Raw genomic sequence first — 57,671 nt, forward strand, 5'->3', positions numbered from 1 at the left:
CTGGCAGCCATCGACTCCGACGCATACCACCACGCCGGCTCGGGTGTCACGCGGCGCGCGCCGCGCGGGATGGCCACCCAGGAACGGACGATGCCGGCGATGCCGGCGACGCTGACGATGCCGGCGCGTCCGCATCCATTGCATGAATTTTAGGCTTGGGTAAGGCTCCTGATTATGTTAGCGTAAGAACAACCCCGCGTGGCTACAAAGTCCGCCGGAGGTTCGCGCCGTCGCGCTGGTTTCGCGCCTGACGTCATCGTGATCCTTGGGTGTGCCGGTCCAGGCGCGGCGCTGAAGGAGAGCTTATGCACAGGCTTTTTGCGTTCGGGCTCGCTGGCACGGTGCTTCTGGGAGCCTCGCCGCCGGCGCATGCGAAGCGGCCGGTCCTCGCCGAGGGGTCGCCGATGCACGGCACCAATGGGATGAATGTGGGGCCGGATGGTCGGCTGTACGTCGCGAGCTTCCTTGGCAATGAGATCGCCATCGTGAACCGCAAGAGCGGCGTCATCGTGGATCGGCTCGACGCGTCGGACGGGATCGATGGCCCGGACGACCTCACGTTCGGCCCGGATGGCTCGCTCTACTGGACCTCGCTCATCCCTGGCAATGTCGTGCGGCACGCGCCGTCCGGCGCGATCACCGAGCAGTTCGTCGCGCCGGGCGTCAACCCCATCACGTTCTCCGATACGGGGCGGCTCTTCGTGGCGCTCGACTTCTTCGGTGACGGGCTCTACGAGGTCGATCCGGAGCTGTCGGCTCCGCCGCGCCACATCGCGAGCAACCTCGGCTTCCTGAACGGCATGGACTGGGGGCCCGACGGCAGGTTGTACGGGCCGATCTGGACGCAAGGCAGGGTGATCAGCATCGATGTCGACTCCTGCACCGGCGCGGTCGACCCGGAGGTGGAGTGCGATCTCCAGACGGTCGCGGACGGCTTCTTCATCCCCGCGGCGGCCAAGTTCGACGGGCTCGGCCGGCTCCACGTGGTCGACCAGAACGGCGAGGTGGTGCGGATCGACATCGAGACGGGCGAGAAGGAGGTCATCGCGGAGCTCACGCCGGGGCTCGACAACCTCGCCTTCGACCCGCAAGGCAATCTCTACGTGTCGAGCGCCAGCGACGGCTTCATCGTCCGGATCAGGCCGAACGGCCAGGAGCGCACGATCATGCCGGGCGGCATGATCATGCCCGGCGGCGTGGCCGTGACGACCGAAGGAGGAGCCGAGTCGGTCTATGTGGCCGATCTGTCGTCGCTGCGGAAGTTCGATGGAGACACGGGCGCTCCGCTGGGCGTCGAGCGGTCGTTCCTCGGCCAATCGGAGTTTCACGCGCCTGCCACGGTGTCGGCGGACGGCTCGAATTTGATCTTGACCGCGTGGTTCAGCAGCGTGGTTCAAACCTACGACCCGGCGACGGCGACGGTCCTCGAGACGTACAGCAACTTCGTCTCGCCGCTCAACGCGGTCCGGTTCCAGGGAGATGTCGTGGTGGCCGAGCTCGGCGCGGGGCCCGGCGCGGCGCGCGTCGCCCGCCAGACGGCCGGCGGCCCCGTGACGCTCGCGCCGATGACCGTGCCCTCGGGCCTCGCGGTCTCGGGAGGTGACCTCTGGGCCGCCGACTGGGCCACGGGCCAGATCCTCCATGTGGCGGCGGGGGGCGTGACGCTCTCTCCGCCGCTCGTGGTGGCCGACGGCCTGGATCAGCCGGAAGGCATGGCGGTCGATCTGGACGGCACCCTGCTCGTCGTGGAGGTCGGGAAGCGCCGCCTGCTGCGCGTGGACCCGTCGATGGGGGACACGTGGGTCGTGAAGAAGCACCTCAAGGTGGGGCTCGAGGCGGTCACGGGGACGGTGCCGACCTATGCGTTGAGCAGCGTCGCCGTGGGCCCGTCAGGGACGATCTATGTCTCTGGCGACAAGGACAACGTGCTCTATCGATTCTGACCCAATCGCGACGAGGCGGCGGTGTTCTCGCTCGTCCTCACCCCTGAATCCAGACGTGAGGCGCGCGACCTGCGGCTCTGGCCAGGAGCAGCGGGCGATCGATAGAGGAAGAGCCTCGTTTCGAGTAAGCTCGCGGGCTGCATGCCTGCCCCGACGCTGACACGAAGAGACCTCAACCGGGCCACGCTCGCGCGGCAGATGCTGCTCGCGCGGGAGCAGACCTCGGCCGTCCACGGGATCGAGCGGCTGATCGCGCTCCAGGCCCAGCTGGCGCGGCCGCCGTTCATCGGGCTCTGGTCCCGGCTCGCGGCGTTCCGGCGCGAGCAGCTCGTCCAGCTCGTCGTGCGCCGCGAGGTCGTCCGGGCGCCGTTCCTGCGCGGCACGCTGCACCTCGTGAGCGCAAGGGACTACCTGGATCTGCACCCGGTCATCGCGCCGGTGCTCCACGCCGGGATGCGGTCGGTCCTCCGCGAGCGCGCGGACACCCTCGACGTCGCTCGGCTGGTCGACGAGGCGCGGGCGTACTTCGACGCGGAGCCGCGGACCATGGACGAGCTGCGCGATCACCTGGCCGAGCTCTACGCCGACGGCGACGTGCGGGCCATGGCCCTCGCGGTTCGCATGCACCTGCCCGTCGTCCAGGTGCCCGGCGAGACCCCGTGGGGATACCCGGGAACAGCGGACTTCGCCCCGGCGGCGTCCTGGCTCGGCAAACTGCTCCGCGACGGCGGCGCGCCGCAGGCGCTCGTGCTCCGTTACCTCGCGTCGTTCGGCCCGGCGACAGCGGCCGACGTGCAGACGTGGTCCGGCCTGACCCGCGTCAAGGAGGTGCTCCACGCCTTGCGAGAGCAGCTCTGCGTGTTCCGCGACGAGCGAGGCCGGGAGCTCTTCGACCTGCCCGACGCGCCGCGGCCGCCCGCGGACACCGCCGCGCCGGCGCGGTTTCTACCGGATTACGACAACCTCCTGCTCGCGCACGACGACCGCACGCGGGTCATCGCGGACGAGCATCGCCCGCGGATCGTCCTGTCCGCCAACCTGCGCATCCTGCCGACGTTCCTCGTGGACGGCTTCGTGGCCGGCACATGGACGATCGAGCGGAAGAAGGCCACGGCCGCGCTCGTGCTCGAGCCGTTCGAGGCGCCTGGCAAGGCGGCGCGCGAGCAGCTCGCCGAGGAAGGGGAGGCGCTCCTCCGATTCATGGAGGAGGACGCCGGGACGTTCGAGGTGCGCTTCGGGAAGGCGGGAGCCGCGAAGGCGCCGGCGGCGCGGGCGAAGGCGAAGGGCGGCGGAGCCGCAAAGGCGCCGGCGGCGCGGGCGAAGGCGAAGAGCGGCGGAGCCGCAAAGGCGCCGGCGAAGGCGAAGAGCGGCGGAGCCGCGAGGGCGCGGACGAAGGCCACGAGATGAGGCCGCCAGCTGACAAGTCCCCTCGTGTTGCTGGCGTTATAGCGGGAAATTGAACAGGGAGGCGGGGAGACAGGGAGAATCATGGGATTTTACTCCTCTGCTCCCCGCCTCCCTGTGAATCCTCCCGAAATTCGAGGGGATGCTTCAGGCCGCCGACGGCTGCCCTTGTCAGCAGGCGCGACCCGCGGACCGATCGCCATCGTCCTCGCAACTCATCCCTCGCCCACATGCATCCTCCACCCAGGCCGCTCTGTTGCGCCAGCGGGACAGCACATTCACGAGAAAGCTGGATCCCGCCCGGGTTCACCCGCGTGTGGAAGGAGAAAAGAACACCTTCACCGAGACACTTTGTAAGTAGTCTTACCTAACAAACGGCGCTGGACGCCCTGACTCGCTGTCGCCGGCACGTATCGGGTATGGTGCGTGTCCGAGGGATCGCACCGATGCGCAAGAATTTGATTTCGATTGGTTTGCTCAGCTGCCTGCTCTGGTCCTGCACCTCGCCCACGTCGACTCCGGACGATGATGCGGCCACGGGCGCCACCACCACCAGCAGCACCGCGAGCACGGCTCAAACGAGCGGAACATCGGCGAGCGCCGGGGGTGGCGCGGGCGGCAGCAACGCGGGGGGCAGCGGCAGCACGTCGGCCGGTGGGGGTGAGACGAACGAGGGTGGAGGCGGCGGCACGGACAGCGCTACGTCCGGAGGCACGGGCGGCGCGGGGACAGGCGGCGCGGGCACGGGCGGCATGCCTGATGAAGGCCCCAAGAACCTCGCGGAGAAGTACGCGAGCCTCTTCCCGATCGGGGCAGCGGTGGATTCGCAGTCGTACATGACGCACGCCGCGCTGCTGAAGACGCACTTCAACAGCGTCACCGCCGAGAACGAGATGAAGTTCGAGTCGCTCCAGAGGAACGAGAACAGCTTCACCTACGACGCGGCGGATCGCATCGTGAACTTCGCGGTCACCAACAAGATGAAGGTCCGCGGGCACGCCCTGGTCTGGCACAGCCAGAACCCGGCATGGCTGTTCTCGAACGGCTCGGGCGGCACCGTGTCGAAACAGACCTTGCTGACACGCATGAAAAACCACATCAGCAACGTCGTGCGCCACTTCCGGGGCAAGGTCTACGCGTGGGACGTCGTGAACGAGGCCATGATGGAGGACGGCTCGTACCGCACGGGCAACCTGGCCGATGGCCAGAAGAGCCGCTGGCACGAGATCCTCGGCGAGAGCTACATCGCGGAGGCCTTCAAGGCCGCGCACGAGGCCGATCCGGACGCCAAGCTGTTCTACAACGACTTCTACAACTACATCCCCGCGAAGCAGCAGGGCATCTACAACATGCTCAAGGGCCTGCTCGACCAGGGCGTGCCGGTCCACGGCGTCGGGCTGCAGGCCCACCTCAACATCGAGCCTTCCGCGGTGACCACGAACCAGGCGTATCACCAGAACGTCGCCAACATGGAGGAGGCGATCGAGCTCTATTCGTCGCTCGGCCTGGATGTGCAGGTCACGGAGCTCGACATCTCGCTGTACATCCCCGGGGTGACGTACAACCAGAGCACGTTCTACACGACCGCGACCTTCACCGACGCGCTCAAGGCAAAGCAGGCCGCGCGCTACCGGGAGTTCTTCGAGCTGTTCCGGAAGTACAAGTCCGTGATCACGGGCGTCACCTTCTGGGGCATCGCGGACGACAACACCTGGCTGTCCGAGTTCAGCTCGGGGCGCAAGGACTTCCCCCTGCTCTTCGATCTCAACCACAACCCCAAGCCCGCCTACGACGCCGTGGTGGGCTTCTGATGGGTCATGAAGGCCAGACGAGCCGGCCTCTCGCGGCTCGCCCTGGCGCGCCCGCACAGCCGACGATGACCTGAGCTTCCCCCCTCCTACAGCGGTTTCCCCCCACCTCTGCACAATGCCGAGCAGAGCGGCGGTCACCCGCACAGGAGACGGGCCCAGATCGGCGTTTTCGGCGCGCAAGCGCACTCCGGTGCGCTGAGCACCGAAAACGCCGAGGTGGGCCCGTATCCGAAGCGGGTGACCGTCGCTCTACGGGCGTGGCCACTTCCGGCCATCCCCTGGCCACTCATGGCCATTGTGCACGTGATTCACGTGCTTTATCCCTCTGCCATGAGCTCCGAACGCGCGCCATCCTCCACGGCGTGGGCCGTGGGCAAGGCCCTCTGCATCCTGTCGGCCGTGGCTTACGGCCTGTTGACCGGGCTGATCGACATCCTCGATCCGCATCACCTCCGGAACCCTGACTGGCCCGGACACGCGAGGTTCCACCTGCTCTGGCAGATCAGCGCCGGCGCCCTCGGTGCGCTCGCTTCCATCTACCTCTTCTGGACGGCCACGCCGCGCACCGTGGAGCGTGTCCGGACAGGCGCCTTCCTGGGCGCCCTCCATATGGGCGGATTCATCCTGGCGGCCGTCTTCACGAGCGCCGCCGGCGCCGAGTTCGACGCCGGTGGCCGGGTCCTGCTCGGCTTCCTCCCGCCGAACATGCTGCACCTGGGCACGTCCGCAGCCCTGCTCTTCGCCGGCGTCTCCCTGTGTCACAAGAGAGGGGCTGCCACATGAGCCATCGCACTATCTCTACTCCTGTCCTCATCATCGGCGCTGGCCCCTCGGGCATGGTGAGCGCGCTGTGCCTCGCCAGGCGCGGCGTCGACTGTGTGCTCATCGAGCGCCGGCCGGGCCTGGAGAATCACCCCAAGGCCCACGAGCTCTCGGCGCGCTCGATCGAGATCCTCCACGAGCTGGGGCTCGGTCATGGCGAGCTGTCCGCGGAGGCATCGCCGGAGGAGGACGCCGCCAAGATCCTGTTCTGCGGCACGATCGGCGAGGAGTTCGGCTGCATCGATCTGCGCGCCAACGGCGTCGGGCGCAAGTACCGAGAGCACCTCGAGGCGCCCATGCCTTACCTCAATATCTCGCAGGTCGAGCTGGAGAAGCTCCTCCGCGAGCGCGTCTCGGCGTCGCCGCGCATCCAGGCGCTCCATCACCATCAGTGGGAGTCCTTCGCGCAGGACGCGGACGGCGTCACGAGCCGGATCACGGACCGGACGACGGGCGAGACCTTCTCGGTCCGGAGCCAGTACGTCATCTGCTCCGACGGCGCCGGGAGCCGGAGCCGCAAGGCCCTCGGGATCGAGATGAAGGGCCCGGACAAGCTGCTCGACGTCGTCAACGCCTATTTTCAGGCGGATCTGCGCCGCGTGGTCCGCACCCGGGGCAAGCTCTACTTCATCTTCTCCCCGAAGGCGCCGGGCAGCGTGTTCATCGCCCACCACGTCGAGAAGCGCTGGGTCTTTCACCTCCCCGTGGCGACGCCGCACGAGAAGATCGAGGAGTACACGCCCGAGGTGATGCAGAAGAAGATCAAGGCGGCGCTCGGGCGGGACGACGTCGATATCGAGATCACCTCGATGAGCCACTGGCGCATGACAGCGCAGGTGGCGGAGCGCTTCCGCAGCGGGCGCGTCTTCCTGGTCGGCGACGCCGCCCATCGCTTCCCGCCCACGGGCGGGCTCGGCATGAACTCCGGCATCGGCGACGCGCACAACCTGGCCTGGAAGCTCGCCATGGTGATCGAGCGGCGGGCCGCGCCCGGCCTGCTCGACAGCTACGAGGCCGAGCGCCGCCCGGTCATCGAGACGAACTGCGACGAGAGCCGGCTCAACTTCGAGAGGATGAGCGAGGTCGCGGAGGCCTTCGGGATCGAGGTCGAGGAGGCTCAATGGGTCAACGAGAAGCTGGCGAGCTCCACGATGCGCGCGCTGCCTGCCCCGCTCCGCGCCTGGACCGAACGGCAGGTCCAGCACTACGGCGAGAGCATCCTCTCGCGGTACCATCGCGATCCCTCGGTGCGAGAGCGCGTCCTCGCGGCCATCGCGCAGCAGAGGTCGCATTTCGACAGGATAGGGCTCGATCTCGGCTACACGTACGAAGAGGGCGCGCTCCTCGGCGACGGCACGAGGCCGCCGGAGGTCGACGATCGGGTGTCCTCGTACCTCCCGTCGACGCGGCCGGGCGCGCGATTCCCGCATTTCTGGCTGGATGGCAACAGGAGACAGCGCGGCAGCCGCTCCATGATCGACTACGGCGCGTCGATCCTCCTGCTCGGCGCGGCCGTCGAGGCGCTGCCCGCGGACATCGAGGCGCTGGAGGCTGTCGAGGCGCGCCACGGCGTCCGGCTGTTCAGGCTCGGCGCGGCCGACATCCCTGCCTGTCACCAGGCCGCGGTGCACGCGCTCTCGCAGATCGAGCAGGACGGCGCGCTCCTGATCCGGCCGGACGGGCATGTCGCGTGGCGCCAGCAGCGCGGCGTGACGCTCTCCGTGGAGCTGATCGCGTCGATCGTGGAGCAAGTCTACGGGGCGTAGCCGCCCGGCCTGGCGGCGGCTCAAGCCGTGTCCGGCGGCGCGCCGACAAAGGCGCTCTCGTCGTAGTGGCTGCGGGGGTTCCACGCCGCGTAGCCCGCGCAGCCGACGTCGTCGTTCGCGCGGATCTGCTCCCGGATGTGCCACGGCGTGTACTCGTACCGCTGCATGGGACGCGAGCTGTCCAAGTCGAACGCCTGGATCCAGCTGCGCAGCAGCCCGATGCGCCCGGGAAGCGCTGCCACCCTGCGCCAGCCGGCCGAGAGCGAGGCATACAGGGTCTCGTAGGGGTGATGCGCAGGGTTCGCGAACCCGAAGCTGCCAGGGCCCCAGTGCGACGGGTACGGCATCGGCATCACGTAGTCGAAGAGCTCCACGGCGTCCTCCAGCCGCTGGCCTATCCCGTCCTGCGGCCCGAGCAGCGTGAACCCGAAGACATCCGCGGAGATCGGGCGAGACGCGGCATCGCCGACCTCCGCGCGGAGGAACTCGAAGAAAGCGCGGATCGTCGGCGCCCTCTCCTCGATCGGCGTCCGCGACCGCGGCTCGCGCGCGGCGCCATAACGCACATAATCGTAGTTCACCTCGTCGAAGCCGGCGTCGTACGCCCGGAGCGAGATCTCCGCGATCTCGTGCCATCGCGGCTGCGAGGCCGGGTCGTACCAGCCCCGCGGGCCGCCCTTGAACGCGACGAGCCGGGCGATGAGGTAGATGCCGGCCTCGCGCAGGGCGCCCAGCTGGGCCCTTGTCACCTCGTCCCGCTCGAAGAGGAGCGCGCCACCCTCCGACCGGATATCGATCACCAGGGAGTTCAGCTCTGTCCGCTGGACCAGGGAGGAGAGCCGATTCAGCCGCTCCACGTTCCTCCCCGCCGCGAAGTTCACGTAAATCGCCTTGGTGATCGTGGGCATGCTGTTCCCCCTGCCGAGGGGAGAGCACGTCCCTGGCCAAGGGAGCCCTGGGCGCGCCGGAACACCTTTCGCGGCCCGTTTCAGCTGGGAAATTGAACAGGGAGGCGGGGAGACAGGGAGTATCTGAGGATTTACCTCCCCGTCTCCCCGTCTCCCTGTGAACTTTCCGAAGAGTTTGCGGGGGAAGCCTCAGGCGCCGCCCCCCGCGCCCCGGGTCACCCCCGCATCGCCTGGATCGGGCTGATCCGCGCAGCGCGGAGCGCCGGGAAAAACCCGCCGAGCAGGCCCATCACCGCCGCGATCGCCACCGACGTCAGCAGGATCCCGGGCGTCGGCTCGAACGTGAACACGACCTCCGACCAGCTCGCGAAATTGACGGTCGAGAAGCGCACGAACCGCATCCCGAGCGCGGCGAGCACGCCGAGCGCCCCGCCCGCCAGCGCGAGGAGGACCGACTCGATGAGGAACGACACGAGGATGCTGAACCGCGAGAAGCCGAGCGCCCGCAGCGTGCCTATCTCGCGCTGCCGGTTGGCGATCGACGAGTGCATCGTGATCATCGCGCCGATCATGGCGCCGATCGAGAAGAACACCGCGATGAGCACGCCCATCACCTTGATGAACATGCTCGTCCCCTCGGACTGCTTCTCGTAATAGACGCTCTCGCGCATCACCTCGAGCCCGAGGTTCCGGTTCTGCTCGATCGACGCCTCGAACGCGTCGAACTTGCTGGCCGAGGCGAGCCGCGCCCGCACCGCAGAGACGCCCCCCTCGCGGCCGAACGCCGAGCGCGTCGTGTGCAGGTCGGCCCAGACCTCGGACTCCAACGAGGAGCCGCCGTCGTCGAACACCCCCACGACCTTCACCGGCCGGTTCTTTCGCAGCTCGAACGACTCGCCGATCGACAGGCCCTTGAAGCGGCCGTTGATCGCCTTGCCCACGATCACCTCGTCCGTGCCCGGCTGCGCCGGCCGGCCCTCGATGATCTTCACCTGCGAGCGGAACGCGAGCACGTCGTCGGGCACCCCGCGCACCTGCACGTTGGAGATGCCGTCCGTGCCGAGCTTCTCGAGGAGGATGACCGCGATCACCTCCCCCACCCCGTCCGGCTTGCCGTCCTGCCGCTTCGCGACCTCGGCGCTCGCGAGGATCACGCCGATCTGCTGCTCCTCGATGCTGCTCACCATCTCGGCGTCGGAGCCCTTCCGCATCACGATCGCGACGTCGTCCCGCGCGGTGCGCCCGAGGGTGCGCTCCACGCTGTTCGCGAGCATCAGCACCGACGCGAACACGAACACCACGAGGCCGAGACCGGACGCCGTCGCGAGGGTCGTCGTCTTGCGCACCACCAGATTTCGAACGTTGTAAGCGACGGGGATCATGAGCGCTCTCTCCCGCTTTCAGGGTGTCGAAGACAGGCTGCGTGGGTCGCTCACGCCACGCGCCGGAGCGCGTCGGTGACCGAGAGTTTCGAGGCGTTGTACGCCGGGATGAGCGACGCGACGAGCGACAGCCCCATCGAGAGCAGCACCGCCATGACCATCGTCGAAGGCTCGATCCGGAAATAAGGGAACCAGGCGCCCATGTCCTCCTCCAGCCACCGGCCCAGCCCGAGCTCGACGATCGGATACGAGACCACGAGCCCGAGGAACCCGGCCAAGAGCCCGATGGTCGCCGCCTCCCCGATGATGAAGATCCTCACGTGCTTCGGCTCGAACCCGAGCGCGCGCAGCACGCCGTACTCCCGCGTCCGCTCCCGGACGCCCATGGCGATCGTGTTGCCGAGGATCATCATCATGATGAGGAGGATGATGATGGACACGACGTTGAGGGCCGTCAGCACGGCCGACATCATCGCCATGAACGACAGGTTCATCGCCCGCTCGCTCATCGTCGCCGTCTGGACGTCCTTCTCGTCGAAGATCTTGTCGATCGCCGCGCTGATGTCCGCGCTCCGCGACGGGTCGTCGATCCGGGCGGCCATCCAGCCGATCTGGTCGCGCTGCCGCTCGGGGAGCGACTCGTTCAGGTAGTCGTAGTGAAAGATGAACTGCGACCTGTCGATCGACTTGCGCGTCGCCGTGTAGATCCCCGAGACGTTGAACTGCCAGTTTCCGGGGTAGATCGTCCCCTCCAGCGTCACCGTGTCGCCCGGCTTCACCTTGAGCCGGCCCGCGAGGACGTCGCCGAGGATGGCGCCCTTCCTGTCGCCCTGCCACCGCTCCATGTCCTCGGGCGAGACGACCATCTCGTCGTAGACCTTGAAGAAGGTCTTCGACTCGACGGCCATCGAGGCGAAGAAATTGTTGGCGTCGCGCGGGTCCTTGGCGCCGAACCAGCTCATGAAGGACCCCTCCGTCACGCCGGGGACCTCGCGGACCGTGTCCATGTAGCGCTTCGGCAAGGGGAGGATGAACGAGATCTTGTGCCGCGTCGCGATGCGGTCCTTCGCGGCGTGGTCGGCGGCGACGTTCCACGCCGAGAGCACCGTCCGGAGGAGCACGAACGCGAGCACCGCCACCACCGCGCCGATCACGGTCAGCAGCGTCCTGAACTTGTTGCGAAGGACGTTCCTGGCGGCGACGGAGACGAGGTTCATGACAGGTTCCCCTTGTCGAGCCGGCGCGTCACGGTCGCGCGCTCGGCGGCCTGCGGATCGTGCGTGACCATCAGGATGGTCTTCTTGAACTCCTTGTTGAGCTTCTCCAGGAGGGCCAGGATCTCGTCGGCGCTCTTGCGATCGAGATCGCCGGTCGGCTCGTCCGCCACGATGATCGTCGGGTCGTTCACGATCGCCCGCGCGATCGCGACCCGCTGCTCCTGGCCGCCGGAGAGCTGCCGGGGATAGTGGCCCATCCGCTCCTCGAGCCCGACGACGCGCAGGGCCGTCTGCGCGCGCTTCCGCCGCTCGGACGACGACAGGTTCGTGAGCAGGAGCGGCAGCTCGACGTTCTCGACCGCGGTGAGCACCGGCATCAGGTTGTAGGCCTGGAAGATGAAGCCCATCGTCCTGGAGCGGAAGCGCGCCAGCTCGCCGTCGCTCATCCGCGTGAGGTCCTGCCCCGCCACGCGCGCCGAGCCGCGCGTCGGGCGATCGAGCCCGGCGATCAGGTTCAGCAGCGTCGACTTGCCCGAGCCCGAGGGCCCCATCAGCGCCTCGTACGACCCCTCCGGGACGTCGAGCGTGATGTTGTCGAGCACCACGATCGGCTCCTTGTCGCGGAAATAGCTCTTGCCGACCCCCTGCAGCTCGACAATGGGCTTCGGCTTCCCGTCGCGATACCCGTCGGTCATTCGCTCCCCTTTTCCTTCTCTTTGATCTTCTGACCGTCCGCGAGCTCGGCGGACGGCCTCGCCACGAGGCGCGCCCCCGGGGACGGGCCGTCGAGCAGCTCCAGCCCGCCGGGCGCGGGGCCGCCCACCTTGATGGGCACCATCTTCACCTGGCCCTCGTTGACCACGAACACCACCTTGGCGCCGCCCCGCTCGACCACCGCGGCCTCCGGGACGACCCGCTTCGGCGGCTCCTTCATCGCCTCCTCGGACAGCGCCTCGGCGAGGAAGCTCACCCGCGCGCTCATCTCCGGCAGCGCCTCCTTCGGCTCTCCGACGAACTTCACCTTCACCGGGATGGTCGCCTTGGCGCGGTTCACCCGCTTGCCGATCTCGAGCGTCGTGCAGCGGTGCCGCTTCGAGGGGTACGCGTCGAGGACCACCTCGCACGGCTTGCCGGGCTCGACGAGGTAGAGGCGCGTCTCCGGGACATCGGTCTCGACGACGAGCGACGTGAAGTCGGCGATCTCGACGAGGTGCGGCAGCTCGAGGCCGACGACCTCGCCCACCTCCGGCGGCTTCGACATGATCGTGCCGCTGATCGGCGCGACGATCTTCCGGTCGGCCAGCGTGACCCGGAGGCTCTCGACGTCGGCCGCAGCGGCCTTGACCTCGGCGTCGGCCGCCGCCGCCGACTGGGTGAGCGAGTGCATGCGCGCGGTGAGGTCATCCATCGAGGCGCGGCCGGTCACCTGGCGCTCGACGAGCAGCCGCTCCCGCGAGAGCTGCTGCTCCACCTCGCCGATGCTCGCCCGGGAGGCCGAGGCGCGCGCCCGCGCCGCCGCCACCTTGGCCTGGGCCGCGGCCACGAGGCTCTTCTGGTCGGCGTCGTCGAGCTCCACGAGCAGGTCGCCCTGCTTCACCACGTCGCCTTCCTTGACGTGCACCCGCGCGATGCGGCCGGGGAACTTGGCCCCGACCTTGGACACGACCTGCGGGACCACGTACCCGGTCGACGTCACGGAGATCGACGCCTGCGCCGGTGAGACCAGCGCGACCTCCGTGGTGGTGACCTCGGTCTTGAAGAGCGCGCTCTGCGCCCTGGGAAGGGCGAACGCGGCGGCGCCGGCGACCGCCGCGAGCACGACCGCGGCGACGAGGGCGGTACGGAGCGGGCTCCGCCGATCGGGATCGACGTCCCGCTGGATCCGCAGCGAGGCGAGATCCGAGCTGAGCTGGTCGGACACGGCGTCTCCTTAACACGCTTCCGGCGTCGCGTTGAAGTTCTATCGCCCATTTCTGACGCGCGGCGCTACCCGCGCCCGACACGCAGGACGCGGCCTCGCGCCCGCCCTGGAGCGGCGCTTGCTCCATATCGAAATCGCCTCCCGCCGCGGCAATCCGCCCGTCCAGACCGCAATGCGCCGCGCGGCTGTGCCCGCCGCGCCTCACCCGTGGCTGTGCGCTCCCTGACGTGCGGCAGCGCTCGGATTGATGCCTGCGGCGCTGTGCGGCGCTGTCTGTGTCGAGGCGGGGCGCGGGGCGCGGGGTCACAGCGCGGCGATGGTGCGAGATGCGCGCCTTGCGCTCGCGGGGCTCCCGAGACCAACACCCTGTCTCGACGCCCCGACGGCGCACGTCTACGCTGGCACGATGGGTTTTGTCGCGAGCCTTTTCATCGTCTACGGGGTCGCCGGGGTGGTGCTGGGTGTCGCGGTCGCCATCGCGATCGGGCGCTGCCACCACCACCGTCGGCGCTCGCAGATCGCCGCGTATGCGCGGAGCCCTTCGGCGTCACCCGGCGCGATACGCGAGGGGTTTGCGCTCCTGCGCGGCGAGGTGAGCGCGGAGGACGCCGCGCCGGGAGACGCGGTGATCGCGGTCGAGATCCCGTGCGGCGGCCAGGCCGGCGCCGCGCCGAGCGCGTGGCAGACGCGGGCGCGCGCGTTCTCGCTCCGGCTCGCCTCGGGCGCCACCGTGCGGGTCGAGCCGGCGAGCGGCAGGCTGAGCCTCGACACCACCTTCGTCCCGACGAGGCGTGGCGGCGCGCCCGCCTACGTGTCCGAGGTCCGCCCCGGCGACACGATCTACATCGCGGGCTCCGTGCGCCGCGAGATCGACGCGAGCGCCGCCGGCAAGGGGTACCGCGACGCCGCGCGGGCCTGGGTGCTCCGGGCGCCCGCGCACGGCAGCCTCTGCGTCGCTTCGGAGACCGTCGTCGCCCACCACGCCCAGCGCGCGCGGTTCCACCGCTCCTGGGCGCTCGCGCTCGGCGGGGCGCTCGCGGCGCTTCACCTCGGCCTGTTCCGCGCGTTCCACGCGAGCATGCTCGGCGCCGTCGATTCGAGCGGGAGCATCGACATCGGCCCGGCCGCGCTCGCGCTCTTCTTCGTCGGGGCCGCGGCGCTCACCTACCGCACCCTGGCCGAGCAGACCTCTCCCTGGATCGAGCTCCGCGTGGATCGCTCCAGGGCGGCCTAGCTGAGGCTGCGCATCTCGTAGGTGCCCGCGGCTTGCACACGGCGGCAACGAAGTTGCCGGTTCCGCACGAGGCGACCCGCTCGCCGCAGGCTCGAACGAGACCCCGGACGGCCGTCACGCAGCTCGCTCGGCTTTCCACCAGCGCACGCCGCACCGCGCGCTGAAATGAGGACACAGGAGACGCGCCGGTGGAGAAGCTCATTTCCTACATCGAGCAGCACGACCCCGGGTTTGCTCGACGCATCCGTGGCGCAACGCCAGACGAGATCGATTCCCTTGAGGAGACCGCCGGCCATCCGCTGCCTCCCGATTACAGGCGTTTTCTTTCCGTCATGGGCCACGACGACGGTCAACTCTTCAGCCAGGAGGGCATCAGCACGGACGTCCCGAGTCTCCTCTCATTCTATCGAGAGAGCGTGGCGACTGGAGAGAACTCAGTACCGGAAGACTGCATCGTCATCGCGGTAGGCTGCGCCGTCATTGAACAAGTCTATCTCGAGCATGACGGGCTCGGCCGCGTCTTCGAAGGGGGCGAGGGCGAGAAGTTCTCGCTCTGGGCAAAATCCTTCAGGAACCGCCTTTATCAAAACGCCTACATGGCGCATCGCCAGCGCTGGCTACCGCACGCGGTCATGTACAACAGCACCGATCAAACGAACCTGTCAGAGGATGTTCGCGCGGTGGTGCGCTCGGCAGGGCTCCTCGAGCTCGATTTCTCTGAATCCGTGACGATCTGCGCGGAATCTTCTTCAGCGACGCTCGCCTTCCGTCAGATCACCGGCGAGACAGCCTGGGTGCGTGTGGCCGGCATGGACGAGGCTGCCGTGAACGATGTTTCCAGGCGACTGATGAATATCAGAGTAGAGAGACAATTCGACGCTCATGGATCTTACCCATTTTCAAGGTTCCGCTGAGCGGGACATTCATAGTTTCCGCGATGGCGTACGGCTCGAGGACGTGGAGGCAGCACTGCGGCACGTCGCGCGCGATCTAGCGTATCATTTCATCGCGCTTCGCGGCGATCGAATGACGAATGAAGCGGAAGCATTGACAGAGATCGCTCGAGCGTTCGAGCTGCCTCACCATGACGATCCGGGTTACAAGCGGAACTGGGATGGCACCGCAGATCATATCATGAACATGCGTTGGCGGCATCGGCCGCAGTCGCCGAGCCAATTCCAACGTGGTCATCTCGTGTTATACTGCGAGCCGGATCGTGATAGCCAAAGATGAGCCAGCAAGAATACGCATCCAGAGAGTTCCGCCGTAGGATCGGCGCTTCCCAGGTGGTCGTCCGCTGTGGCGCCGATCTCGAATCGCAAGCTGAGATGCTTCTCGATGTCGTGGCCAGGTACCACGAGGGAGGCAATGAACTGAACGATGGAGCGACCGTAGAACTCGAGGACATTTCCTTCACGCTTCGCCACGTGGGTGGCGAGATTGTCGTGCACGAGCCAGATTTCAAGGGCAGCCCACCACGTGATGCTGTTCCTGGGGCGGACCAAGCCCTGCGAATTCTCTACGAGCAAGAGGCGGTCGTGAGGCGTGTCGGTGCCAAGCGGTCAAGCGCGCCGCTCCGTGCCCTGATAAGGATGGAGCAGAGTAGTCTGAGGTCACTCCGCGTCTGTCTACGTCGAATGGTCCCGAGCGATCCCCAGGATTCCGGCTGGACCATTGGTGCGTTGCGCGATCCCGCCGGACCGGAGGAGGACATCGTCACCACGACAGTTTCAGAGATTTTCCGCGTGCGCCCCTGGTTGGGAAAGGTCCTGACGCTTCCAGCTGGGTACCGCGCGGCGGTGAACTTCCACAACATCGAGTCTATCGAGACCGACACCGGCGAGCACGCCTGGATAATCGATCCATTGATGCTCGCGCACCTCTCGCGATCGGCGCTGAAAGAGAGGAGGCTCGCCGATCTCGACCGGACGGTGAACGCACTTCTCGAGTCCACCACAACGGAGATCGAGAGCCTCCGCCCGCTTCGCCAGCTCGCGCGGCGATGGGGAGGTGGTCCCTGGATGGCGTACGCCAACGCGCTCACCACGCTGACCCGCCTGAAGCATGACGAGGACAAGGCCGTGGAGGTCCGCTCTCTCGTAGAAGACCTTTGTACTGCGCTCTCACCGGGTGGAGGGCTCGCTGGGGAAGAGGCACCGTTCGTGATCACCGAGAATTTCACCACGCTCTATCGCCACTATTGGCGGGTTGAAGCAGCGGAAGTGCTCGAGGGCTTGCTCGCTCCAGGCTCGGGCCAGCAAGCAGCGCTTCTCTTCCAGCGCGCCGCGCTTGCGAGGGACGCGGGTGATTATGCGGGCACCGTCGAGGCGCTGCGACGCTCGATCGCGATCGAGCCACGCTCGCCCACCTTGTGGTTCCTTCTCGGGACAGTTCTGCTCGAAGCCTCGACGCTCGAGGAGACTCCCACCGTCCTTCTCGATCCAGCGGGTGAAATAGTCGAGGCTTTCGACCGCGCGCTCACGCTCCTCGATGTCAGGGACACGCTGACGGTGGATCACTGCGTCCGCGCCCTCGATCACCGATATCTGAGGGCAGACTGGACGCTGGTGGATCTTCTCTGCAAGCACACCGTAGCGCTCCGCGATGTGGGTCGACTCGACGAAGCACTGGCGTCGGCTAACCGCCTCGTTGCCGCCGCCCCGAATGAACCGCGATCATGGGAAATCCTGGGCACTGTGCTGATCTACCTCAGTCGTCACGACGACGCGATCAACGCTTATAGCGCGGCCATCCGATGCAGCGCGCAGGCGCCTCCAGAGCACTCGATATTGGCACACCATTTCGCGAGCCCATGGTATAACCGCGCCGCGGTGCACGCTCTGCTGGGCCAGCGCGCTGAGGCTATTGCCGATCTTAGGCAAGCCCTCGCTGTTGCGCCGAGTTGGGCCGAAGCCGTGCCGTTCGACGAGCGCTTCAAGGGGCTCACTGCGGACGGTGAGTTCCAGCGCCTCGTTGAGGAAGGGCGTGCGGCGGCTCAGACGTGCCAACAGCAGAATCTCGACGATGGGACAGCTGAAACGGGCACAGGTGTCTGCGTTCCGCCTTCGTCCTCCGAGACATCAAAAAGCTGAATCGCGAAGCGAAATCGAACTCGTTATTGTATACAGCAACTGATGAAACAGACCTCGGAGCGTGAAACGATAGGCCACAAGCCATGAGCGAACAGAGAATGGCGAAGCAATACATCAATTCATTGATCCAGGGAGATTTTCAGAACGCGGAGCGCATCTTCGAGCGGCTCCCACACAAGGGGCGCCAGCGCACGGTTGATCCGGGACAGGTTCTAGTTGAGCACAGGGCCAGCTATGGCGATCGTGCACTTACCTGGCTTCGAGCAGAGGGAATGAAAGGTGCTTGGCGCGCTGCGGTGAACGGGAGGTGGGTGCTCTACGGCTTCGACGAGAATATCGTCTTGAGTCCACTCATATCCGCTGATGACCAGCAGGCGCTGGCGCGCCATGGGTTTGTGGACTAACGAAGCCAGGAACGTCTTCCCGTGCGGCAGTTGTTATCCCGACCCGCTTCAGGTCATAGATTTCGTCACCGCGAACCACGCGGTCTGCAGAGCGGCTGCGTAACGTTTGCGGCGGGCCATAAGACGCCCCACTCAGGCCATGGCCGAGGCGGCCGAGCGCCGGATGCCCAAGACCAGCGGCGGAAGGCGGCCGTACAGCGTGACAATCGACAAGCGTTTGCCCGAACTTGAAAACATGCTAAAATTCGCGAACATGGCCGCGCCTCAGCAAATGGTGACGCCCCGGCGCATCTTCGTGATGGGCGACCCGCAGGCGCCGATGGCCAAGGTGATGGCCGTGCTCGCGTCGCACGCGTTGCTCGGCGCGGACGGCCGGCTGGCCGACGACGTCGTGCTCGTGTCGATCGGCGATCACTTCGACTATGACCTCGATGATCCGGTGGGCGCGGGCGCGGAGGGGCTCCGCACGCTGCGCTGGCTGGCCAGCCACGATCCCGCGCAGGTGCGGCTCCTGTTCGGCAACCATGACGCGGCGCGGGTCATGGAGCTCGCCGGCCTCGACGACGTGCGGTTCGCCGCGGCGCGCGCGCTTGGGCGCTCGATCAAGGAGACCAGGCGGCGTGAAGGCGCCGAGGCCGCCGCCCGGCGCCAACGCGACGAGTTCGCAGCGCAGTTCCCCGATGTGGCGACCCCGGGGCTCGCGGCGCGCGATTACGCGTCGTTCAGCGAGTCCCAGCGCGAGCTCGTCATTGAGCTGCTGCTCTGCGGGCGCTTTCATCTCGCGCTCTCGGGCGTGCTGCCCGACGGCCGCGCTGTGTTGCTGACCCACGCGGGCGTGACCACGCGCGAGCTCGCGATGCTGGGCATGCCGGACGAGCGCGACCCGCATCGGCTGGCGGCTGCCCTCGAGCGGCAGTTGCGCGCCGCGGTCGACGCGCGGCGCACGGAATGGCAAAGCGGCGCGCGCACGCCACTTTCGCTCGAGCCTCTCCACATGGCAGGCGCCGCGGGCAACGAAGGTGGCGGCCTGCTCTACCATCGACCTGCGCACGTCGATCGCGCAGGGGGCGATCCGGCATGGGAGCTCGATCCGGCGCGGCCGCGGCGCTTCGAGCCGCGTTCGCTCCCGCGCGGCCTGCGGCAGGTCGCCGGTCACACCGGTCACAGGAAGTGCAAGGCGGAGCTCGGTCACGACTGGCTCACGGCGGCAGCGCACCAGAAGGAGATCGGAGGGATCCGCACGCTGCGCGTCGACGGCGACGTCGTCGTGTACGACCTCGGGATCCTGGACGATCGCCCCGGAGCGGCCGATCTCTACCTGATCGACGGGGAGATGCGGTTTACCGCGGCCGCCGATTACGCATTGCTCCCGCTCGCGGAGCTGGTCGTCCCCGCGTGAGGCCCGATGCGCGCGTTTGGCGCAGCGCGCATCCAGGCCAGGGGCGGCGGCGGAGCCGAGCGAGCGACCAGGGGCCGAGGGCGGCGGAGCCGAACGAGGCGCGAGGCGCCGTGTCGCGCCGTCGATCTCCTAACGCCGAGCTCGCCCGGAGATCGAGCAACGGGTAACGGGTAAAGAGACGCCATGCCCCCGGACGAACAGCCCACCGGAACGGTCGTGTCGATATGGCGCTATCCGGTCAAATCGATGCAAGGCGAGGAGATCGACGAGGCGGAGATCACGGACCGCGGCGCGCTCGGCGACCGGGCCTATGCCGTCCTCGACCGCGAGACGGGGCACGTCGCGAGCGCCAAGCACCCCGGCAAGTGGGGCGCGCTGCTCGCGTGCCGCGCGGCCTTCGCGGCGCCGCCGCGCCCCTCGGCGCCCTTGCCGCCCGTGTGGATCACGCTGCCCGACGGCGCCGTGCTCAGCAGCGCGCAGCCGGACGTGGATCGGGCGCTCTCGCGCGCCCTCGGCCGCGACGTGGCGCTCGTGAGCCGGCCGCCCGACGCGGCGACGCGCGAGGCGGATCGGTCGCCCGCGGACGGCTCCGCTGCGCAGGCCACGATCGTCGAGGAGCCGATGGCGCTCGCCGCGCCGGCCGGCACGTTCTTCGATGTGGCCGCCATGCACGTGCTGACCACGGCGACGCTCGACCACCTGCGCGATCTCCACCCCTCGGGGCGCATCGAGGTCCCGAGGTTCCGCCCGAACCTCGTCGTCGCGACGGCCGCCGGCGAGCGCCGCTTCGTCGAGAACGGCTGGATAGGCCGCTCGCTGGAGATCGCCCAGGAGGTCCGCCTCGAGGTCATCGATCCCTGCCCCCGCTGCGTCGTCCCCACGCTGACCCAGGGCGACCTCCCGCGCGATCCTGGCCTCCTGCGCGCGCTCGCCCGGCACAACGCGGTCGCGAGCGCGACCGTCGCCCCCGGCGTCGTGTTCCCGGCGGTCGCCGGGGTCTACGCGGCCGTGCGCCGCGAGGGCGCGATCCGCCGCGGGGCCGCCGTCCAGCTGGGCGGAGCGGCCCCGTCCCCGCCCCGCTGAGCGGCCCTGCCGCGAGTCCCCTCGCTCTCCCTCCGCGCTACGCGCGTGCGGCCAGGCCGCGCCCCACGGAGCGCCGGACGAAGCGACGGCCGATAAGGCGCACCCAGCGCGCCAATCTACCCACATCGCCGCCCGCGCCCTCACTGGAGAACTCACGCGCTCACCCGCAACCACGGATCGCCACCCTCGCGGCAAATCGCGCAGAACGCTGGCCGAACTCGCCGATCGGACGACCACAAGAGCTCATCCACCAGCTCACGTGGTCTCACTGGGGTGGTGTTTTCATGTCCATTCAGGATCCCTCGCGATCCACGCCAGTCGCGCAAACATCATATCGGATTGGATCACGGGCCGTCCTCACGTGATTGTTTCACCCAGAGAGGCGCGCTGCCCGTGTCAAGCCGATAGCACGACTGTGGCCGCGGATTTGCTCTGAAGGCAAAGACACTCGCGAGGGTGCGTGGACGGCGGCACGGCGCGGCGATCGCGAGCGATCGCGAGCGATCGTCGCCCGGATCCGCGAGCGGATTGGCCGTCAAGTTACATCAGCAGCGGAGAGGCTGGCGGCGCTTGCGGCCTCTCCTTGACAGCGCTCCGTCTCGCCGCGCCCTGGCTCCTGAGGGGGGTGGTGCGGCGCTCTCCGACATCGGGGGAGATGGGCGCATCGGACCGAGCCAGGAAAGGAAGATCCAATGAAGCGCTTCAAGTCACACCTCACCGCGGCTGCCCTCACCGCAGCGTGCGCGTTCGCGCCCGGCTGTCTGAGCCTCGACGCCGGTGACGAAGCGGGGCCGACCCCGACCGCCTCGGGGACGCTGACCGTCGCCGTCGCCAATGGCGAGGCGCGGTACATGCTGGAGCGAGAAGATGGGGTGTTCGTGCGCCTCGACCTGGGCTCGATGACGGAGACGGGGCCGGGCGCCGAGCCGTCGACCGACTGGCGCACGGCGAGCGGCTCCCCGGTGGACGTGTTCGGCACCGTGACCGACGACGGCATGATCGTGGTCGACACGATGCGGCCGGCGGAGGGCATCGGCGAGCTGACGAACGCGCTCGTCACGACGGGGACCAAGCGCGTCCTGGTGCTGCGCGTGCAGTTCAACGGCGGCCAGACGATGGGCACGGAGCAGGACGTGCGCAACATGATGGCCGGAGCGGCGACCCACCTGGCGGGCTCGTCGTTCGGCAAGATGCAGCTCGAGTACGACGTCGCCGGCCCGTTCAACATCACCTTCGGCAAGTGCGACGACTACGACCGATGGCAGAACGAGGCCAGGACCGCGGCGAAGAACGCCGGCTTCAACCTGAGCGCGTACCAGCACTACATGGTCCTGGGGAACATGGATTGCGGGTACGCCGGCATGGGCGCGCAGCCCGGCAACGCCACCTGGATGGCCGGCCTCTGGCCCGAGGTCGTCGTGCACGAGCTCGGCCACAACTTCGGCCTGTGGCACGCCTCCTCGCGGACGTGCCGCAACGGCGGCGCGACGGTGACGATGAGCAACGACTGCACCTTCGACGAGTACGGCGATATCTTCGACCCGATGGGCGACGGCATGAAGCAGCACTATAACGCCAACTACAAGGTGAACCTCGGGTGGATCCCGTCGTCGCAGGCCCAGACGGTCACCGCGGACGGGACGTATACGCTCGCCCCGTTGACCGAGGCGAGCACCGGGACCCAGCTCCTCCGCGTCAAGGGCCCGAACGACATCATGTACCAGATCGAGTTCCGCCAGCCGGCGGCGACGAACGTCGTCGACTCGCGCAACCTCTCCACGAAGGGCGTGCTCATCCATGCGTTCTTCACGCAGTCGCGGGAGAGCGGCCGGGCGCACCTGCTCGACATGGTCCCTGGCGGGAACTTCAGGGACGCGCCGCTCGTCGTCGGCGCTTCTCATCAGCTCTTCGGGACGAACGCGACGCTGAAGGTCCTCTCGGTGTCGGCCACGGGCGCGCAGGTCCAGATCTCCGGCCTTGGCGGCGGCACGACCGACCCCGGCGGCGGCACCGGCGGCGGCACGCCCGACCCCGGCGGCGCCACCGGCCAGAGCCTGGCGGCCCTCCATTCCGGCAAATGCATGAGCGTCAACGGGGCGAGCCTGAACAGCGGCGCCACCGTCGTCCAGCGGCCGTGCACCGGGGCGAGCGATCAGCAGTGGCAAGTCGAGATCATCAGCGGCAGCACGGCGACCGTGAAGAACGTGAACAGCGGAAAGTGCGCCGACGTGCAAGGGTCCAGCCGGAACAACGGGGCGAACATCACGCAGGCGGACTGCAACAGCAGCAGGAACAGCCAGAAGTGGGATCTCATCGATCGCGGCAACGGCGTCGTCTCGCTGCGCTCGGTCAACAGCGGAAAGTGCGTGGACGTCTACGGGGCCAGCACGGCCGACGGCGCCAGGCTCGCCCAGTACACGTGCAACAACGGGACGAACCAGCAGTTCCGGCGGCAGTAGCGTACATCGCTTCGATGAACCGTATCGCCCTCGGGCTCGCGGCCGCCGCCGCGGGCCTCGCCCTCTCCGCCGCCACGCCCGCGCGCGCCAACGGCCGATACCCCACCGCCGGCCAGATCCTCGTCGATCCCGCCGATCCCCAGCACATCGTCGTCCGCGCGACCTACGGCGTCCTCACCACCCACGACGGCGGCGAGCGCTGGTCATGGATCTGTGAAGCGGCCATCGGCTACAGCGGCTTCGAGGACCCGATGCTCGTCGTCACCGCCGACGGCTCGATCCTCGCCGGGCTCTTCGACGGGCTCAGCGCGACGCACGACCGCGGCTGCGACTGGCGCATCGCCGAGGGCGCGCTCGCCGAGCGCAACATCGTCGATCTGTCGATCGATCGCGCGGATCCCGCGAGCGTCCTCCTGCTCGGCTCCAGCGTCATGGCCAGCGACGCGATCTTGACGCAGGTCTGGGAATCGAAGGACGACGGCCGGACCTGGACGCAGGCCGGGGTCGATTTCCCGAGCACGTTCCTCGGCGTGACCCTGGACAGCGCGCCCAGCGATCCGCGGCGCATCTACGTGAGCGGGCGGCGCAACGGCCCCACGTTCGAGGGGATCGTGCGGCGCTCGGACGATCGGGGCGCGACCTGGGAGGAGTTCGACGTCCCTGGCAGCGACGATCGCAACCTGCCGTACCTCGGCGCGGTGGACCCGAAAGACCCTGACGTGGTGTACGTGCGCCGCGACGGCGACGGCGCGGACGCGCTGCTGGTCTCGCGGGACGGAGGCGCCACGTGGCGCGAGGTGTTCCAGGCGGCGAGCCTCCTCGGCCTCGCCCTCTCGCCCGACGGGACCGAGATCGCGGCCGGCAGCGATCTGGACGGCCTGTGGGTCGCGCCGACGGATACCCTGGAGTTCACCCAGGTTGGGCAGCTCGGCGTCCGCTGCCTCACCTGGACGGCGCGGGGCCTCTTCGCCTGCGCCGACGAGCCCGTGGACGGCTTCTCCGCCGGCATTTCCACGGACGGGGGCAGGACGTTCTCGCCGCTCATGACGCTCGACCGGCTCTGCGGCCCGCCGGAGGCCTGCGGGGGCGACAGCTCGACCGGCCGGACCTGCCCCGGGCTGTGGCGGGCGACAGCGCGCTTCGTCGGCGCCGCGGCCTCGTGCGAGGCCGGCGCCGGCCCGGGCGGCGCCGCGGGCGCGGGCAGCGAGGCGAGCGCCGGCGGGGGCGAGGCCGGCGCGGGCGCAGCCGAGCCGAGCGCCGGCGGCGGCTGCTCCTGCGGGGCGTCGGGCGGGGGGCGCGCCGGGGCGCTCCTTAGCTTCCTCGCCGCGGCCGGCGGCGCGCTCCTGCGCGCGCGGCGGCACGGTCGCCGCCGCGCTCAGGCGCCGGGAGCGCGGTGACGGCCCGGGCTGTTCCCGCGTCGGGTGCTGGCGTTTGGAGCTCCTAACGCGCCTGCACGTAGAGCGAGAACGGGATATTGCCCTCCCCGCCGGCGAAGGTCGCGTCAGGGACGTCGATCACGAACTCGTGCGTGCCGGCGCTCGCGGCGCCCCACGGGACGATCCGGGTGTCGATCACGTCGCCAGGGCACCAGTTGCTGAACGACTGCCACTCTTTGTCCGACCGCGGGGACGCCCCGTAGATGCCGTTGCCCTGGGTGTTGTACTTGCGAAACGGCTCGCACGACGTGCGCCCGGGCTTGTACTGCAAGGCCAGCTCGCCGTCGACGTACACGTAATGGTCGCGGCGAATATACTCCTCGCCGCCCTGGTTGGCGCCGTGATTCGACGTGATCAACACGAGCTGTGCATTCTGTGTATCCGCCGGCAACTCGAAGCTGACGGTCTTGCGGGTCGTGCCGACCTTGTCGCTGGCGCCCGTGGCGTAGTTGTTGAATTCTTCGCTGATGGCCAGCGGCAGCAGGACGCTGAAGTCCTGGGCCTCCCGCGTGCTGTCGGTGTACAACAGCAGCGATCCGAGCTGCGTGTCATTGCGACCAGCGCACCCGGGGACCTCGTCGTTCGCGGCGTAAGGCACGCCGAAGATGCCCAGTTCGAACCAGAAATCGTGTTCGGCCAGGAGGTCGGGGTCCTTCAAGATCGGCACGAGGTTGCTGGCCTCCCATTCGTAGGGGACCGTCTTCGGCTGCTTGTTCATGTCCATGAACGGCGTGACGAACCGTGCGATCTCGATCCGGTCGACCTCCCCGGGGACGTAGGTCTGAGCGCCCTTGGGGACCAGCGCCAGGTTGACCGAGCCGAGTCGGTCGTAGTTGTCGCACAGCGCTCCCACGACCACGCGGACCTTCAGGGTGGTCTGGATCTTGGCGAGCAGCTCGTCGGTCAACCTGGTCGCAACCAGCGAGTTGTTGTGGCGGATCACGCCGTCCGGGATCGGCTCGTCGACGGTCTCGGCGTAGCCGTCGTAGAACGTGATGTCCTCCAGCACCGGGACCTCCTCGGGCTCCCGGGACGGCTCGTCGCCGCTGCCGCCGCTGCCGTCGCCGCCAGTGCTGCCACTGCCGCCACCGCCGCCCGTGCCGCCGCTGCCTGCGCTGGTCCCGGTCGCTGCGCTCGTGCTCCCGTTGATCTCGGAGGTCCCGGCGCCTCCGCCGGTGCCCGCGTCAAAGCGCCGTTCATCCGTGCACGCGGCGAGCAGGGCCAACGGACAGAGGTAGGGGATCGCGCGACGCACGTTCATTCGTCGAACTTATCAGATCGCCGGCTCGATGTCGTGCTGGAGCCGCGGCGGAGGTTGAGAGATCCGGGGGCGCGTGCCAGGCCGAGCATCTCCCTCCGGGGCTGGAATTATCCAGCGTGGCGAGCACCAAACTCACGTTGAAATCGCACCGGCGAAACCGATGCCCGTGGATAAACTTCGGGAGCTACTCGACCAGATCAAAGCGAAGAAGGAAGGGGCGTGATGACAGACGAGAGGCGACCGCTTGTCGTCAGGTTGGACCTGGGCGACTTTGGAGAGTGGGAACAATTCGAGGCTCACTCCAAGGGGTATCTGAGCACGGCATCCGTGTTGCTACCGAGCGGCGGCAGGATCCCCGTGCTCTTTGTCGCACCAGCGGCCACGTCGCTTGGGCGCCTTGAATACATCCAATGAGCCGTGAAATCTCGGAGCGAGCAGTCATGGATTATATCAGCGCGCTTCAGGTTTATCTCATGTCACGCATGCGAAACAACGAGGGTATCGCAGGAGGCCTGCGCCGTTTAGGCGTCGATGAGGCGGCGTTCGATGCGGCCAAGGAGATGCTGGCGCGCGCACGCCTGGATCATGAAGACCCAGACATCGCGGACGAGTGCCATGCCGACTCGTATCGTCGGTTCCTTGGAGCGCCGCAGCGCGTCGAGCCGGCGCCGAGAAGCCAGGCGCCGAACGCCATGAAGATGTTCTACTCTCTCCCCGTGTGGCCAGAGTTGGAGCTGGAGCTCACGATGAGCAACGAGCATACCCTCCGTGGGATCCGCTTCGTTCGCGCGGGTGAGCCCAAGGCGCGCCGGCTTCGGCTCGAGGAGGTGATCCCCTGGAGGGTGGTGGAGGACGATATCGCATGCAATTGCAGCGAGGCGCTCGTGGTGGATGGGTTTGGAACATGGACCGACTACTGCTGCACCCTGCTCGAGCCCGGGAGCCCAGAGTATCTCTGGGCCTTCGACTACGGTCTCCTACAGGAGGTAATTCCCTGGAAGGATCTGAACATCGACAAGAAGGAAGCCGCCTACCCTAGCCTGGAGAGCGTCCTCGGGATCGGGAAGCCATAGACGCCACGGTAGGGGAAGCCGGTCACGTGATGGCCGGTATTCACCCTTCACTGCCGGCCCCCTCGCCGATCTGGGTTGCGCTCGCCGGCGCGGGAGCGCCCGACGGCGCGGAGCCAGGCCGCCGCGCCGATCGCGACGGCGGCCAGCGGGGCGCTCCACCCCGGACCGCCGGCGGCGGGCGGCGCCGCGCTGCAGCGGACCAGCTGGTCGTCGGCGCACTCGGGCGAGAACCCGTGCGGAGGGATGGGGTTGCAGGTCGACGTGGAGAGATCCCGAGGGGGGTAGATCTGGCAGATGCCCGCGATGTCGTCCTCGTGCAACGTGCGGAAGTTCATCGGGTCCGCCCTGTCGTACCTCGAGTGCATGGTCGCCTCGGGGCCGGCCATGCTGTGGTCGAGGCCCAGGAAATGCCCTGCCTCGTGCGTGACGATGGCGAGCAGATCTTCCCTCGGCGCGGCGGAGTCGTCCCCGACGGTGAAATCGTAGAGATCGGTGTTGATCTCCATGTCGGCCCCCCAGAGATTACCGGTCTTCCTGTCGAACTGCACCGTCGTGAGCGCGAGCATCTCGCTGTTGTGCCCCGAGCTCGCGAGCCACTCCAGATCGCGGAAGACGACCACGTTGGCGTTGCCCGGCACGAGGCCATCGACGATCCTTGTCTTGCCGTCCCTCGCGTTGAGCTCCACCGCTCCGCAGGCGACGGGCCCGAGGTTCTGGACGCGGAGCCCCGGCGTTCCCCCGTCGCAGGGCGCCTGCATCCACGTGTCGAACGCGGCCTCGAGCACGTCGGAGATCTCCTGGTAGGAGATCTCGCTGGACGCGTCCTCCTGGATGCTGAAGCCGATGCAATCGCCGGCCCAGCGGAGCGGCTTGCATTCGCCGACCGGCTGGTCGTCCTGCAGGCAGAGCTCCGACCTCTTGCAGGTGTTCGAGCGGCAGTAGGCCGACGCCTGCTGCGCGCTCGCCAGCACGGCGAGGGCGGCCGCCACGCAGGAGCACCATGCACGCTTCATCGACATCGACTCCTCCACGATCGGTTGACCCTACGCCGACGGTAGCAGCGCGCGGCGGGCGCGTGGGGATTTCGCCGGCGGCGCCCTTGCCGCCCGCTGGCCTTCCGCCATCCTGAGGTGATGGGGCATGCTCGTGGGTGAGGCGGGCGGCGGAGCCGATCCAGCGCAGGGCGGCGCGGCCCCGGTGCAGGACGGCGCGGCGCAGGGCGGCGCGGCTCCGGCGCAGGGCGGCGCGGCCCCGGCGCAGGGCGGCGCGGCGGCGCAGGACAGCGCAGCGGCGCCGAGCTTCCTGTGCGACGCGATGCTGGGCGGCCTGTCGCGCTGGCTGCGCGGCGCGGGCTACGACGCCATGTTCGAGCACGGCATCGACGACGGCGATCTCGTGCGCCTCGCGCAGCAGACCGGCCGGGTGCTGCTGAGCTCCGACGCCGGCGTGTTCGAGCGGCGCTCCCTGCGCACCGCGGCCGTGCGCGGGCTCTACGTGCCGCGCGGGCTGCGGCCGACGGAGCAGGCCGGCTTCGTGCTGCGGGAGCTCGGGCTGCCCGTGCGGGACCCCCGCTGCATGGCGTGCGGCGGCGCGCTCGCGGCCGCCCCGAAGGACAGCGTCAGGGATGCGGTGCCGGCGGTGGTGGCGGATCGCCACGACGAGTTCTGGCGGTGCGATCGATGCGGCAAGGTCCTGTGGAAGGGCAGCCACTGGGACGGCATCGTCGCCGGCGTGTCCGCCGCGGCCGGCGTGGCTGCCGCGACCGAGGCCCCTGCACCGCCGGCGGGCGGCCGAAAGCCTCCGCCGTGACGCGGCGGGCGGGCACAATTCATTCGTCGGCCAGGACCACCCGCGTGCTGTAGATTGATACGCACGTGGGAAGGGGTGCGAGGATGCCCGCGAGATGCCGTGGTCCGGGCGCAGCCAACCCACGACGCGGCTCAACCTGAAGGTCAATCACCTCCCGCCGCTCGGCCACGCTCGATGTCAGGCTCCCGCTGGAACTCCACGCCTCTTAATTATCCATCGTCGACCTCCACGACGACCCGCTCGTCGCCGTTGAACTCCAGGGCGCAACGCTCCCGTCTTCCTCGCAGACGAGCGTCGTGCCGCCCGCCAAGATGGCCTTGATGAGCTTTCTTGCTTGCAGCATGGGCGAGCGAACGCGTCGGGGCATAGCGCTGCGGACGCGGATCGGATCAGGCAGTCTGGGCGGAGAACGCTCAGCTCCAGGATTGCGGTCCAGGCATGGACACGCATAGTGTAGCGATGTCAGCTCCGCTCGAACACTACGGTCTCATCGGTGACACGACCACGGTCGGTCTGGTCTCGCGTTACGGCTCGCTCGACTGGCTCTGCCTGCCACGCATCGACTCCGACGCGTGTTTCGCGAAGCTGCTCGGGCGCGACGACCACGGCTACTGGACCATCCGGCCAGCCACGGCGATACGAAGCGTGGAGCGGCGCTATCGGCGCGACACGCTGGTCCTCGAGACCGAGTTCGCCTGTGAGGGCGGCCGCGCGCGCCTGATCGACTTCATGCCCCCAGGCGTCGCCCCGCACGACGCCACCCGGCTCGTCGACGGAGCCCACGACGTCATCAGGATCGTCGAAGGAATCGAGGGCGAAGTCCCGATGCACTCCGACCTGAGGGCGCGGTTCGGCTACGGCTCCGTGATCCCGTGGATCCAGTGTGACGGGGGCCGAGCGACGCTCACGTCTGGACCCGCCGCGCTTGCGTTCAGCAGCCCGGCGTCGCTTGACCCCGACTGGCACGCCGCCCGATTGGAGACGAACTTCGTCGTCCGCGCGGGCCAGCGCCTGCCGTTCACCCTCACGTTCTACCCATCGCATGAACACGCGCCGGCGCACCCCGTCGACGCGGAGCAGGAGCTCGCGCGAACCGAGCGTCACTGGCGAGAGTGGGCGGGTCGTTGTCGCTACCAGGGCCGCTGGCGTGACGCCGTCGTGCGGTCGCTCCTTACGCTGAAGGCGCTCACCTATGCGCCGACGGGTGGGATCGTGGCGGCGCCGACCACGTCCTTGCCGGAGGAGCTCGGCGGCGTTCGCAACTGGGACTATCGCTACTGCTGGCTGCGCGACTCCACGCTCACGCTCGACGCCCTGATGCGCGGCGGGTACCTCGAGGAAGCGCAGGCCTGGCGCGACTGGCTCATGCGCGCGGTCGCCGGCGCTCCCGCGCAGCTGCAGATCATGTACGGCGTGGCCGGGGAGCATCGGCTCACCGAGATCGAGCTGCCGTGGCTCCCGGGATACGAGGAATCGAGGCCGGTGCGGATCGGCAACGGCGCATACGATCAATTTCAACTCGACGTCTACGGCGAGGTGCTCAACACGCTCTACGATGCCCACGCGCACGGCCTGCCGGATCTGCCGCACACGTGGGACCCTATCGTGGAGATCGTGGACTTCGTCGAGAGGTCCTGGCAGCGGCCGGACGAAGGCATCTGGGAGATACGCGGGTCGAAGCTGCTGCACTTCACGCACTCGAAGCTCATGGCCTGGGTGGCCGTGGATCGCGCCGTACGCATGGTCGAGGAGTTCGGTGTAGGCGGGCAGCATCGACTGGAGAAGCGGCTCCAGCGCTGGCGCGCGTTGCGCGAGGAGATCCGCATCGACCTGCTCGAGCGTGGATTCAACACGCGCGTCGGGGCTTTCACTCAATCGTACGGCTCGGAGGCCCTCGACGCCAGCGTGCTCCTGATCCCGCACATGGGCTTCCTGGCCGCCGATGATCCCCGCATGCTGTCCACCGTCGCGGCGATCGAGAAGGGCCTCACCCGGGATGGCCTCGTCCTGCGCTACGCGACCGAGACGGGGGTGGACGGTCTGCCGGGGCACGAGGCGACGTTCCTCATCTGCAGCTTCTGGCTCGCCGACAACTACGCGATGGTCGGTCGCCTCGAGGAGGCGGAGGCGCTCCTCGATCGCCTGGTCTCCCTCTGCAATGATGTCGGCCTGCTCGCCGAGGAGTACAGCCCCGAGCTGCGCCGCCAGCTCGGCAATTTTCCACAGGCGTTCTCTCACATCGGGCTCGTCAACACCGCTCACATCATCGAGGCAAGGAGAGCGGGTAAGGAAGTGTCCTTGCCATCCGCGGCGTAGGTTCCGGGACATAGCGTCCTGGTGGACGGCTCCGCGTCGGTTCCCAGCGACGGCCCGAGCGTGTTTGCTCCGCGAGGGCCCGCGCGCGTATACTTCGCCGGATGTCCACGAGCGGCGGGAACCAACGTAGGGTCGACGTGGTGATCCTCGTCGCGATCACCCTGGAGTACAAGGCTGCCCTCCAGGTCCAGGAAGGCGCTTTGCCAGAGAGCCGGTGGGAGCAGGAGGAAGGTCCCAACGGCCTGCCCGTCGCGTTCAGGAGCTTCGAGGGAGCCGGTGGCAGGCCGCTGCACGTCGCGCTGGCGCAGGCGGGCGACATGGGGGCCGTCGCTGCGACGAACGCGCTGCTGCCGCTCGTGCAGGAGGTTCGGCCGCGGTGCGTCGCGATGTGCGGCGTGTGCGCGGGGCGGCCGGGCAAGACCAAGCTGGGCGATGTCGTCGCCGCCGAACGGTTGTTTCTGCATGACACAGGCAAGGCTCTGCCAGACGGGGTGCAGCAGGACCTGAAGACATACAACCTGCGCGATGACTGGAAGGTCGCGCTGGAGCACACAGACTTCAGCGCGCGCTTCAAGGACGCCTCCTGGTGGAAGGCGCGCCCCATCCCCTACGAATGGCAGGAGAACTGGGTCCTTGCGAAGCTGCACGAGGGCGTCGCGGATCCTGGCGCGCTGCCGGAGTGCGAGGAGATGTGCCCACAATGGGCGGACGTCATCGCATCGTTGTGGAAGTCCGGCCATCTTCACGATGGCAGGCTCGCGCTCACCGACGAGGGGCGCGAACGGATCGGGCGCATCCTGATCCAGCAGCGAGGCCGGTTCCCGGATCTTTCTCCTGCGGGCGCGCTGCTCCCTTTCCATGTGCATGTCGCGCCGATGGGCAGCGGCAACAAGGTCGTCGAGGACCAAGCGTACTGGAGCTTCGTGTCGGAGCACATGCGCAAGACGCTCGGTCTCGAGATGGAAGCCGCGGCCCTCGGCGCGCTCGCGCATGCCCAGCGCGATGCGAGGCTCGACGCGCTGGTGATGAAGGGCGTCATGGACTTTGCCAATCACGGGCGCGACGACCACTTCAAGGAGTACGCCGCTCGCGCATCGGCCGAGTGCTTGATCGCGTTCCTGCGCGACAACCTCCCACCGGAAGCGCCGAACGACCCGCTCGACGACCTCCTCGTCCCGGGGACGTCGGAGCCACCGGTCGAGGCGAGCCCCGCCGCGCTCTTGAACGCTCGCTACCAGATCGTGCCGTTCTTCGGCCGCGCCGATGTGCTCAAGGAGATCCATGCCTGGTGCGGTGCTACAGCCCCCGTACGCGCACGCCTCTTCCACGGTCCTGGCGGCATAGGGAAGACGAGGCTCTTCATCGAGGCCTGCGCTCAGCTGCGTCGCGAGGGCTGGCGAGCGGGCTTCATCCCAGGAGGCATCGACGAGCGGCAGGTCGAAGCGCTCATGGCAGCGGAGCGCCCCACGTTCGCGGTCGTCGACTACGCCGAGAGCCGCCCCGACCTGCGCGACCTCCTCGAGCCAGCTGGGCGCGTTCGCGCCCGGAAGGGCCGGGGTCGGCTGCGGCTCGTGCTCCTCGCCCGCAACGCCGGCGACTGGTGGACGTTTCTGCAGGGCTCCGATGCCGAGCTGGGAGCATTGCTTGGCGATCACGCGCCGCGAGAGCTTCCACCCGGGGTCGCCGCGAGCCCCCAGCGGACCGAGGCCTTCCGGGAGGCGGCGGCATCGTTTGCGCATAAGCTTGGGAAAGCCGTTCCAGGCGCGACGCCGCCGCTCAACGACCCGCGCTACGATCGGGTGCTCTACCTTCACATGGCGGCGCTCGCGACGGTCGAGGGGCGGGAGTTTACCGCAGAGACGCTGATGGCCAGCACGCTCGATCACGAGCAGCGTTTCTGGAGCTCGCGCTTCCCGTGCGCTGACGCCTTCGATGCGCGGCGATTCATCGAGCAGATGCGACGGACCGTCACCGCGCTCACGCTGCGAGGTGGCGCGTCGAGCCGCGGTGAGGCGGCCGCGCTCATGGCCAGGATCATCGACGAGCGTGACGAGAAGCTCGTGGATCGGTACCTCCGCTTCCTGCGCGACCTTTATCCCGGGCAACACCGCGCCTCTCGCGCAGGTGACTACCTCGGCGGACTCGAGCCCGATCTGCTGGGCGAGGCCATGGTGCACCGGACACTGTCGCTGGAGGGCGGCGAAGCCGGCTCGTACCTGGACCGCGTTCTCGAGCGCCCTGCTGGCGAAGATGCGTTGCGGACCGCCTTCGCGGTGCTCGGGCGACTATCCGAGGATCAGCCCGAGGATGGAGAACGGTGGATCGCGCACGTGCTCGGGCGCGACGTTGTGAGCCGAGCGATGGCGGCATTTGAAGCGGCCAAGGCGCTCGGCGAGCGCACGGCGCATGCGCGGCTCGGAAGCGTGCTCGCCAAGTCCCTGGAGCGGGAGGGGACGATTGAGCTTGCGGAGCAGATGGCGCGGGCAGGGCTACCAGAGCGCACCGTATCACTGCGCGAGGTCGCGCTGTGGGCAGCGCAGAAGCGCCTGGAACACCTTCCGGAAGGCATTGAACTGGAGCGGCTGGCCAAGCGATCGCGTTTGCTGAACAACCTGGGCAAGATGCAAAGCGAGCTGGGGCAGCGGGAAGCGGCGCTCGCTTCCGTCCAAGAGGGCGTCACCATCCGCCGCACTCTGGCCGAGCAGCAGCCCAGTGCATTCCTGCCCGACCTCGCCGTGGGCCTCAACAATCTGGGCAAGACGCTGAGCGAACTGGGGCAGCGGGAAGCGGCGCTCGCTTCCACCCAAGAGGCCGTCACGCGCTACCGCACGCTGGCCGAGCAGCGGCCCGATGCGTTCCTGCCCTACCTCGCCCTCAGTCTCAACAACCTGGGCGCGATGCAGAGCGCGCTGGGGCAGTTGGAAGCGGCGCTCGTTGCCACCCAAGAGGCCGTCGCCATCCGCCGCACGCTGGCCGAGCAGCAGCCCGATGCTTTCCTGCCCGACCTCGCTCTCAGCCTCAACAACCTGGGCGCGATGCAGAGCGAGTTGGGGCAGCGGGAAGCGGCGCTCGCTTCCATCCAAGAGTCCGTTACACGCCACCGCACGCTGGCCGAGCAGCGACCCGATGCGTTCCTGCCCTACCTCGCCGCTAGCTTCAACAACCTGGGCTTGATGCAGAGCGAGCTGGGGCAGCAAGAAGCGGCGCTCGCTTCCACCCAAGAGGCCGTCACGCGCTACCGCACGCTGGCCGAGCAACGACCCGATGCGTTCCTGCCTGACCTCGCCATGAGCCTCAACAATCTGAGCAAGACGCTAAGCGAGCTGGGGCAGCGGGAAGCGGCGCTCGCTTCCATCCAAGAGTCCGTCACGCGCTACGGCACGCTGGCCGAGCAACGGCTCGATGCGTTCCTGCCCGACCTCGCCCTCAGCCTCAACAACCTGGGCGCTATGCAGAGCGAGCTGGGGCAGCGGACAGCAGCGCTCGCTTCCACCCAAGAGGCCGTCACGCGCTACCGCACGCTGGCCGAGCAGCGGCCCGATGCGTTCTTGCCCTACCTCGCCGCGAGCCTCAACAACCTGGGCAATCGCCAGCGCGCGCTGGGGCAGAGGGACGCGGCGCTCGCTTCCACCCAAGAGGCCGTCATGCGCTACCGCATGCTGGCCGAGCGGCGACCCGATGCGTTCCTGCCCTACCTCGCCGCGAGCCTCAACAACCTGGGCTTGATGCAGTGCGAGCTGGGGCAGCGTGCAGCGGCGCTCGCTTCCACCCAAGAGGCACTCGACACAATTTGGCCTTTTTTCTAGACGCGCCGCATGCATTTGCGCCCAAAACATCCATCATCCTTCGCAGAATGCTCCAAATCATAGAGGCGCTTGGCCAATCCTCCTCACCCGAACTGCTCAAGCGCGTCGCGCTCGTGGAGCGAGCTCTTCCAGAACAAGAACTCTAAGTTCGAATTTTGCACTCTTGGTTTCCAGTAGTACAGTTGCAGAAGCGCCGAGCATGAGGATCTCACCAGGCGGCCAGCCAGTACACTTCCCCCAACTTTCCGCAGAAATCGCGGCACTACGTTGAATGCGTCGCCGCTATTTGCAACCGTAGTACTAAGTCGCGCACAAATAGCTCAAACCCAAGTCGCTCGTCCTATCCTGCTCCCGACCGGTCAGGGGAACCGGTCGCGGCGCTCCCGCGCGCGAACCTACCGCGAGAAGCGCATCATCTCGGCGGCGAAGCCGTCGCTGCCTCGGTTCGCCTTGTCGCGCGTCTCGTCGAGCACATCCGCGATGCCGCCCAAACCCTCCGGGCCGATCTCGAACGTGACGCGATCCAGGGTGAGTTGCTCGTCATCGGCATACGCGATGCCAATCGAGGGCCCGCCGGAGCCCCCGCCGCCGTAGCCGCCCATGCCACCCCAGCCGCCGTAGCCTCCTCGGCAGGCGTGTTCGCCGCCCATGGGCGGATCCAGCCCCGGCGGGCCTCCTTGCACGCCCTGCCCGCCGAACTGGCCTCGGCCCCCTCGACCTCCGCCGCCGCCCGGACCCGTGATGACGCGCGTTTCCCGCAGGGTCAGCTTGCTGCCCGCGTGGGCGAGGATCGCGATGCTCGCGCCACCCGCAGCGCCGCCGTAGCCGCCCTTGCCGCCGCAACCGCCGCCGCCGCCCGAGCCTCCCGAGGCGCCGCCCAGCGCCGCGTTGCCGCAGGCGCTCCGGCCCCCCGGCGCGCCGCCGCCCCCTCCGCCCCCCTGGCCAGGCACTCCCGTGCCGCCCTGGCGGCCGGGCACGCCTTCCCATCCGGCCTCGGTGAGGCGTCCACCGTGGCCGGCTGCGCCGGGCTCGCCCGGCGCGCCGTCTGCCCCACGGCGGCCGTCCTCACACCGGGCGCCGTTCTTTGCGCCCGCGCCGCCCAGGCCTACGTCGCTAGAGTTCGAGGCCGTCAGCGGCTTGCCATCCTCGGCATCACCACCGCGGTCCGGGGTCCCGTCGCCCCCTTTGCCGCCCGTCGACACCATGTCGCCGCACACGGTCGTCACGGCGGGCGCACCGGCCACAGTCGCTGCCGAGCAAGCGTCCCTGCCGATCGCTCCGATCTCCCCGTATGCTGGCTGCGGATCGACGTACACCGCATCCTCGCCGTGCTTTCCTCCCCCGCCCCTGTCGGCCTTGATGACGCTCCGAAGCACCTCCACGACCGCGCCCGGCTCAAGCCTCATCGCGATGGAGGAGCGATCCGGCTGCAATCTGCGCTGGTGGTCCACTTGCATGTCCACGATCGTCGATACGCCGTCGGTGACCCCCTCGCCGTCGTCCTGCGCTGCCACCACGGTGATCGGGGCCCCCCCCTCGTCTCCTGAATAGAGGATCGCCGGCTGGTTGGCCGGCCCTTCCGTGTAGTGTCTCCATCTCGACCAGCAAGCGAACCCGCCCCACAGATCGATGCCGGAGTGCAACGTGAGGCCCTCAGCGTAAGAGTCGGTGCAGGCGAACACCCGCCCGCGAGCACGCGGGGCGAGCGCGACCGCAAGGGCGAGCGTCTTCACCGGTTTCTCCATCGTACCGGGATTACTGTCGTCTCCAAACGACCGGCTCGCGAACACCCCGCACCCGGCCTGCACGCGCAGCGCGGCGAGCCCCTCGATACACTCCTCCTCCGAGGGCGCGGCCGCAGGCTCCGGATCGCAGGCGCCCCGCTCCGCGCACGGTGGGGTGAACGGCTCCGTCCCGCACCCCAGGGCGGCTGGAGAGGACAGCAGCACGATCCATGCAGCGGCTGTGATCTTCATGATCCTCTCTCCCTGATCATTCCCGTGAAAACGACCTCATTGGGGCGGCACAATCAGCTCGGGGAACTTCCAGAGGACGGCCGTCTGGCCGTTTTCCCCTTTGGCGTTGTCGTCGTTCGGATCGCCTCCAACTCCCCCGGCACCAGGGGCTCCCCAAGTCCAGTTGGCGCTCGCCGTGAGGTGAACGCTGCTGTCCACGAACGCGATGGTGACGGAAACGCCTCCGAGCCCCCCGCCGCCATGGCCGCCTTTGCCTCCGGTGCCACCCGGCCCCCCCTCGCATGCATAGTAGGCCGAGGACACGATACCTCCACGGGGGCCCTCTACCCCGCCCCGGCCACCGTCTTGCCCCCTCCCTCCGTTGCCGCCGCGACCCCCATCGCCGGTGATGATGTCGGTCTTGTCCACCATGACGTGAGCATGCAAGGCGATGATCCCGAAGCTACCACCTCCATAACCGCCGCCTTGGCCACCGCGCCCCCCGCAGCCTCCACCCCCGCCCGAGCCACCGGACGGTCCGCCTTGCGGATCCACAGGGCGGCACTGTCCGTTCGTTCCGACGCCGCCCCCGCCGCCACCTCCCTGGCCGATCCTCCCGTTCTGGCCGTCTTGTCCCGAGAAACCCTGCCAGCCGCGCGCGCTGATGGTTCCGTACTTGAGCGGCTCCTCCACCCCCTTCCCGGCGCCGATCCCGTTCGCGCCGGGCCCTCCATTGTCGCCCCACTCGCCGGGCGTACAGCCCATTGGCCCGCCCTTTCCCCCCTTACCGTTGTGCATCGCGCCAGCCCATGGTGCCGGTGCGCCTGGCTCACCGTCGCCGCCCGCGGCGACGTCGCCGTCGCCGCCCGCGCCGCCGCTCGAACTCGTCCCGTCCTCGCACACGGTCATCGCCGGCGGAGCGCCCTCGGTCCAGTCCGCCATGCACCCGGGCGCGCCCGGATGGCCAGGTGCCCCATCCGGCGCCCGCCACGGTGCGTCCGGGGGAGCGCCATCGTCCCCATCCGCCCCATCGGCCCCGTTCCCCACCAGGATCTCGCTCGACACCACGTCCACCGCGGCGCCCTCCCGCACGATCATCCCGATGGCCGACCCGCTCGGCCGCGTCGCGTCCGCCGCCACGAGCCGCACGCCGAACACAGCCGACGTCATGCTCGCCTCTCGCGCCTCCACGACGAGCGGCACCCGCTCCGGCGCCGGCGCGATCTCGGTCAAGCGGTCCTTGCCGCCCCAGGTCCACGCCGCCGTGGCGCAGTCCCGGCCGCCCCATAGCTCGACGCCCGACGGCAGCGTGACCGCCTCCTCGAAGTCCTCCGCGCACGCGTACACCCGCCGCGTCCCCCCGGGCTCCGACGCCTTCTCCACCGCGCGCCGCAGCGTCCTGACGGGCGCTTCCCTTGTCCCGTCGCTCGCGTCGTCCCCGCGCCGCGCGACGAACACCCCGCACCCGTCCTTCGCCGGGCTCGTCGCGGGATCGCCGTCACACGGCGACGCCGGCAGCGCCGGCGGCGTCTCGCCGGGGAGCGGCTGGCACGTGAACGTCCTCGCGCAGTCCTCGGCATAATAACACCCGGCGCCCCCCGCGGCGCTCGCGCCGCCGAGCGCGATCATCGCGATCGAACGCAGCCTTCCTCGACCTCGCCCCCCGCGCATCCCCATCGCCCCTTTGCAGCTCACCACATGCCCTGAAGGACGAACCCGGCCTGCGTTCCCGTCGTGCTCGGCACCACCTGGACGCGCCGGCGGACCGGCGTCTCGTCGAGGATCCACTTCTCTGCAAGGAAGGAGCCCGCCGTCGCGATCCCGAACACCGCCCCAGTCGCCAGCGCCACGTTGCCGAGCGTGGCGAACAGATCCCGCTCCGCAACGTCGTCGCGGATCTCCACGCACGCCGAGGGCGCGTTCGGCCACCAGCATGTCGTCGGCGTCCAGCCTTGCCGGCGGAGCACCACCTCGCGCTCGGCGGCATCGTCATCGATCACATGGGCCCGCAGCAGGAACACCGTGCCGGCCGCCAGCGCGGCCGTCGCCAGCGCCGCGCCCCCGATCCGCAGCTCCGTCAGGGGAAGCGCCTGCCGCGCCGCCGGAGGTGGCGACGGCGCTGCCGGCCGCGCCGGGCCGGCGCCGGCCGTCACCGCCGCGGCGCGCTCCGGCGCGCGAGGCAGCTTCAGGGTCAGCGAGCTGGCCTTGCCCGCCTGCCCGTCGAACGCGCCCACCGCCTCGCTGTGGCCATCCAGCCGCGCCCGCACGGTGTGCTGCCCCGGCTCCAGGAACAGCTCGTACGTCGGCGCCCGGCGACCCAGCGCTTTGCCGTCGACGAGGACCTCGGCGTCCGGTGGACTCACACCCAGGTAGAGCGTCACCACCCGGCTCTCGGCCTTCATCAATCCTTCTTCGGCGCGCTCCGCCAGCGGGCTGCGGAGCACGCCGCGGTGTCTCAAGCTCTGCGCCAGGTGGTCTGCCGCGTCTCGATAGCTGCCCAGCGCCAGCTCGCACAGGCCGAGCTCCGCGGCGATCTCGGCGCGCGCCGCGTCGGTCGTCCACGCTGCGTCGGCCGCCTTCAGCGCCGCCTCGTACGCCGCCTCGGCCTCGGCCCATCGCCTGGCATCGCGCGCCTGCCGAGCACGGCGCAGCAGATCCTCCGCGGTCGACCTCTCATGCGGCCCCGCAAGCCCATGGGGATCCTGCGCGCTCGCCACGCCCTCCAGCGCCACGACGACGCCGAGAACGACGCACGGCAGGACGGAGAGGAGCGCATGGCGCACGCTGCCCCGGAATACTCCTGTGCGCGGGCCCATGTCAACGCGCAGGGACCCGCGAGCGCCGAGCCTCCTCGTATCTCGGCCTCGTGGTCCAGTGAGCTCACGATGGTCAGAAATCGTCCGCAAGCCGCCGGATGCATGAGAATTTCAGCAATGATGATACAATGCACGGCTCCGCTCCGGAGGGCCTTTGAGGACGGAACGAGCACCGCCCCCACGACGGCCGCTGGGCACGCGTTGAGATCCGCAGCCGGCAAAGGAGGAAACCTCACCGAGCCGCTCGGTCCTCTCTTCGGGCTCGCCTACCGTAGAGCCAGTCGCCGCGCTCCTTGCGAGGACTCGGTCGATTTTTTCGATTTTTTGACCGTCGAGCCGGGCTCGGATCGTCTGCTGAACCGTGGACCGACCAACGCCGACCTGCCCTGTACCCGCGCGCGTGAGATCGCTCATCAGCTACGTTAGCGTGCCCGAGAGGGACCGCGACGACGTCGCGCAAGACGCGATGGTGCGGCTCTGGGAGCGGCGGGAGCAGGCCCGATCGGCCAGGAACCCGAGCGCGTGGTGCGACAGCGTCGTCCTGAACACGGCCCGCGATCACCGGCGAGCGTCGCGCAGGCGCGAGGAGGCGCTCACGGGCCTCGACGAGGCGGCGCTCTGTGATGAGCGAGAGAGCCCCGAGGATCACGCCATCGCTCGCCAGGAGGCGGAGCTGGTGCGGCAGTTCATCGAGGAGATCGGCGAGCGGCGCCGCGAGGTGTTCATCGCGTGCGAGCTCCTGGAGCGGCCGATCGCCGACGTCGCTCGAGAGCAGGAGATCCCGCTGGAAACGGCACGAAGTCGGCTGCGCCGGGCCTGGGAGGAGTTCGAAGAGGCGGCGGCCCGCTGGGAAGCGAGGCAACGACGCCGCGGCGCTCGCCGGCTGCGCGCCGCGCTGTTCCCGCCCTGGCTCCTGGAGCGGTGCTCCTTTCGGCGAGGTCGTCCCGCGCGCTGGATAGCGCGAGGCTTCGCCATCGCCTGTGCGGCGGCGCTCGGTGTGCTGGCCGTGGGCCCGATGGAGCCCGTCGCGCCTCTCCGCCCCTGCATGGCCACCCTGCTCTCCAGGAGGACGAACGAGCCGGCAACCGGACAGGCCGCGCGGGCCCCCGCCGAGCCGGCGCGCGCGAGCGGTGCGCTGGGCGGGGCGGCGATGGCCCCTCCGGCGCTGGATGGGGCGATGGCGGCCCCTGCCGTCACCACCGTGCCGACAGCCTGGCCAGCGGCGCAGCGCCCGAGGATCAGCTCCCGCGAGCAGGAATTGATCGCCCGCGCACGGACGGCCATGGCGGCCGGTGATGTCGTGTCGCTCGTCGAGGCGCGACGCCTGCTGGAGGAGCACGGGCGGCGATTCCCGCGCGGTCGCCTGGCGGGTGAACGCGAGGCGCACCTGGCCGGGCTCAGGTGATGACGGCGCCATAGGCATCCCTGCGCACACGGCGTGCACCTTCGTCACGGAGGCGGCGCTGGACCACCGTGGTTCGCGGCCTCCGTCGCAGGGGATTGAGCGCCTCCTCTGCGGGCGTCGCGCGCCGAGCGACGCCCGCAGAGGAGCGATCGTGTCCGCGCGCGGACGAGCGTTCGCGCGGAGCATTCACGTTTCACCTGGAGGCGAGTCATGGAGCTTCTGGCGCCGCCCTCGCGAGGGGTGATGACGCATTCCATCAGAACACACGTCTTCTCCGAGGAGTCCGCTCCTCCGGCACGGCACAACAGGACGGCTCGTTCGAGCGCATCCGGCGCGCCTCGCGCCGCGCAGCGGACGGCGGCGCAGCCGGGACCTCGGAAGAACGAGGTGAAGCCTGCCGCGAGCCCGTCCCGGGCTCATGCGTTCCAATGCCTCTTTCAAGCAGAGACGATTCGGCGCGTTCGCCGGTGGCTCGCGCGGCTCCGTGTGCCCGAGCGCGATCGGCACGACCTGAGCCAGGACGTCTTCCTGGCGGCTGTCATGAGCTTCGGCAACTATGACCCCTCGCGCGGCCCGATCGCGCGGTGGCTGAACGGCCTCGCGGTGAACCTGGCTGCGCGTTACCACGCGAAGGCTCCTCGGCGGAACGAGGTCATCATGGATCCCATGGAGCTGAGCGAGGGCGGCGGGAGCGCGACTGCCATCGAGCTCCTGCTCGCAGCGGAGCGGCGGCGCCTGATGAGATCACTCCTCCGGGAGCTGCCGTTCGAGCTGCGTTCGGTGCTGGTCCAGCGCGACCTCCACGAGATCCCCATGAGAGACATCGCCGAGGCGAGAGCGATGCCCCTCAGCACGGCGTACAAGCGGCGCACGCGAGCGCTCCGGGGCGCGCAGGAAGCGCTCGCGAGGCGCCTCGCTGCGGAGGAGGAGCGCACAACGAAGCCCCGGACTCACGCGCGACCGGGGGCATGGTGAAGCATGCGAGAGGAAGAGCAGCCTCGCGAAACCGGACCCGATCACGGGCAGGCAGCCCGGCAGCCTCGCGACCGGATCCGGTCGCCGGCAAGCAGCTGGCTACAGGCACGTGTTGTCGACGACCACGCCGGTCTCCTGGAAGCGCAGGGTCCCCGGCTCCCCGTCGAGCGTGACGGTGATATCCATGTCGATGATGCACGGGATGCCGGTGTTCGGCTCAGCCTCCCACGACATCGTCCCGGTGGCCCCGGTCACGGCATACGTGCGCTCGTCGTCGGGCGGCATGCCCGGCCCGGTGCAATCGTCCATCTGATCGGTGAGCGCCACGTCCAGCACGCCCCAGAAGTCCTCCAGCTCGACCCCGGCATAGAGCGGATCGCTGTCGGCGAACGCCGCGATCGAGATCGCCAGACATCGATCTTCTCCCAGGTCGGCGTGGTGCACGTAGACACGGTCGTGATCGGCGATCACGTAATCTGCGCTTGCGCAAACCGTATCCCTCGACGCGTTCACCCCGGCCGCGTGCGCCATGCACTCATTGCAATAGGTGCGCTGATCGCACCCGCAGACCCCCTGACATTCGTCCGGACATTCCCCGACCCTCGGCCTCGACGTGCATTCGCCCTGCGCCTCTGCGGAGCACGTCGTGTCGGGCGTCGCGCAGTACTCCGTCTCGCCGCAGGTCGCTCCCGCGCTCCCTCCGCAGGCGACCGGCGCAGCGCCTCCGCTTCCGCCTCCGCCGTCGCCGGTCGCACCGCCGCCAGCGCTGCTGCTCGTGCTGCCGCCCGCGCCGCCCATGCCGCCCGCTCCGATCGGGGACACGTTTTCATCATCGCCGCAGGCGGCGAGGAGCAGTCCGCACAGCACGGAGCCAAGGAGTTCACGTCTCATGAACGGACTATGCCATGACCGCTCGCCGGAGAGGAGCGGCCACGGCGCTGTCATCGCCCTGCCTATCCCCGAGTCGCCTGGCCCTCCGCGGAGGCGCTGCCGCGCCGCCGCCGGCGGAGCGCGCCGGCCAGCGCCAGCGCGATGGCCGCGAGCGGCGCTCCGAGCGAGCCGTGCGCGCCGGCCACGGTGCAGCCGCAGCCGCTGTCCGCGCCGGAGCCGCCCGCGGCGGCCCCGCCCGAGCCGCCGCCGCCCGAGCCGCCGCCGGCAGCGTTGCTGCTGCCAGCCGTGGCTCCGCTGCCGGCCGGATCGGTGAGGCCGCCGCCCGCGCCGGAGTCCAGGCCCGCGCCCGTCGAGCCGCCGGTCCCGCTGGCCGCTGTCGGGCTCGTGTCCTCCACGCAGGCGCCGCCGGCGCAGATCTGCCCGCTCGGGCACACCGCCCCAGCGCACGCGTCCACGCAGGCGCCCGCGTCGCAGCGCTGGCCAGGCGGGCACTCGACGCCAACGCAGGCCGACTCTCTGCAAAGCCCGCTCGCCTCCTCGCACGCGAGCCCGCTCGGGCACGGCGTGCACGGGCACTCCGGCTTGCACACGCCGCCGTCGCAGACCGTGCCCTCCTCGCAGGTCACGGTGCTGCACGGGTCGACGCACACCCCGACCCGGCACACCGTCGGGGAAGGGCACTGCACTCCATCACAAGGCGCGCGGCACTGCCCGCCGACGCACACCTCGCCCGCGTCGCAGGCGACCTCGGCGCAGGCCGGCTCGACACAGAACCCCGCGGCATTACATGCCTTGTCCGAGGGGCACACGAACTCGCCCCTGCCGCACGCCTGCACGCACACGCCCCGGTCGCAGACGTGCTCCGGCGGGCAGAGGTCGCCTTCGTCGGCGGTACCGTTGCAATCGTTGTCGAGCCCGTCGCAGGTCTCCTGCGACGACGGCACGAGCCCCTGGCAGGTGAGCCCATCCGCCGCGCACTGGGTCACCCCTGGCGCGCACACGCCGGGCAGCCCGGTGTCGCACGGCTCGCCGCCGCCGGTGCAGGTGAGGCCGCTGAAGAAGTAGACATAATCGTTGTAGTCGCCATCGTTGTTGAAGTCGCCAGGCTTCGGGCCGACGTTGCCATCCTCGAACGCGACGTAGAACGCGTTCGGCGTCACCGTCGAAGCATAGATGACGGCGGTGACCCAGGGCCCGGGCGTGGCGCAGCCCGTGCACACCTGATTCCAGCGCTGCTCGGAGTAGTGGGTCTGCGCGCCGATGAGGGCGAAGCCGATCTGCCCGCCCGCATAGGCTGGATTGCTCCGGATATCCGCGGCGGTGATGACGGTGCCGACCGAGGAGCCGGCGGGGACGATCTCGTGGATGTCGCCGATCGCCGGCGGCGCCGTGGCAGCGGGGTCGACGTTGTACCAGCCGACCCCGAGGCGAGAGCCTGTCTGCCGGAGCACCAGCTCCGCCGTGAAGCCGCAGAGCGGCGAGAACGTGGACGGCTCGGTGTTCCCATCGGCCTGGTAATCGAGCGCCTCCTCCCGGTTGGCGAACAGGGTGTAGAGCTGGACCTCGTTGTTCATCGAGTCCTGCGGCATGACGCTGCCGTTCGGCTGCGTGACCAGCGCGCTCGCGGGGAGCGACGAGAGGCCGATAAAGAGCGCTCCCGAAACGCTCAAAGCGTATTTCATCACCTGGTGATACAGAGACGCGCGCCCCAGCGTCAACGGAAACATTCCGTGACAGCAGACAGGCGAAATGTCGGACGCCCGCCTACAACACCGCTCCGGCCGGCCCGGGCGCTCAGGCGACGCTGCGCGCGGGCCCGGACGCGGGCGCGGCGCCGTAGGTGGCGCGATAGCGCTCGTACCGATCGAGGAGCTCGCCCGTGGTCTTGGGCATCGGCACGCGCGCGCGCGTGATGTACGAGATCACGTTCTTGCCACGGACGATCAGCTCGACGCCCCGGGCCGCCTGCTCCCGCTCGTGAGGCGAGGCGTCCGCGCCGAGCAGCGGCTGGAAGCCGGCGAGCTTCTCCGCCGACACGACGAACGACGTCCAGACCTCGAAGATGTCGTCGTCGGTGCGCAGCGTCTCGCACTTGATCTTGGCCGCGTGCGCGAACTCGCGGGCCAGGCGGTCCAGCCCGGCGAACATCGGCGAGCCCGCGAAGGTGGCGATCATCGCGTCGCGAATGCCGTCGATCGCCCTCATGCTCTGGGCGATCTTGACATACCGGCTGTTGTAGAACGCCTCGATCGGGAACGAGAACGCCTTGAAGGGCTCGCCCCAGAGCTCGTCGAGCCCCTCCTCGCCGCTGCGGTGGAGCACCATCTTCCCGAGCGTCAGCGCCTCGAGGAGGTGCTCTCCGCACTCGCGCATCAGGGCATTGTCGGGCTCGATCGTGACCCCGAGCTCCTGGATCTCGACGAGCTTGGTGAAGATATCCGTCGCTCGATTGAAGATCGCGCCCGCGAGCATGGCGCCCTTGACGCGCTTCCGCTGCGGATCGGTCTCCGACTCGAAGGCGAGCCGCGCCTCGTCCAGCCGTTTCCCTGGGACGTTGATGCCGTGCTCGACGTGGTTGAACAGGCGCCGCGTCAGCGCCTCGATGAGGCGCTTCTTCGCGAGCAGCGTGTCGGCCGGCGCCTCGTAGGCCTTGATCCAGTAACCGTAGTAGTAGACCCGCAGCTGGCCGTCGATGATCTGCTTCTTCCCGAGCGGTATCGCGCTTTCCATGGCCCGCCTCCGATCGGCTGCCAGGCGGCGCCCCTGCGCGCGAGGCGCGCGGGGGAGCATGCCCGTGCGAAAGCCGAGTAGCATGGGCGCAAGGCGGCCCGCAAGACGTGAGCGACGCGATCCGGCGGAGTTCTCCGCCGGAAACCGGGACTTAACCGACAGGAAAGACAGCGGCTCGCGGCGTCGCCGCGGCCGAGCGCCGGCCCGCGCGCCCGCCGACCTCGGGGGCTACTGCGCGCACCCCTCGAGCTCGGCCATCATGCGCCAGAACGCCATGGCCTTGTTCTCGCAGGCGCCCTGGGTCGTGTGGGTGTGCTCGTATTCCGCGTTGCCGGACGTCTCCACGTCGTAACGCGGGTGCTGCATCGGGATCTCGACGCCGTCCACCGTGATGGTGTGCCGCTCGCCGTCCGCGTGGACGTCGAGGTCCTCGAAGTCATAGAGGATCTTCCCATGCTCCCGGCAGAAATCGCGGATCTGCTGGTTGCGCTCCGTGCGGTTCACGCCGTTGTACTCCTCGTCACCGGGCCCCGTCATGTAGATGAAGGTCACCTCCGGGAACTCCTGCCCGAGCGCGTCGAGCACGTCGAGGTACCGCTGCACGTCCTCCTCGGTCTGCTCGGAGATCTCCGAGGACCACGCCCACATCGAGTACCGGATCTCCGGGTGCTCTCCGAGGATGGTGCGCACGTCGTCGATCCCGGCCTCGGTCGCCCAGTACTGGTCGCCCGGGATGAGGTCGGTGTCGATCATCCCGTCCCACATCAGGAAGGCGCCTTCCTGCTGCGGGACGTCGCAATACTCCGTCTCGAAGGCGTAAGTAGGGGTCTTCGCCTCGATGCTCTCGGCGCCGACGATGATCTGGAAGCCGTGCGAGCGGTGGGCGTAGTGGAAGACGAAGTCCCCCGACTTGAGCGCCTCGGTGCAGCTCGCCGGGATACCGTCCAGGCTCGCGTGGCGGTGGTCGAAGGTCCGCGCGTTCGCGGGATCGGGATTGGGATCGCCGCCGGACGCCGTCGTCACCCCGCCGCTCGAAGCCGACGCCGACGTCGACGCGCCGCCCGACCCGCTGGTCGCCCCGCCGCCCGACCCCGCCGTGGTCGCCCCGCCGCCCGACCCGCTGGTCGCCCCGCCGCCCGTTCCAGTCTGGTCTGCCGGGCTGTCGTCTTCTCCACAGGCCAGCGCGCCGAGAGCGAGGGAGAGACCAGCAGCGATGATAGTTGAATTGCGAAATGATTTGTTCATTGCAGTGTGGATTCTAGACGGAGGCAAGGGGATCGCAATAGCTCTCGCGGGCGGTCTCGTGCTGCCGCGCGGGGGTTCGGAGGTCGGGGTGTCGTTGTCTTCTCTCGCGGCGCCGGCGCCGGCGCGGGCTCCGGCGGACCGCCGCAGAGGCCCGGCGTGCTGCGCTGCGCAAGCAAGGCCCCCGGCGCTCCGCTCACGAACGCGCGCCGACGTTGCGCGCGCAGCGTCCGCGCTCGCCGTCGTCCCGAGCGCATCCCCCTCGCCGAACACCGCCGTTGTCAGGAACGTCACGCACCGGCGGCGCTCTCGACGCCCGCGTCGGACCCGGACCTGCCACGGCGATCCGGGGAGCCATCTCGTGGCCGTGTCGAGCCGGAGGCGCCCGGAACGTGGCGCACAGAAGGATAATCCATCTGACATCTCCCGCCTCGTCGTGGCCGGCGCCTTTCCTATCCTGTACGCTCCCCTCGCCTCCCTCGGCTATCAGGAGGAAGCCATCACCATGCAGTTCGCTCCGGATTCCGTCGTAGGTGGGAAGTATCGTCTCGAACGACCTCTCTCGCACGGCGGGATGGGCTCGGTGTGGGTGGCACGACACGTCAACTTGGGCTCTCTCGTCGCGGTCAAGTTCATGGACCCGACCTATGCTGCGTCGTCGACGTTCCTCGCTCGCTTCGAGCGTGAAGCGAGGATCGCCGCGAGCCTTCAGAGCCCGCACGTCGTCTACGTTCAGGACTTCGGCGTCGACGACGACACTCCGTACCTCGTGATGGAGCTGCTTCAGGGCGAGGACCTGGGCACGCGCCTCTTGCGCGTCGGCCGGCTCTCTCTCGTGGACGCCACCCTGATCCTTGTGCAGGCCGGCAAGGCCATCCGTCGCGCGCACGACGCCGGCCTCGTCCATCGCGATCTCAAGCCTGCCAACCTGTTCCTCGTGCGCGTGGAGGGAGAGCAGGACGAGGTCGTCAAGATCCTCGACTTCGGCATCGTCAAGGACACCGGCGCAGCGCTGACGGAAGAGGTGACCCGCACCGGGGAGCTGCTCGGCTCGCCCCACTACATGAGCCCGGAGCAGGTCCGGGGCGAAAAGGACATCGACCAGCGCAGCGATCTCTGGTCGCTCGGGGTCATCCTCTTCTATGGCGTCACCGGCGAGCTGCCCTTTCAGGGGGCCCAGCTCGGCGCGGTGATCGCCAACATCCTGGTCGGTCAGGTGCCCAGCGCGTCCCTGATCGCGCCCGACCTGCCGCCGGAGATCGATGCCTTCTTCGCGCGGGCGCTGGCCCGCGAGCGGGCGGAGCGCTTCCAGTCGGTCGGAGAGATGATGGGCGAGCTCCGCCGTGTCGCGGGCATGGCGTCGCCATCGATTCCGGATCTGCAATCCCCGTGCTCCGGCGTGCCGAGCACGGCTCGGCCGAGGCTCAGCGGGACGATAGCGCTCGACGTCGCCAAGCTCGACGAGCCAGCGGCCGCGCCCCGCTCGGCGAGGCCTGGCACCCTGACCGGCGCCGGATCGACGGCGCAGGAGGCCCGACTTCAGAGGCCTCAGCGCGCGAGGCTGGCGATCGGCATCGCGATGGCGATGCTCGTCGGCGCCAGCGTCACCATCGTGCTGCGTCGGGGCGGCTCGAGCGCCGGGGGCGAGGCGGGCGCGAAGGTCGCCTCGGCCGGCGCGCCGGCGTCGGAGGAGGTCGCCACCAGCGCGTCGGCAGAGGTCGAGCGCTCCTCGGAGCCGCTGGAGAGCGTGACGCCCGCGGCGCCCTTTGCAGAGGCGACGGGCTCTGCAGCGGACGCCGCCGGCGAGACCGCGGCGCCACCGGCGCCCTCGACGTCCGCCACGGCAGCACGGCCACCGTCGAGCGCCACGCCCAGGACACCGCACACGGGTGTCCCCGCTCCTTCCAGGAGGCCGCCGAACCCGCCGACGACCGCGCCGGGGCACGACCGCGCGCCCATTCCGGAGGTGCCCTTCTAGCGCGGAGACCCCTTGTTGGCGTTTTCAGGAGAAGAAAAATTGAACAGGGAGGCGGGGAGACGGGGAGAGTGATGGGATTTCGCTCCCCGTCTCCCCGACTCCCTGTGAATCCTCTCGAAAAAGCCGAGGGGTTGCGTCAGCTCACCGACAAGACACGTGTCAGCTCCGGGCGTTTCGCTGCCGGCGACGGAGCGTCAACAGCGCAAGGCCCATGGCGACGACCGCTGCGTACGAGCTCTTCGGCTTGGCATCGCCGGCGATGACGGCGCACCCGCCCGTTTCACCCGATTCATCTTCAGAATCTGAGCCCGCGCCGGTGGTGGCGCTGTCCGCAGCGCCGCTCGTGCCGCTCGTGCCGCTCGCGCCGCTCGTGCTGCTCGGGTCGCTGCCGCCCGTCGTGGTGACCTCGCCGCCGCCGGCGGGCTGCCCGCCAGAGCCGACGGTCACGCCCTCACCGGTGCTTCCGCCGTCCCCCGAGGCGCCGCCGCTCCCCGCAGCAGGCCCGGCGCCGCCGACGTTCTGATCACCCCCGGAGCCGTCGCCCGAGCCACCCGTGCCGCCGCTTCCGGCAGCCTCGGAACAGTCGGTCTCAGGATCGGCGCCACCGGCCTTGTCGAGACCGAAGAACGCGAGGATGGCGTCGGCCTCGTACGGCATGGAGTGCGCGCCGTTTCTCCCTGACCATGCCTCGAACACCGTCTGGCCACACTCGTTCTTCCAGAACTGGCGGTCATAGGTGGTCCCGCCCGACGTGATCATGTCGGTCGAGGTCGGGGTCTCGCTCAGCTCGAGGACGTTCGTCCATTCCTTGATCGCCTCGGCCTGGTTCTTGTAGTTGATCGTCGCGTCCGCCGTGCCGTGGAAGATCTGGAGGCGCGGGCGATGCCCCGTGTACCCAGGAAACATCCCGCGGACCTGGTCTCCCCATTGCTGCGCCGATTTGCTCGTCCTGCCCCCCGCGCAGTTGTTGCTCCATTGCTGGCCCCCGTCGAAGCCGTCCGCCCAGCACCCGGCCGCCACCCCCGCCCTCGCCGCGCCGGCCCGGAAGATGTCCGGGTACACCGCCAGCATGGCCTGCGTCATCATCGCTCCGGACGAGCCGCCCATCACGTAGACGCGCTTCGGGTCGCCTTTGTACTTCTCGAGCGTGTACTTCACCATCTGAGCGACGGCCTGCGTGTCGCCGCCGCCGTCGTGGGTCAGCGATTTCGTCGTGCCCACGTCCCAGCAGTTCCGGCCGGTGGCCTCCGGAAGGATGATGATGAAGCCGTTCTTGTCGGCGCCCGCTTTGACACCCGAGATGCTGTTGAAGAACGAGCTCACCGGCGTGCTGCACGAGTGGCAGCCCACCACGATGGGCGGATTCTCGGCCAGCTTGTCGGGGACATAGATGTTCATGTTGACGTAGCTCGGGACGCCGTTCGCTCCCCACGTCGTCCGGCTCACCGCCTGCACCGACGCCGCGTACACCGGCATGGCCGCGAACAGTCCCAGAGAGAACGACGCGACCACGAAAACGCGATTCTGAAATCGACGCATATTCGATTACCTCTAAAGCTGACGTCGCCGACGATGGCGCGCGATCGGCGCGCGGATGCTATCGACACAGGAGCTTGGGTGCAAGCCGCTTTGGGTTCTTCCAGCCCGCGAAAATTGAACCAAGACCTTGCGCATCATGGCGCCTTCTCGCGCTGTGAATGGCCGTAAACCCGGAGCTCACCCCTTCACGCCGGGCGGGCCGCCTTTCGACCTCGCTGCCGCGCACCGCTCTGCATAGACGGCCGGTGTGAAGCCGACCTGGGCCTTGAATTCCCGGATCAGGTGCGCTTGATCATGATACCCGAGCTCTTGCGCGAGCGCCGCCCACGCGACGGACGCGCCCGTGGCCACGCGCTCCGCGGCCTCCTGCACGCGTGACCGCCGGATGATCCACTTGGGCCCGACGCCGATGTACCGCTCGAACGCGCGGTGCAGCGTGCGCACCGAGACGCCCGCGATCCGGGCGAGATCCTCGGCGCGGTGGATGTCGCGGTCTTTCTGCGCGCGGACGGCGAGCGCCATCGCCTCGTCGAGCCCGGCGTCCTCCGGGCCCTTGCGCGCGCGCAGGAGCTCCTCCACGGCGCGGATCGCGACGGCGTCGTCCGGCTGGTCGAGCGCGGCGCGCTCGAGCGGCCCGGCCGCGCCGCCGAAGATCTCGGCGAGGGGGACGACGCTGTCGACCAGCCGGCGCATGGGGAGGGGCGCGAACGGGAAGAAGCCGCCTGGCTTGAACTTCGTCGCGATGACGCGCCCCGTGCCCTCGAGCCGGACGACCTCGCGGCGGGTTCCGATGCCGTGCACCGCCGAGCCCGGCGCCTCGATGGCCAGGTTGACGCAGGGGTGCGGCAAGAGCTCCTGCTCGAACGGCGCGGTGAGCGACCAGCGGACGACCCAGTGCCAGTCGACGAGCCTGGCCAGGTCCGGCGCGGGCGCGTGGCGGTGCAGCTCGAAGCGCTGGAGACCCGCGGCCGGGTTCAGGATGCCGCGGGTGGGGTCCTCGGGGGTGATGCTCGGGCTCATGATCGCGCGTGGCGCTGTTTTACAATACCGCGCCTGGCCCGGGCAGTAGCGTCCGCCCCGGAGGCAGCAACATGGCTGATTTGACCACGACCCCGAGGGGCAACCTCGTCCTGTTCCATTCACCGAACTCGCGCTCGGTGGGCACGCGCATCCTGCTCGAGGAGCTGGGCGCGCCCCACGAGCTCCGCGTGCTGAACATGAAGGCCGGCGAGCAACGGAAGGCCCCTTACCTCGCCGTGAACCCGCTCGGGAAGGTGCCCGCGATCCTGCACGACGGCGCGCTCGTCACCGAGCAGGTCGCGATCGTCATTTACCTCGCCGATCTGTTCCCGGAGGCCGGCCTGACCCCGGCCATCGGGGATCCGCTGCGCGGGCCGTACCTCCGGTGGATCGCGTACTACGGGTCGTGCTTCGAGCCGGCCGTCGTCGATCGGGCGATGAAGCGCGATCCGGCCCCGGCCGCGACGTCTCCGTACGGAGATTTCGATACGATGTTCGGCGTGGTGGCGGAGGCGCTCCGGAAGGGGCCGTACCTGCTCGACGATCGATTCTCGGCGGCCGACGTCCTCTGGGGCAAGGCGCTGGAGTGGATGGTGCAGTTCAAGCTCGTGCCCGAGCTGCCGGAGGTGACGGACTACGTCGCGCGGGTGTGCAGCCGGCCGGCGTTCGCGCGGATCGCGGCGAAGGACGCAGAGCTCGCCGCGGCGCACGAGGCCGCGGCCGCAGCGGAGGCGCGGGCGAGCTGATCGCCGCCCGGCACGCCGTCTACTACGGCTGCCCACCCAGCTGCTTCACCGCCCTCGATCCCGCCTCGATCCCGCGCCGCAGGCACTCCGCCTCGCGCGCGCCCTGGAGCTCCGCGGTGATGAACCCGGCCGCGAACGCATCGCCGGCCCCGGTCGTGTCCACCACCTCGACCCAAGGCGCCGGCTCGTCGAGGCGCACGCCCTGCCGTCCGCCCACCGCCGCGCCCCGCGCGCCACGCTTGATGATCACCCGCTCGAAACAGGCGCCCAGCGCGATCATCTGCGCTGTGAGGTCACCCGTGCCCGAGAGCGCCTCAGCCTCGTCGGCGTTGGCGAGCAGCGTCGACATCCCTCGTGTCCACTCAAGGAAGCTCCCGACCCCCACCTCCCGCAGAAAGCCCACGGAAGCGGCGTCGAGGGCGATCGGGACGCCGCGGCGCCGCGCCTCTTCGGCGAGCCGCAGCACGGCCCGCCGAGGCCCTTCGGCAAAGAGCGAGTACCCCGAGAGGAGCACCAGCCGCGTCTCGTCCAGGAGCCCCACCGGCATGTCCGAAGGCTCGAGCGCGAGGTTCGCCCCACGGTCGGTAAGGAAGCTCCGCTCCCCGTCGGCGTCGACGAGGATGACCAGCACGCCCGACGGACTCTGCGGGTCGGCCGCGAGGATCGGGTCGACATGGAAGCCCTTGAAATAGGCTTCGAGATGCGGCTTGTCCCTGGCTCCGACCCGGGCGACGAACGACACCTTCGCTCCCATCGAGCCGAGCCACACCGCCTGGTTGGCCCCGGAGCCTCCGGGGCGGCTCTCGATCTTGGCGCGCCGGTCCGAGCCGCGCACCAGCGGCCCCTCGGGGCGGACGATCACGTCCGTCATCACGTCGCCCACCACGAGCACGCGGCCGGCCTCGCTCATGCCTTCGACTTCGACTTCGACTTCGACTTCGACTTCGACTTCGACTTCGACTTCGACTTCGACTTGGGCCTGGCCCCGAGCTCGCTCATGGCCACCGCGATCTCCGCCGCCACCGCCGCGTTGTTCTCGACCAGCGCGATGTTCGCGATGAGGCTCTTGCCCTCGGTGAGCTCGAAGATGCGCTTCAAGAGGAACGGCGTCAGGTCCTTCCGGCTCACCCCCTCTGCCTCGGCGCACCGGATCGCCTCCTCGATCCGCGCCTCGATCGCCCTGGCGTCCATCGCATGGCTCTCGGGGATCGGGTTGGCCACAAGGACCCCGCCCATGCCGAGCTCGAACTGCAGCGCGATGACCCTGGCCGCCTGCTCGGCGCTCTCGATCCTGTGGTCCACCTTCTGCCCGCTCTGCCGCGCCCAGAAGGCCGGGAAATCCTCGGTCTTATAGCCCAGGACCGGCACGCCATGCGTCTCCAGCGTCTCCAGCGTCTTGGGAATGTCGAGGATCGATTTGGCCCCGGCGCAGACCACCGCCACCTGCGTCTGACTCAGCTCCTCGAGGTCGGCGGAGATGTCGAAGGTCGCCTCCGCCCCGCGATGCACGCCGCCGATGCCCCCGGTGGCGAAGACCCGGATACCGGCCCAGGCCGCCGCCATCATCGTGGTCGCCACGGTCGTCCCGGCCAGCCCGCCAAGGACCAGGAGCGCCGCCACGTCGCGCCGCGAGGCCTTGGCCGCCTTGCCGCCCCCCCTGGCCAGCCGCTCGAGATCTTCCCCCTTCACCCCCACCCTGAGCTTGCCGTCCATGATGGCGATCGTCGCCGGCACGGCGCCGTTCCGGCGGACTACCGCCTCCACGCGCTGCACCATCTCGAGGTTCTGCGGATACGGCATGCCGTGCGTGATGATGGTCGACTCCAGCGCGACCACCGGCCGGCCGTCGACGAGCGCTTTCCTGACCTCGGGTGAGATGGAGAGATAGTCCTTGATCGACACGCGGAGATCCTTGGGCGGCGAGGGTTTGGCGGCTATAGAGGCACCGGGCACGAGCGTCAAGCGGCCGCGACTTTGGGCACCGCGATCTCGTATCCATTGGCGTTTTCATTTCTGTTCCGTCCCGTCACCCTCTGTGCCCTGTTTCTGGCTGCGCCGGCGCCAGGCCGGAAGAATCTCTTCAGAGGACAGGGCGTCCAAACGGCTTCGGCAATCAAGGTTTTCGTGGCCGCCGATGGCAGTGGACAGGATGCCCCCATGCGATCCGGCCGCCTCGAAACAGCGACGCTATATCGACAACTTGTCTATGCATCGAAAGGGCGCCTCCACGCCACAGCGCGCGCGCCGATGTGCCGGGAACCGTGACATGTCACGCCGAGAACCGTGACATGTCACGCCGAGAACCGTGACATGTCACACAAGATCGGGCCGCATGTCGCGCCAGGAGTCTCATGACTGGCGTGCGGGCCGCGGCTTACAGGAAATTCTGGCGATTCCCGAGTGTGGCACGTGACATGCAATCGCGCCCGGACGAGCGAACATGAAGCGCATGCGCAACGACGCGGAGCAGCGTCGCGTAGGCGCCGAGCCTTGCTGGATCGACAAATCCGCGAGCCGAAACTGCCTCGCAGAGCGCAATAGCCATGAGCGCGTCGCACTGGAGCATAGATGCCAAACGTTCGGGGAAGCCGATCGTTGGTCAACCTTGGGAAAGTGGAACGGACACATGAAGAAGCTCGCAACGTTTACAATCCTCCCCGCACTGGGTCTTCTATTGAGCTCGGGCGACGTGTCGGCTGGAGCGACAATGAACGCCGCCGCGTGCCACCTGGTCCACGGCATCGATGTGTCGCGCGCGACCAACGCCCTCATGAACCTGTCGAGCAATTCGATGACCGTCCATTGCGCGATCCCGGTAGACCATCAGCTCGGAGGAACGGTGACTTTTCGGGTCCGCATGTTCGACAACAACGACGCGAACGGCGCGAACGCGATGTGCATCGGATACGCACACGACCAGGACGGCAACGAACTCGGCGAGACTCCAGTCATCGAGTCAGGGACCGGGACCTTCACCGGGACCGTGTCAAAAACCGGCACAATGACCGTTTCGCCGCAGAGCGCTTCACACATCTACGGCGTCAGCTGCTTGATTCCAGGAGGTGGATCGTCTGGCCTCCAGACCGTGCGCGTCTACTAGATCGATTCGAACAGGCCGATCTGAATCATGTAGATCATGAACTCGGGGCGTCCATGCGGGGACCAGTGATTGAACGACGATCGCACTGGCTGTTCATCCTGCTAGCCGGCGTTGCAGCGCTGGTCGGCGCATACGTTCTGGGGCGCATGTCAACCCCCTCGGCGATCGAGCGCGAGGGCGGATTGATTTCGGCGGACGGTCGGCGACCCGCAGCCCTGGAACGCGGAGCGCATCGTCCGCGAGCCGTGACATTGAAGGCCGCCATCCGCTCGCAGCATGGCTCGGCGGGCGAGGAGGCGGTCGAACCCCTCGACTCCGGCCGGCTTCGCACCAGCGATGAGCCGGACGGCGAAGAGCTCGACAGCACAGACGTGCGCAGGCCGCTCGAGCCCGAGGAAGAGGAGCGTTCGGTGCGCGAGGCGCGAATCGCGTTCTGGGACAAGTTGAGCGCGCGAGTCGACGCCGAGCCGCCTGACCCAGCATGGCGTCGTGAGACAGAGCCGGTGATCACGCGGGTGATTCCCGAGCAGCTGGGTCCACAGGTCAGCGTCCACGATGTCGCCTGTGCTTCCAGCCTTTGTCGCGCGAAGCTGACCCACCCCGAATGGCCACGCATTCCCAACGACAAGTTCCTCCAGTTTTCCTTGAACCGCGGATCGCTGGGACCGATGGAGATCCAGCTGGACACGCGGGAGAAGGGCGCCACCGTTCTGTATTTTTTGCGCAGAGAGCATGCGCCCGCAGCACGCGAGCTGTGATATTCGCTCGGGCTGCAAGGGGCGAGCGTCCCGTGACGGCCCGACCATCGCCGTGGGTCGGCCCCTTGCGGATCGAGCCGGCGTCGTCGTTCGAAGGCAGCGCCAAGGGCGCACGTGCCAACTCAGCGTGAGGAACGATCCCAGATTTTCTGTAAGACGCCATAAGACGCCATAAGGTGCCAAGATATTTTGTTATTCTTATGGCGTCTGATGGCGTGTCATGGCGTCTAATTTCTCGCTTGAACAACGTGATCGGTATTCTACGACCCGGTGGACTGGTACCGCCGCTCCCCGAACCGCCAGATGCGCAGCGACACGAGCAGGAACGCCACTCCCACGAGCGGCGACGCCCAGCGCGCCGCCTCGGGCAGCGCGGGGACCGTGGGGCGATCGAGCAGCGCGCCCGCGGGGATGTAGCTCACGAACGCGAGCGGCACGACGAACGTGAAGAAGCGCCGGAACCAGTCGCGGTACAGGGTCAGCGGGTACTGCGCCGCCTCCGTGCCGCCATAGGTCAACGCGTTCATGATCTCCAGCGACTCGACCGTCCAGAAGCACAGCGTGGCCTGGAGCACGAGGAGCCCGTAAAACACGCAGGCCCCGCCGACGATCGCGCCGGCGAGCAGCGCCAGCCTGGCCGCTGTCCACCCCACGCTCAGCGCGCTGCCGGCCCACAGGAGCATCACGAGGCCGACCGCGAGCCGCCCTGCGCGCAGGAACTGGAACTCCCCGGTGGCGACCTGGAACGCCGTGGAGCGCGGGCGCAGGAGGAGCCGGTCGAAATCGCCCGACCTCACCATCCCGGAGAAGGTGTCGAACCCGCGGCCGAACGACTCGGCGAGCGCGAACGAGACGTTGACGAGTCCAAACAGCAGCGCCACCTCCGCGAAGCGCCACCCTCGGACCGCGCCGAACCGGTCGAACAGCGCCCACGCCCCGAGCAGCTCGATGCCCACCGTGATGAACTGCCCGACAGACCACATCACGAACGACGCGCGATACTGCATCTGCGCCCGCAGCGACGCGGCGGCGAGCCGGAGGTAAAGCCTCGTTGCATCGAGCGACATCTCGTCTGTTCCTCGCCCTCGCCCTCGCCCCTCAGCCGCCCTGCACCACGAGCCGGCGCAGGCCGCGCGCGACCATCGCCCTGCCGAGCGCCACGAACACGGCGGTCCACAGCGCCTGGTGCAGCAGCACGCCGGGGAGCGCCCCCGCGGGCAGGTGCCCGAGGTAGAGCCGGAACGGCGCGTCGACCATGCCGCGGAACGGCAGCGCGTCGAGCCACGGCAGCATCCACGGCGGAAACAGCGGCAGCGGCACGATCATGCCGGAGGCGACGAGCACGAGCGACGGCACGATCCGCGCGATGCCGTCGCCGGACGTCGTCCACAGCATCGTCGACGTCACCGCCGTCGCGAACGCGCCCACGAGCGCCGTCGCGCCGACCATCGCCGCCGCCCACGCGCCCGCGGCGGCCAGCGACGGCGGCAGCCCCATCCCGAGGAGCGGCACCGCGACCGCGAACATGGGGACCGCGCGCAGCAGCGTCGGCGCGACGCGCGCGGCGAGCGCGCGGGCGAGCCAGAGCGCGTGAAGATCGAGCGGGCGCGCCAGCTCGTAGCCCACCGCGCCGGTGCGGATCAGCTCGCGCACCTCGGGGTCGGGGTTGGTCGAGAACGGCAGCAGCTGGAAGAACGCCTGTCCGAGCCACGTGTACGTGATCGCCTGTCCGAGCGCCATCGGCGGCGGCGCGCCCGAGACCGCGTTCCCGTAGAACGCCTCGAGCACCATGACCTTGATGAACCCCCAGAACAGCTGCGTGCCGAACCCGGCCGCGGCCGCGGCGCGGTACTGCAGGAGCGCGCGGCAGCGCGCCCGAAACACGGCGGCACAGGCGGCGAAGTTGGCCGCAAAGCGCTCGAACGGCGCGCTCACGGCGGCGCCCCCGCCTCGCCGCCCTCGCCGTAGAG

General features: G+C 68.9%; 46 protein-coding genes (2 of these 46 running past the window's edge). 24 read left to right on the plus strand and 22 right to left on the minus strand.

Translation table 11 applies throughout. The features are described from left to right. Positions 1-11: the 5' end (the start) of a glycosyltransferase family 2 protein gene (locus WME97_RS35490; RefSeq protein ID WP_437544271.1), read on the minus strand. It extends 937 nt beyond the left edge of the window; 11 of the gene's 948 nt are visible here — the first part of the coding sequence; its start codon is at positions 9-11; the stop codon falls past the left edge of the window. Between the two features lie 294 nt (positions 12-305). On the opposite strand from WME97_RS35490, the gene WME97_RS35495 reads away from it, so the two are divergent. The 5 genes from WME97_RS35495 (at position 306) to WME97_RS35515 (ending at position 7,746) form a co-directional block, all read left to right on the plus strand. Further along, a complete protein-coding gene (locus WME97_RS35495; RefSeq protein ID WP_437544273.1) occupies positions 306-1,943 on the plus strand; it encodes a hypothetical protein in 1,638 nt (545 codons plus the stop codon). Positions 1,944-2,084: 141 nt separating this feature from the next. Next, positions 2,085-3,350, plus strand: a complete 1,266-nt coding sequence (locus WME97_RS35500) for a winged helix DNA-binding domain-containing protein (protein WP_437544274.1) — start codon at positions 2,085-2,087, stop codon at positions 3,348-3,350. Positions 3,351-3,793: 443 nt separating this feature from the next. Beyond that, complete coding sequence (locus tag WME97_RS35505) at positions 3,794-5,158, plus strand: endo-1,4-beta-xylanase (protein ID WP_437544276.1); 1,365 nt, start codon at positions 3,794-3,796, stop codon at positions 5,156-5,158. Positions 5,159-5,488: 330 nt separating this feature from the next. Then, positions 5,489-5,941: a hypothetical protein gene (locus WME97_RS35510; protein WP_437544278.1), complete on the plus strand. Its 453-nt coding sequence runs from the start codon at positions 5,489-5,491 to the stop codon at positions 5,939-5,941. Beyond that, positions 5,938-7,746, plus strand: coding sequence for an FAD-dependent monooxygenase (locus WME97_RS35515; RefSeq protein ID WP_437544280.1), 1,809 nt, complete (start codon positions 5,938-5,940; stop codon positions 7,744-7,746). The genes WME97_RS35510 and WME97_RS35515 overlap by 4 nt, the downstream gene beginning before the upstream one ends. Positions 7,747-7,766: 20 nt before the next feature. Here WME97_RS35515 and WME97_RS35520 read toward each other — a convergent pair whose 3' ends face one another. The 5 genes from WME97_RS35520 to WME97_RS35540 form a co-directional block, all read right to left on the minus strand. Beyond that, the gene (locus WME97_RS35520) at positions 7,767-8,654 is read right to left on the minus strand and encodes a putative glycoside hydrolase (RefSeq protein ID WP_437544282.1); all 888 of its coding nucleotides are present in this window, start codon (positions 8,652-8,654) and stop codon (positions 7,767-7,769) included. A 215-nt stretch (positions 8,655-8,869) separates the two neighbouring features. Next, positions 8,870-10,036: an ABC transporter permease gene (locus tag WME97_RS35525; RefSeq protein ID WP_437544284.1), complete on the minus strand. Its 1,167-nt coding sequence runs from the start codon at positions 10,034-10,036 to the stop codon at positions 8,870-8,872. 50 nt (positions 10,037-10,086) lie between these two features. After that, on the minus strand, positions 10,087-11,253 hold the full coding sequence (locus tag WME97_RS35530; protein WP_437544286.1) for an ABC transporter permease: 1,167 nt from the start codon (positions 11,251-11,253) through the stop codon (positions 10,087-10,089). Continuing rightward, positions 11,250-11,948: an ABC transporter ATP-binding protein gene (locus WME97_RS35535; protein WP_437544288.1), complete on the minus strand. Its 699-nt coding sequence runs from the start codon at positions 11,946-11,948 to the stop codon at positions 11,250-11,252. Before WME97_RS35535 ends, WME97_RS35530 begins: the two co-directional genes overlap by 4 nt. Further along, the gene (locus WME97_RS35540) at positions 11,945-13,174 is read right to left on the minus strand and encodes an efflux RND transporter periplasmic adaptor subunit (protein ID WP_437544290.1); all 1,230 of its coding nucleotides are present in this window, start codon (positions 13,172-13,174) and stop codon (positions 11,945-11,947) included. The genes WME97_RS35535 and WME97_RS35540 overlap by 4 nt, the downstream gene beginning before the upstream one ends. 406 nt (positions 13,175-13,580) lie before the next feature. On the opposite strand from WME97_RS35540, the gene WME97_RS35545 reads away from it, so the two are divergent. From WME97_RS35545 to WME97_RS35585, 9 genes are all read left to right on the plus strand, one after another. Beyond that, the gene (locus WME97_RS35545; protein ID WP_437544291.1) at positions 13,581-14,408 is read left to right on the plus strand and encodes a hypothetical protein; all 828 of its coding nucleotides are present in this window, start codon (positions 13,581-13,583) and stop codon (positions 14,406-14,408) included. A gap of 188 nt (positions 14,409-14,596) precedes the next feature. Then, the gene (locus WME97_RS35550) at positions 14,597-15,322 is read left to right on the plus strand and encodes an SMI1/KNR4 family protein (RefSeq protein ID WP_437544292.1); all 726 of its coding nucleotides are present in this window, start codon (positions 14,597-14,599) and stop codon (positions 15,320-15,322) included. Continuing rightward, complete coding sequence (locus WME97_RS35555) at positions 15,291-15,641, plus strand: barstar family protein (RefSeq protein ID WP_437544294.1); 351 nt, start codon at positions 15,291-15,293, stop codon at positions 15,639-15,641. Before WME97_RS35550 ends, WME97_RS35555 begins: the two co-directional genes overlap by 32 nt. Continuing rightward, positions 15,638-17,500, plus strand: a complete 1,863-nt coding sequence (locus WME97_RS35560; protein ID WP_437544296.1) for a tetratricopeptide repeat protein — start codon at positions 15,638-15,640, stop codon at positions 17,498-17,500. The genes WME97_RS35555 and WME97_RS35560 overlap by 4 nt, the downstream gene beginning before the upstream one ends. Positions 17,501-17,583: 83 nt before the next feature. Next, positions 17,584-17,904 (plus strand): hypothetical protein, encoded by a 321-nt coding sequence (locus WME97_RS35565; protein WP_437544298.1) that lies wholly within the window; start codon positions 17,584-17,586, stop codon positions 17,902-17,904. A 139-nt stretch (positions 17,905-18,043) separates the two neighbouring features. Further along, positions 18,044-19,303 (plus strand): metallophosphoesterase, encoded by a 1,260-nt coding sequence (locus tag WME97_RS35570; RefSeq protein ID WP_437544300.1) that lies wholly within the window; start codon positions 18,044-18,046, stop codon positions 19,301-19,303. Positions 19,304-19,486: 183 nt separating this feature from the next. Further along, the gene (locus tag WME97_RS35575; RefSeq protein ID WP_437544302.1) at positions 19,487-20,386 is read left to right on the plus strand and encodes an MOSC domain-containing protein; all 900 of its coding nucleotides are present in this window, start codon (positions 19,487-19,489) and stop codon (positions 20,384-20,386) included. A 692-nt stretch (positions 20,387-21,078) separates the two neighbouring features. Then, positions 21,079-22,845: an RICIN domain-containing protein gene (locus WME97_RS35580; RefSeq protein WP_437544303.1), complete on the plus strand. Its 1,767-nt coding sequence runs from the start codon at positions 21,079-21,081 to the stop codon at positions 22,843-22,845. Positions 22,846-22,859: 14 nt separating this feature from the next. Next, positions 22,860-24,242, plus strand: coding sequence for a WD40/YVTN/BNR-like repeat-containing protein (locus WME97_RS35585; RefSeq protein WP_437544305.1), 1,383 nt, complete (start codon positions 22,860-22,862; stop codon positions 24,240-24,242). 43 nt (positions 24,243-24,285) lie between these two features. Here WME97_RS35585 and WME97_RS35590 read toward each other — a convergent pair whose 3' ends face one another. Then, complete coding sequence (locus WME97_RS35590) at positions 24,286-25,542, minus strand: peptide-N-glycosidase F-related protein (protein WP_437544307.1); 1,257 nt, start codon at positions 25,540-25,542, stop codon at positions 24,286-24,288. A gap of 440 nt (positions 25,543-25,982) precedes the next feature. Here WME97_RS35590 and WME97_RS35595 point away from each other — a divergent pair, with 440 nt between their 5' ends. Then, positions 25,983-26,615 (plus strand): hypothetical protein, encoded by a 633-nt coding sequence (locus WME97_RS35595; RefSeq protein WP_437544309.1) that lies wholly within the window; start codon positions 25,983-25,985, stop codon positions 26,613-26,615. A gap of 47 nt (positions 26,616-26,662) precedes the next feature. On the opposite strand, the gene WME97_RS35600 is transcribed toward WME97_RS35595, so the two are convergent. After that, positions 26,663-27,628 (minus strand): matrixin family metalloprotease, encoded by a 966-nt coding sequence (locus WME97_RS35600; RefSeq protein WP_437544311.1) that lies wholly within the window; start codon positions 27,626-27,628, stop codon positions 26,663-26,665. 127 nt (positions 27,629-27,755) lie between these two features. Here WME97_RS35600 and WME97_RS35605 point away from each other — a divergent pair, with 127 nt between their 5' ends. The 3 genes from WME97_RS35605 (at position 27,756) to WME97_RS35615 (ending at position 34,546) form a co-directional block, all read left to right on the plus strand. Continuing rightward, the gene (locus WME97_RS35605; RefSeq protein WP_437544313.1) at positions 27,756-28,424 is read left to right on the plus strand and encodes a Mut7-C RNAse domain-containing protein; all 669 of its coding nucleotides are present in this window, start codon (positions 27,756-27,758) and stop codon (positions 28,422-28,424) included. Between the two features lie 459 nt (positions 28,425-28,883). Next, positions 28,884-30,740, plus strand: a complete 1,857-nt coding sequence (locus WME97_RS35610) for a glycoside hydrolase family 15 protein (protein ID WP_437544315.1) — start codon at positions 28,884-28,886, stop codon at positions 30,738-30,740. A gap of 137 nt (positions 30,741-30,877) precedes the next feature. Beyond that, a complete protein-coding gene (locus WME97_RS35615) occupies positions 30,878-34,546 on the plus strand; it encodes a tetratricopeptide repeat protein (RefSeq protein WP_437544317.1) in 3,669 nt (1,222 codons plus the stop codon). 395 nt (positions 34,547-34,941) lie between these two features. On the opposite strand, the gene WME97_RS35620 is transcribed toward WME97_RS35615, so the two are convergent. The 3 genes from WME97_RS35620 to WME97_RS35630 all read right to left on the minus strand — a co-directional run bounded on the left by WME97_RS35620 (position 34,942) and on the right by WME97_RS35630 (position 39,284). Beyond that, positions 34,942-36,522, minus strand: a complete 1,581-nt coding sequence (locus WME97_RS35620) for a hypothetical protein (RefSeq protein WP_437544319.1) — start codon at positions 36,520-36,522, stop codon at positions 34,942-34,944. A 36-nt stretch (positions 36,523-36,558) separates the two neighbouring features. Beyond that, positions 36,559-38,130 (minus strand): hypothetical protein, encoded by a 1,572-nt coding sequence (locus WME97_RS35625; protein ID WP_437544320.1) that lies wholly within the window; start codon positions 38,128-38,130, stop codon positions 36,559-36,561. Between the two features lie 62 nt (positions 38,131-38,192). After that, a complete protein-coding gene (locus WME97_RS35630; protein ID WP_437544322.1) occupies positions 38,193-39,284 on the minus strand; it encodes a PEGA domain-containing protein in 1,092 nt (363 codons plus the stop codon). 433 nt (positions 39,285-39,717) lie between these two features. On the opposite strand from WME97_RS35630, the gene WME97_RS35635 reads away from it, so the two are divergent. Continuing rightward, entirely contained in the window at positions 39,718-40,722 is a 1,005-nt protein-coding gene (locus tag WME97_RS35635; protein ID WP_437544324.1) for an RNA polymerase sigma factor, read from the plus strand. Between the two features lie 243 nt (positions 40,723-40,965). Continuing rightward, positions 40,966-41,697 carry an RNA polymerase sigma factor gene (locus WME97_RS35640; RefSeq protein ID WP_437544326.1) on the plus strand — a complete coding sequence of 244 codons (732 nt, stop codon included), beginning with the start codon at positions 40,966-40,968 and terminating at the stop codon, positions 41,695-41,697. A gap of 99 nt (positions 41,698-41,796) precedes the next feature. Here WME97_RS35640 and WME97_RS35645 read toward each other — a convergent pair whose 3' ends face one another. The 4 genes from WME97_RS35645 to WME97_RS35660 form a co-directional block, all read right to left on the minus strand. Then, positions 41,797-42,588: a hypothetical protein gene (locus WME97_RS35645; protein ID WP_437544328.1), complete on the minus strand. Its 792-nt coding sequence runs from the start codon at positions 42,586-42,588 to the stop codon at positions 41,797-41,799. Positions 42,589-42,650: 62 nt separating this feature from the next. Next, positions 42,651-44,270 carry an MYXO-CTERM sorting domain-containing protein gene (locus WME97_RS35650; RefSeq protein ID WP_437544330.1) on the minus strand — a complete coding sequence of 540 codons (1,620 nt, stop codon included), beginning with the start codon at positions 44,268-44,270 and terminating at the stop codon, positions 42,651-42,653. A gap of 112 nt (positions 44,271-44,382) precedes the next feature. Beyond that, complete coding sequence (locus WME97_RS35655; RefSeq protein WP_437544331.1) at positions 44,383-45,318, minus strand: hypothetical protein; 936 nt, start codon at positions 45,316-45,318, stop codon at positions 44,383-44,385. 228 nt (positions 45,319-45,546) lie between these two features. Further along, positions 45,547-46,341, minus strand: coding sequence for a hypothetical protein (locus tag WME97_RS35660; RefSeq protein ID WP_437544333.1), 795 nt, complete (start codon positions 46,339-46,341; stop codon positions 45,547-45,549). Between the two features lie 724 nt (positions 46,342-47,065). On the opposite strand from WME97_RS35660, the gene WME97_RS35665 reads away from it, so the two are divergent. Continuing rightward, positions 47,066-48,538 carry a protein kinase domain-containing protein gene (locus WME97_RS35665; RefSeq protein ID WP_437544335.1) on the plus strand — a complete coding sequence of 491 codons (1,473 nt, stop codon included), beginning with the start codon at positions 47,066-47,068 and terminating at the stop codon, positions 48,536-48,538. Positions 48,539-48,697: 159 nt separating this feature from the next. Here WME97_RS35665 and WME97_RS35670 read toward each other — a convergent pair whose 3' ends face one another. After that, positions 48,698-50,077: an extracellular catalytic domain type 1 short-chain-length polyhydroxyalkanoate depolymerase gene (locus WME97_RS35670; protein WP_437544337.1), complete on the minus strand. Its 1,380-nt coding sequence runs from the start codon at positions 50,075-50,077 to the stop codon at positions 48,698-48,700. Between the two features lie 177 nt (positions 50,078-50,254). Continuing rightward, positions 50,255-51,097 (minus strand): DUF6597 domain-containing transcriptional factor, encoded by an 843-nt coding sequence (locus WME97_RS35675; protein ID WP_437544339.1) that lies wholly within the window; start codon positions 51,095-51,097, stop codon positions 50,255-50,257. Positions 51,098-51,168: 71 nt separating this feature from the next. Between WME97_RS35675 and WME97_RS35680 the strand changes: the two genes are divergently transcribed. Then, the gene (locus tag WME97_RS35680) at positions 51,169-51,843 is read left to right on the plus strand and encodes a glutathione S-transferase family protein (protein ID WP_437544340.1); all 675 of its coding nucleotides are present in this window, start codon (positions 51,169-51,171) and stop codon (positions 51,841-51,843) included. 22 nt (positions 51,844-51,865) lie between these two features. Here WME97_RS35680 and WME97_RS35685 read toward each other — a convergent pair whose 3' ends face one another. Both WME97_RS35685 and WME97_RS35690 read right to left on the minus strand, forming a co-directional pair. After that, a complete protein-coding gene (locus WME97_RS35685; protein ID WP_437544342.1) occupies positions 51,866-52,753 on the minus strand; it encodes a carbohydrate kinase family protein in 888 nt (295 codons plus the stop codon). Then, complete coding sequence (locus WME97_RS35690; RefSeq protein WP_437555554.1) at positions 52,750-53,739, minus strand: pseudouridine-5'-phosphate glycosidase; 990 nt, start codon at positions 53,737-53,739, stop codon at positions 52,750-52,752. Before WME97_RS35690 ends, WME97_RS35685 begins: the two co-directional genes overlap by 4 nt. Positions 53,740-54,283: 544 nt before the next feature. Between WME97_RS35690 and WME97_RS35695 the strand changes: the two genes are divergently transcribed. Together WME97_RS35695 and WME97_RS35700 are read left to right on the plus strand one after the other, a co-directional pair. Continuing rightward, positions 54,284-54,943 carry a hypothetical protein gene (locus WME97_RS35695; protein WP_437544344.1) on the plus strand — a complete coding sequence of 220 codons (660 nt, stop codon included), beginning with the start codon at positions 54,284-54,286 and terminating at the stop codon, positions 54,941-54,943. 65 nt (positions 54,944-55,008) lie between these two features. Further along, the gene (locus WME97_RS35700; RefSeq protein ID WP_437544346.1) at positions 55,009-55,701 is read left to right on the plus strand and encodes a hypothetical protein; all 693 of its coding nucleotides are present in this window, start codon (positions 55,009-55,011) and stop codon (positions 55,699-55,701) included. 260 nt (positions 55,702-55,961) lie between these two features. On the opposite strand, the gene WME97_RS35705 is transcribed toward WME97_RS35700, so the two are convergent. The 3 genes in view from WME97_RS35705 to WME97_RS35715 are tightly spaced (at most 31 nt apart) and all read right to left on the minus strand, a layout consistent with a single transcriptional unit that may run on beyond the window. After that, positions 55,962-56,768, minus strand: a complete 807-nt coding sequence (locus WME97_RS35705) for an ABC transporter permease (RefSeq protein ID WP_437544348.1) — start codon at positions 56,766-56,768, stop codon at positions 55,962-55,964. Positions 56,769-56,799: 31 nt separating this feature from the next. After that, entirely contained in the window at positions 56,800-57,636 is an 837-nt protein-coding gene (locus tag WME97_RS35710; protein WP_437544350.1) for an ABC transporter permease, read from the minus strand. Beyond that, positions 57,633-57,671: the 3' end of an ABC transporter ATP-binding protein gene (locus tag WME97_RS35715; RefSeq protein WP_437544352.1), read on the minus strand. 960 nt of this gene lie beyond the right edge of the window; only the last 39 of its 999 coding nucleotides appear in the window; the start codon falls outside the window, past its right edge; it ends in the stop codon at positions 57,633-57,635. Before WME97_RS35715 ends, WME97_RS35710 begins: the two co-directional genes overlap by 4 nt.

Source organism: Sorangium sp. So ce367 (assembly GCF_051520455.1).
Classification (GTDB): Bacteria; Myxococcota_A; Polyangia; order Polyangiales; family Polyangiaceae; genus Sorangium; species Sorangium cellulosum_B.

Excerpts from the sequence above, each read along its gene's own strand:
- WME97_RS35495 (WP_437544273.1), top strand. The coding sequence starts at position 306 with ATGCACAGGCTTTTTGCGTTCGGGCTCGCTGGCACGGTGCTTCTGGGA.
- WME97_RS35500 (WP_437544274.1), top strand. The coding sequence starts at position 2,085 with ATGCCTGCCCCGACGCTGACACGAAGAGACCTCAACCGGGCCACGCTC.
- WME97_RS35505 (WP_437544276.1), top strand. The coding sequence starts at position 3,794 with ATGCGCAAGAATTTGATTTCGATTGGTTTGCTCAGCTGCCTGCTCTGG.
- WME97_RS35510 (WP_437544278.1), top strand. The coding sequence starts at position 5,489 with ATGAGCTCCGAACGCGCGCCATCCTCCACGGCGTGGGCCGTGGGCAAG.
- WME97_RS35515 (WP_437544280.1), top strand. The coding sequence starts at position 5,938 with ATGAGCCATCGCACTATCTCTACTCCTGTCCTCATCATCGGCGCTGGC.
- WME97_RS35520 (WP_437544282.1), bottom strand. The coding sequence starts at position 8,654 with ATGCCCACGATCACCAAGGCGATTTACGTGAACTTCGCGGCGGGGAGG.
- WME97_RS35525 (WP_437544284.1), bottom strand. The coding sequence starts at position 10,036 with ATGATCCCCGTCGCTTACAACGTTCGAAATCTGGTGGTGCGCAAGACG.
- WME97_RS35530 (WP_437544286.1), bottom strand. The coding sequence starts at position 11,253 with ATGAACCTCGTCTCCGTCGCCGCCAGGAACGTCCTTCGCAACAAGTTC.
- WME97_RS35535 (WP_437544288.1), bottom strand. The coding sequence starts at position 11,948 with ATGACCGACGGGTATCGCGACGGGAAGCCGAAGCCCATTGTCGAGCTG.
- WME97_RS35545 (WP_437544291.1), top strand. The coding sequence starts at position 13,581 with ATGGGTTTTGTCGCGAGCCTTTTCATCGTCTACGGGGTCGCCGGGGTG.
- WME97_RS35555 (WP_437544294.1), top strand. The coding sequence starts at position 15,291 with ATGGATCTTACCCATTTTCAAGGTTCCGCTGAGCGGGACATTCATAGT.
- WME97_RS35560 (WP_437544296.1), top strand. The coding sequence starts at position 15,638 with ATGAGCCAGCAAGAATACGCATCCAGAGAGTTCCGCCGTAGGATCGGC.
- WME97_RS35565 (WP_437544298.1), top strand. The coding sequence starts at position 17,584 with ATGAGCGAACAGAGAATGGCGAAGCAATACATCAATTCATTGATCCAG.
- WME97_RS35570 (WP_437544300.1), top strand. The coding sequence starts at position 18,044 with ATGGCCGAGGCGGCCGAGCGCCGGATGCCCAAGACCAGCGGCGGAAGG.
- WME97_RS35575 (WP_437544302.1), top strand. The coding sequence starts at position 19,487 with ATGCCCCCGGACGAACAGCCCACCGGAACGGTCGTGTCGATATGGCGC.
- WME97_RS35580 (WP_437544303.1), top strand. The coding sequence starts at position 21,079 with ATGAAGCGCTTCAAGTCACACCTCACCGCGGCTGCCCTCACCGCAGCG.
- WME97_RS35585 (WP_437544305.1), top strand. The coding sequence starts at position 22,860 with ATGAACCGTATCGCCCTCGGGCTCGCGGCCGCCGCCGCGGGCCTCGCC.
- WME97_RS35590 (WP_437544307.1), bottom strand. The coding sequence starts at position 25,542 with ATGAACGTGCGTCGCGCGATCCCCTACCTCTGTCCGTTGGCCCTGCTC.
- WME97_RS35595 (WP_437544309.1), top strand. The coding sequence starts at position 25,983 with ATGGATTATATCAGCGCGCTTCAGGTTTATCTCATGTCACGCATGCGA.
- WME97_RS35600 (WP_437544311.1), bottom strand. The coding sequence starts at position 27,628 with ATGAAGCGTGCATGGTGCTCCTGCGTGGCGGCCGCCCTCGCCGTGCTG.
- WME97_RS35605 (WP_437544313.1), top strand. The coding sequence starts at position 27,756 with ATGCTCGTGGGTGAGGCGGGCGGCGGAGCCGATCCAGCGCAGGGCGGC.
- WME97_RS35610 (WP_437544315.1), top strand. The coding sequence starts at position 28,884 with ATGTCAGCTCCGCTCGAACACTACGGTCTCATCGGTGACACGACCACG.
- WME97_RS35620 (WP_437544319.1), bottom strand. The coding sequence starts at position 36,522 with ATGAAGATCACAGCCGCTGCATGGATCGTGCTGCTGTCCTCTCCAGCC.
- WME97_RS35625 (WP_437544320.1), bottom strand. The coding sequence starts at position 38,130 with ATGATCGCGCTCGGCGGCGCGAGCGCCGCGGGGGGCGCCGGGTGTTAT.
- WME97_RS35640 (WP_437544326.1), top strand. The coding sequence starts at position 40,966 with ATGACGCATTCCATCAGAACACACGTCTTCTCCGAGGAGTCCGCTCCT.
- WME97_RS35645 (WP_437544328.1), bottom strand. The coding sequence starts at position 42,588 with ATGAGACGTGAACTCCTTGGCTCCGTGCTGTGCGGACTGCTCCTCGCC.
- WME97_RS35650 (WP_437544330.1), bottom strand. The coding sequence starts at position 44,270 with ATGAAATACGCTTTGAGCGTTTCGGGAGCGCTCTTTATCGGCCTCTCG.
- WME97_RS35655 (WP_437544331.1), bottom strand. The coding sequence starts at position 45,318 with ATGGAAAGCGCGATACCGCTCGGGAAGAAGCAGATCATCGACGGCCAG.
- WME97_RS35665 (WP_437544335.1), top strand. The coding sequence starts at position 47,066 with ATGCAGTTCGCTCCGGATTCCGTCGTAGGTGGGAAGTATCGTCTCGAA.
- WME97_RS35670 (WP_437544337.1), bottom strand. The coding sequence starts at position 50,077 with ATGCGTCGATTTCAGAATCGCGTTTTCGTGGTCGCGTCGTTCTCTCTG.
- WME97_RS35675 (WP_437544339.1), bottom strand. The coding sequence starts at position 51,097 with ATGAGCCCGAGCATCACCCCCGAGGACCCCACCCGCGGCATCCTGAAC.
- WME97_RS35680 (WP_437544340.1), top strand. The coding sequence starts at position 51,169 with ATGGCTGATTTGACCACGACCCCGAGGGGCAACCTCGTCCTGTTCCAT.
- WME97_RS35685 (WP_437544342.1), bottom strand. The coding sequence starts at position 52,753 with ATGAGCGAGGCCGGCCGCGTGCTCGTGGTGGGCGACGTGATGACGGAC.
- WME97_RS35695 (WP_437544344.1), top strand. The coding sequence starts at position 54,284 with ATGAAGCGCATGCGCAACGACGCGGAGCAGCGTCGCGTAGGCGCCGAG.
- WME97_RS35705 (WP_437544348.1), bottom strand. The coding sequence starts at position 56,768 with ATGTCGCTCGATGCAACGAGGCTTTACCTCCGGCTCGCCGCCGCGTCG.